The organism is Rhodococcus sp. NCIMB 12038, assembly GCF_002165735.1.
GTDB lineage: Bacteria > Actinomycetota > Actinomycetes > Mycobacteriales > Mycobacteriaceae > Rhodococcus_F.
Genome location: NZ_NHML01000024.1, coordinates 1 through 57671, shown reverse-complemented (window position 1 = coordinate 57671; position 57671 = coordinate 1). Strand labels below are relative to the sequence as shown.

Annotated in this window: 54 protein-coding genes and 1 pseudogene (1 of these 55 running past the window's edge); 40 read left to right on the top strand and 15 right to left on the bottom strand. The window is 67.7% G+C overall.

Going from position 1 to position 57671, the window contains the following annotated elements:
- The 10 genes from CA951_RS30670 to CA951_RS30625 all read left to right on the top strand — a co-directional run.
- Positions 1-212: the end of an acyl-CoA carboxylase subunit beta gene (locus tag CA951_RS30670; RefSeq protein ID WP_087560442.1), read on the top strand. Its footprint begins 1327 nt before the window's first position; the window shows 212 of its 1539 coding nt (coding positions 1328-1539); its start codon lies off the left edge, out of view; its stop codon occupies positions 210-212.
- Between the two features lie 10 nt (positions 213-222).
- Complete coding sequence (locus CA951_RS30665; protein WP_087560441.1) at positions 223-1599, top strand: acetyl/propionyl/methylcrotonyl-CoA carboxylase subunit alpha; 1377 nt, start codon at positions 223-225, stop codon at positions 1597-1599.
- Between the two features lies 1 nt (position 1600).
- Positions 1601-1822 carry a biotin/lipoyl-binding carrier protein gene (locus tag CA951_RS30660; protein WP_087560440.1) on the top strand — a complete coding sequence of 74 codons (222 nt, stop codon included), beginning with the start codon at positions 1601-1603 and terminating at the stop codon, positions 1820-1822.
- Between the two features lie 20 nt (positions 1823-1842).
- Positions 1843-2841 (top strand): NADPH:quinone oxidoreductase family protein, encoded by a 999-nt coding sequence (locus tag CA951_RS30655; protein WP_087560521.1) that lies wholly within the window; start codon positions 1843-1845, stop codon positions 2839-2841.
- 144 nt (positions 2842-2985) lie between these two features.
- Complete coding sequence (locus tag CA951_RS30650) at positions 2986-4032, top strand: ABC transporter substrate-binding protein (RefSeq protein ID WP_179220371.1); 1047 nt, start codon at positions 2986-2988, stop codon at positions 4030-4032.
- Between the two features lie 8 nt (positions 4033-4040).
- Positions 4041-5102, top strand: a complete 1062-nt coding sequence (locus tag CA951_RS30645) for a phosphotransferase family protein (RefSeq protein ID WP_087560520.1) — start codon at positions 4041-4043, stop codon at positions 5100-5102.
- Complete coding sequence (locus tag CA951_RS30640) at positions 5103-6332, top strand: acyl-CoA dehydrogenase family protein (protein WP_087560438.1); 1230 nt, start codon at positions 5103-5105, stop codon at positions 6330-6332.
- A 206-nt stretch (positions 6333-6538) separates the two neighbouring features.
- Positions 6539-7555 carry a PDR/VanB family oxidoreductase gene (locus CA951_RS30635; protein WP_087560437.1) on the top strand — a complete coding sequence of 339 codons (1017 nt, stop codon included), beginning with the start codon at positions 6539-6541 and terminating at the stop codon, positions 7553-7555.
- 10 nt (positions 7556-7565) lie between these two features.
- On the top strand, positions 7566-8783 hold the full coding sequence (locus tag CA951_RS30630; protein ID WP_256974154.1) for a cytochrome P450: 1218 nt from the start codon (positions 7566-7568) through the stop codon (positions 8781-8783).
- Positions 8784-8788: 5 nt separating this feature from the next.
- Positions 8789-11506 (top strand): LuxR family transcriptional regulator, encoded by a 2718-nt coding sequence (locus CA951_RS30625; protein WP_179220370.1) that lies wholly within the window; start codon positions 8789-8791, stop codon positions 11504-11506.
- Here the strand turns inward: CA951_RS30625 and CA951_RS30620 are convergent.
- The gene (locus CA951_RS30620) at positions 11493-12149 is read right to left on the bottom strand and encodes a histidine phosphatase family protein (protein WP_087560434.1); all 657 of its coding nucleotides are present in this window, start codon (positions 12147-12149) and stop codon (positions 11493-11495) included. The two genes, CA951_RS30625 and CA951_RS30620, sit on opposite strands and share 14 nt — an antisense overlap.
- A gap of 119 nt (positions 12150-12268) precedes the next feature.
- On the opposite strand from CA951_RS30620, the gene CA951_RS30615 reads away from it, so the two are divergent.
- From CA951_RS30615 to CA951_RS30580, 8 genes are all read left to right on the top strand, one after another.
- Positions 12269-13270, top strand: coding sequence for a LysR family transcriptional regulator (locus CA951_RS30615; RefSeq protein WP_179220369.1), 1002 nt, complete (start codon positions 12269-12271; stop codon positions 13268-13270).
- Positions 13271-13460: 190 nt separating this feature from the next.
- Positions 13461-14774: an MFS transporter gene (locus tag CA951_RS30610; RefSeq protein WP_087560432.1), complete on the top strand. Its 1314-nt coding sequence runs from the start codon at positions 13461-13463 to the stop codon at positions 14772-14774.
- Entirely contained in the window at positions 14771-15961 is a 1191-nt protein-coding gene (locus CA951_RS30605; RefSeq protein WP_179220368.1) for a CaiB/BaiF CoA-transferase family protein, read from the top strand. Before CA951_RS30610 ends, CA951_RS30605 begins: the two co-directional genes overlap by 4 nt.
- A gap of 47 nt (positions 15962-16008) precedes the next feature.
- A complete protein-coding gene (locus CA951_RS30600) occupies positions 16009-17157 on the top strand; it encodes an acyl-CoA dehydrogenase family protein (protein WP_087560431.1) in 1149 nt (382 codons plus the stop codon).
- Positions 17158-17219: 62 nt separating this feature from the next.
- Entirely contained in the window at positions 17220-17984 is a 765-nt protein-coding gene (locus CA951_RS30595; protein WP_087560430.1) for an SDR family NAD(P)-dependent oxidoreductase, read from the top strand.
- The gene (locus CA951_RS30590) at positions 17981-18760 is read left to right on the top strand and encodes a crotonase/enoyl-CoA hydratase family protein (protein WP_087560429.1); all 780 of its coding nucleotides are present in this window, start codon (positions 17981-17983) and stop codon (positions 18758-18760) included. The genes CA951_RS30595 and CA951_RS30590 overlap by 4 nt, the downstream gene beginning before the upstream one ends.
- A gap of 30 nt (positions 18761-18790) precedes the next feature.
- A complete protein-coding gene (locus CA951_RS30585) occupies positions 18791-19954 on the top strand; it encodes a thiolase family protein (RefSeq protein WP_087560428.1) in 1164 nt (387 codons plus the stop codon).
- Between the two features lie 3 nt (positions 19955-19957).
- On the top strand, positions 19958-20218 hold the full coding sequence (locus tag CA951_RS30580) for a hypothetical protein (protein ID WP_143543114.1): 261 nt from the start codon (positions 19958-19960) through the stop codon (positions 20216-20218).
- A 21-nt stretch (positions 20219-20239) separates the two neighbouring features.
- Here the strand turns inward: CA951_RS30580 and CA951_RS30575 are convergent, their stop codons facing one another.
- Positions 20240-20851, bottom strand: coding sequence for a TetR/AcrR family transcriptional regulator (locus CA951_RS30575; RefSeq protein ID WP_012689589.1), 612 nt, complete (start codon positions 20849-20851; stop codon positions 20240-20242).
- A gap of 161 nt (positions 20852-21012) precedes the next feature.
- On the bottom strand, positions 21013-21963 hold the full coding sequence (locus CA951_RS30570; protein WP_087560426.1) for a hypothetical protein: 951 nt from the start codon (positions 21961-21963) through the stop codon (positions 21013-21015).
- Between the two features lie 153 nt (positions 21964-22116).
- Here CA951_RS30570 and CA951_RS30565 point away from each other — a divergent pair, with 153 nt between their 5' ends.
- The 7 genes from CA951_RS30565 to CA951_RS30535 all read left to right on the top strand — a co-directional run bounded on the left by CA951_RS30565 (position 22117) and on the right by CA951_RS30535 (position 29140).
- Positions 22117-23268 carry an acyl-CoA dehydrogenase family protein gene (locus tag CA951_RS30565; protein WP_087560425.1) on the top strand — a complete coding sequence of 384 codons (1152 nt, stop codon included), beginning with the start codon at positions 22117-22119 and terminating at the stop codon, positions 23266-23268.
- A gap of 124 nt (positions 23269-23392) precedes the next feature.
- Positions 23393-24187, top strand: coding sequence for an enoyl-CoA hydratase-related protein (locus CA951_RS30560; protein WP_087560424.1), 795 nt, complete (start codon positions 23393-23395; stop codon positions 24185-24187).
- Between the two features lie 29 nt (positions 24188-24216).
- Complete coding sequence (locus CA951_RS30555; protein ID WP_087560423.1) at positions 24217-24951, top strand: SDR family NAD(P)-dependent oxidoreductase; 735 nt, start codon at positions 24217-24219, stop codon at positions 24949-24951.
- A gap of 25 nt (positions 24952-24976) precedes the next feature.
- Positions 24977-26638: a class I adenylate-forming enzyme family protein gene (locus tag CA951_RS30550; protein ID WP_087560422.1), complete on the top strand. Its 1662-nt coding sequence runs from the start codon at positions 24977-24979 to the stop codon at positions 26636-26638.
- Positions 26639-26649: 11 nt separating this feature from the next.
- Complete coding sequence (locus CA951_RS30545) at positions 26650-27792, top strand: acyl-CoA dehydrogenase family protein (protein WP_087560421.1); 1143 nt, start codon at positions 26650-26652, stop codon at positions 27790-27792.
- 89 nt (positions 27793-27881) lie between these two features.
- Complete coding sequence (locus CA951_RS30540; protein WP_087560420.1) at positions 27882-28544, top strand: TetR/AcrR family transcriptional regulator; 663 nt, start codon at positions 27882-27884, stop codon at positions 28542-28544.
- A complete protein-coding gene (locus tag CA951_RS30535; RefSeq protein WP_087560419.1) occupies positions 28541-29140 on the top strand; it encodes a hypothetical protein in 600 nt (199 codons plus the stop codon). The genes CA951_RS30540 and CA951_RS30535 overlap by 4 nt, the downstream gene beginning before the upstream one ends.
- Here CA951_RS30535 and CA951_RS30530 read toward each other — a convergent pair.
- Positions 29137-29370 (bottom strand): hypothetical protein, encoded by a 234-nt coding sequence (locus tag CA951_RS30530; protein WP_087560418.1) that lies wholly within the window; start codon positions 29368-29370, stop codon positions 29137-29139. The two genes, CA951_RS30535 and CA951_RS30530, sit on opposite strands and share 4 nt — an antisense overlap.
- A gap of 255 nt (positions 29371-29625) precedes the next feature.
- Between CA951_RS30530 and CA951_RS30525 the strand changes: the two genes are divergently transcribed.
- Together CA951_RS30525 and CA951_RS30520 are read left to right on the top strand one after the other, a co-directional pair.
- Complete coding sequence (locus CA951_RS30525) at positions 29626-31167, top strand: DUF4118 domain-containing protein (RefSeq protein WP_087560417.1); 1542 nt, start codon at positions 29626-29628, stop codon at positions 31165-31167.
- A gap of 63 nt (positions 31168-31230) precedes the next feature.
- Positions 31231-31650 (top strand): LytTR family DNA-binding domain-containing protein, encoded by a 420-nt coding sequence (locus CA951_RS30520; protein WP_087560416.1) that lies wholly within the window; start codon positions 31231-31233, stop codon positions 31648-31650.
- Here the strand turns inward: CA951_RS30520 and CA951_RS30515 are convergent.
- On the bottom strand, positions 31628-32305 hold the full coding sequence (locus tag CA951_RS30515; protein ID WP_087560415.1) for a response regulator transcription factor: 678 nt from the start codon (positions 32303-32305) through the stop codon (positions 31628-31630). The two genes, CA951_RS30520 and CA951_RS30515, sit on opposite strands and share 23 nt — an antisense overlap.
- A gap of 288 nt (positions 32306-32593) precedes the next feature.
- Between CA951_RS30515 and CA951_RS30510 the strand changes: the two genes are divergently transcribed.
- Positions 32594-32887: a hypothetical protein gene (locus tag CA951_RS30510; protein ID WP_087560414.1), complete on the top strand. Its 294-nt coding sequence runs from the start codon at positions 32594-32596 to the stop codon at positions 32885-32887.
- Positions 32888-32945: 58 nt separating this feature from the next.
- On the opposite strand, the gene CA951_RS30505 is transcribed toward CA951_RS30510, so the two are convergent.
- Together CA951_RS30505 and CA951_RS30500 are read right to left on the bottom strand one after the other, a co-directional pair.
- Positions 32946-33251 (bottom strand): WhiB family transcriptional regulator, encoded by a 306-nt coding sequence (locus tag CA951_RS30505; RefSeq protein WP_087560413.1) that lies wholly within the window; start codon positions 33249-33251, stop codon positions 32946-32948.
- A 200-nt stretch (positions 33252-33451) separates the two neighbouring features.
- Positions 33452-34309, bottom strand: coding sequence for an SGNH/GDSL hydrolase family protein (locus CA951_RS30500; protein WP_087560412.1), 858 nt, complete (start codon positions 34307-34309; stop codon positions 33452-33454).
- 222 nt (positions 34310-34531) lie between these two features.
- Between CA951_RS30500 and CA951_RS30495 the strand changes: the two genes are divergently transcribed.
- The 3 genes from CA951_RS30495 to CA951_RS30485 are packed head-to-tail and all read left to right on the top strand — an operon-like array spanning position 34532 to position 38054.
- Positions 34532-35773 carry an acyl-CoA dehydrogenase gene (locus tag CA951_RS30495; protein ID WP_087560411.1) on the top strand — a complete coding sequence of 414 codons (1242 nt, stop codon included), beginning with the start codon at positions 34532-34534 and terminating at the stop codon, positions 35771-35773.
- A gap of 17 nt (positions 35774-35790) precedes the next feature.
- Positions 35791-37149 carry an LLM class flavin-dependent oxidoreductase gene (locus CA951_RS30490; protein WP_087560410.1) on the top strand — a complete coding sequence of 453 codons (1359 nt, stop codon included), beginning with the start codon at positions 35791-35793 and terminating at the stop codon, positions 37147-37149.
- Between the two features lie 44 nt (positions 37150-37193).
- Positions 37194-38054 carry an SDR family oxidoreductase gene (locus CA951_RS30485; RefSeq protein ID WP_087560409.1) on the top strand — a complete coding sequence of 287 codons (861 nt, stop codon included), beginning with the start codon at positions 37194-37196 and terminating at the stop codon, positions 38052-38054.
- A gap of 71 nt (positions 38055-38125) precedes the next feature.
- Here the strand turns inward: CA951_RS30485 and CA951_RS30480 are convergent, their stop codons facing one another.
- Both CA951_RS30480 and CA951_RS30475 read right to left on the bottom strand, forming a co-directional pair.
- Positions 38126-38881: an IclR family transcriptional regulator gene (locus CA951_RS30480; RefSeq protein WP_087560518.1), complete on the bottom strand. Its 756-nt coding sequence runs from the start codon at positions 38879-38881 to the stop codon at positions 38126-38128.
- Positions 38878-40332, bottom strand: coding sequence for an APC family permease (locus CA951_RS30475; protein ID WP_179220367.1), 1455 nt, complete (start codon positions 40330-40332; stop codon positions 38878-38880). The genes CA951_RS30480 and CA951_RS30475 overlap by 4 nt, the downstream gene beginning before the upstream one ends.
- A 418-nt stretch (positions 40333-40750) precedes the next feature.
- Here CA951_RS30475 and CA951_RS30470 point away from each other — a divergent pair, with 418 nt between their 5' ends.
- The 4 genes from CA951_RS30470 (at position 40751) to CA951_RS30455 (ending at position 46335) form a co-directional block, all read left to right on the top strand.
- Positions 40751-42256 carry an aldehyde dehydrogenase family protein gene (locus tag CA951_RS30470; RefSeq protein ID WP_087560517.1) on the top strand — a complete coding sequence of 502 codons (1506 nt, stop codon included), beginning with the start codon at positions 40751-40753 and terminating at the stop codon, positions 42254-42256.
- 169 nt (positions 42257-42425) lie between these two features.
- Complete coding sequence (locus tag CA951_RS30465; RefSeq protein WP_087560407.1) at positions 42426-43916, top strand: APC family permease; 1491 nt, start codon at positions 42426-42428, stop codon at positions 43914-43916.
- Entirely contained in the window at positions 43913-45859 is a 1947-nt protein-coding gene (locus CA951_RS30460) for a primary-amine oxidase (protein ID WP_087560406.1), read from the top strand. Before CA951_RS30465 ends, CA951_RS30460 begins: the two co-directional genes overlap by 4 nt.
- 5 nt (positions 45860-45864) lie before the next feature.
- Complete coding sequence (locus tag CA951_RS30455; RefSeq protein WP_087560405.1) at positions 45865-46335, top strand: hypothetical protein; 471 nt, start codon at positions 45865-45867, stop codon at positions 46333-46335.
- A gap of 77 nt (positions 46336-46412) precedes the next feature.
- Here the strand turns inward: CA951_RS30455 and CA951_RS30450 are convergent, their stop codons facing one another.
- Positions 46413-47087, bottom strand: coding sequence for a GntR family transcriptional regulator (locus CA951_RS30450; protein WP_087560516.1), 675 nt, complete (start codon positions 47085-47087; stop codon positions 46413-46415).
- A gap of 161 nt (positions 47088-47248) precedes the next feature.
- Between CA951_RS30450 and CA951_RS30445 the strand changes: the two genes are divergently transcribed.
- Both CA951_RS30445 and CA951_RS30440 read left to right on the top strand, forming a co-directional pair.
- A complete protein-coding gene (locus CA951_RS30445; protein ID WP_087560515.1) occupies positions 47249-49027 on the top strand; it encodes a CocE/NonD family hydrolase in 1779 nt (592 codons plus the stop codon).
- 117 nt (positions 49028-49144) lie between these two features.
- The gene (locus CA951_RS30440; protein ID WP_087560514.1) at positions 49145-50284 is read left to right on the top strand and encodes a serine hydrolase domain-containing protein; all 1140 of its coding nucleotides are present in this window, start codon (positions 49145-49147) and stop codon (positions 50282-50284) included.
- A 12-nt stretch (positions 50285-50296) separates the two neighbouring features.
- Here the strand turns inward: CA951_RS30440 and CA951_RS30435 are convergent, their stop codons facing one another.
- The 5 genes from CA951_RS30435 to CA951_RS30415 form a co-directional block, all read right to left on the bottom strand.
- Complete coding sequence (locus tag CA951_RS30435; RefSeq protein ID WP_087560404.1) at positions 50297-51205, bottom strand: ABC transporter substrate-binding protein; 909 nt, start codon at positions 51203-51205, stop codon at positions 50297-50299.
- 11 nt (positions 51206-51216) lie between these two features.
- A complete protein-coding gene (locus tag CA951_RS30430; RefSeq protein ID WP_087560403.1) occupies positions 51217-51966 on the bottom strand; it encodes an ABC transporter permease in 750 nt (249 codons plus the stop codon).
- Entirely contained in the window at positions 51963-52613 is a 651-nt protein-coding gene (locus tag CA951_RS30425) for an ABC transporter permease (RefSeq protein ID WP_087560402.1), read from the bottom strand. Before CA951_RS30425 ends, CA951_RS30430 begins: the two co-directional genes overlap by 4 nt.
- On the bottom strand, positions 52610-53719 hold the full coding sequence (locus CA951_RS30420) for an ABC transporter ATP-binding protein (RefSeq protein WP_087560401.1): 1110 nt from the start codon (positions 53717-53719) through the stop codon (positions 52610-52612). The genes CA951_RS30425 and CA951_RS30420 overlap by 4 nt, the downstream gene beginning before the upstream one ends.
- 66 nt (positions 53720-53785) lie before the next feature.
- Positions 53786-55282, bottom strand: a complete 1497-nt coding sequence (locus CA951_RS30415) for an aromatic amino acid ammonia-lyase (protein ID WP_087560400.1) — start codon at positions 55280-55282, stop codon at positions 53786-53788.
- A 313-nt stretch (positions 55283-55595) separates the two neighbouring features.
- Between CA951_RS30415 and CA951_RS30410 the strand changes: the two genes are divergently transcribed.
- The 3 genes and pseudogenes from CA951_RS30410 to CA951_RS30400 form a co-directional block, all read left to right on the top strand.
- Positions 55596-56681, top strand: coding sequence for an S-(hydroxymethyl)mycothiol dehydrogenase (locus CA951_RS30410; RefSeq protein WP_087560399.1), 1086 nt, complete (start codon positions 55596-55598; stop codon positions 56679-56681).
- Positions 56678-57310 carry an MBL fold metallo-hydrolase gene (locus tag CA951_RS30405; protein WP_087560398.1) on the top strand — a complete coding sequence of 211 codons (633 nt, stop codon included), beginning with the start codon at positions 56678-56680 and terminating at the stop codon, positions 57308-57310. Before CA951_RS30410 ends, CA951_RS30405 begins: the two co-directional genes overlap by 4 nt.
- A gap of 4 nt (positions 57311-57314) precedes the next feature.
- A pseudogene (locus CA951_RS30400) lies at positions 57315-57671 on the top strand (hypothetical protein); the annotation flags it as partial.

Sequence of the window (57671 nt, the reverse complement as noted above, 5' to 3'; positions counted from 1 at the left end):
CGGAATCCGACCCCGAGCTCTACGCGCAGCGGCTCGCCGAGATGGCCAAGGGGACTACCGCGTACGACGTGGCACGCGTCTTCGGCGTCGAACAGGTCATCGATCCCGCCGAGACCCGCGACTTCATCCTCGGCGCACTGAAAGACCACTACCGAGCCCGGACCAACGGCATCGGCGAGCACCTGCTGCGCGCCTGGCCGACGAGTTACTGAGGACGATGTGATGAACTCATTTCCAGATTGCCTGCTGGTCGCGAATCGCGGCGAGATCGCCCGGCGGATCATCTCGACCGCCAACAAGCTCGGTGTCCGCACCGTCGCGGTCTACCACAAGGTCGATGCGGACCTGCCCTACATCGGTGAGGCCGACCACGCCGTTCAGCTCGAGGGCGACACACCGGTGCAGGCGTACCTCGACGGTGCCCAGATCGTCCGAATCGCACAGCAAGCCGGTGCGACGGCCGTGCATCCGGGCTACGGATTCCTGGCCGAGAACGCCGACTTCGCCCGACTGGTGGCCCAGTCCGGACTGACGTGGGTCGGCCCGAGCGCCGAGGTCATCGAGGTGATGGGTGACAAGGTCGAGTCGCGCCGGGTCGTGGCTGCTGCCGGTGTGCCGATCAGCGGCGACGTCGGCGCAGCGCTCGAGACGGGCGACGAAGCCGTCGCCGAGGCCGGGCGTCTCGGATACCCGGTGATGGTCAAGGCATCCGCAGGCGGCGGCGGAATCGGCATGGCCGTCGCGCACGACGAAGACGGCCTGCGCAAGGCGTTCGAGAACACCAAGTCGATGGCGGCCCGGAGCTTCGGTTCCGATCGGGTTTTCGTCGAACGGTATGTGTCGTCCGCGCGGCACGTCGAGATCCAGATCCTGGGTCTGGAGGACGGTTCGATCGTCACTCTGGGAGAACGGGATTGCTCGACGCAACGACGTCACCAGAAGCTGATCGAGGAGAGCCCGGCCCCGCACCTGGATCCGGCCCTGCGAGAGCGCCTCGTCGAGAGTTCGATCGCGGCCGCCCGGGCCGTGGGCTATCGGAACGCGGGCACGGTGGAATTCCTGCTCGACGCCGTCAGCGGTGACTTCGTGTTCCTCGAGATGAACACCCGTATCCAGGTCGAGCACCCGATCACCGAACTGACCCATGGTGTCGATCTGGTCGAGCAGCAGCTGAGCATCGCGCAGTCGGGCACCACCACCCCGGGCTTCGCCCCCGTCCCGCGCGGTCATGCGATCGAATTGAGGATCTGCGCGGAAGACCCCAAACGGTTCTTCCCGCGCCCGGGGCCGATCGACGTGTGGCAGGAGCCGACGGGGCCCGGTATCCGGGTCGACGCGGGCTATACGGCCGGGACCGAGGTGACGCCGCACTTCGACTCGTTGCTGGCCAAGGTCTGCGCGTTCGGCGCGACCCGTGAGGAGGCGCACGCCCGCGCCCTCGCGGCCTGCAAGGAGTTCGTGATCGAGGGGCTCGTCACCAACAAGCCCTTCCTCGAAGACGTGCTCGGCTCGGAAGAGTTCACGAGCGGGCGTTACGACACCGGTGTGGTCGAGAAGATCCAGCAGAGACAAAAGAACTTGGCCAGAAGGAGTGCGTGAGATGTCAGAGACGATTCAGTCGGATATGGGTGCCAACGTGTGGAAGATCCTCGTCGCACCGGGTGACCGGGTGGAGGAGGAGTCGACGTTGATGATCCTCGAGGCCATGAAGATGGAGATCCCGATCCTCGCCGAAGATGCAGGCACGATCGTGGCAGTCCACGTCGCCGAGGGCGACAGTGTCGCTTCCGGTCAGCCCCTCGTCGAATTCGAGACGGCATGAGCACATCGATTCCCCGCCGCATGAAGTCCTGGTCGGTCACCCAGCTCGGCGAGCCGATCGACGTCGTGCAACTCGTCGAGGGTGATGTTCCCGAACCCGGTGCAGGGCAGGTCCTCGTGCGGGTCCTGGCGGGCGCAGCCAATTTCCCGGACGTACTGATGTGCCGTGGCAAGTACCAGGTGCGCCCCGACCTGCCCTTCACCCCCGGACGTGAAGTCTGCGGCGAGGTCGTCGCGGTCGGGCCGGACGTCGTACGGGCCGCGGTCGGCGACCGGGTGCTGGGCCTGACCACCCTTCCCTACGGCGGATTCGCCGAGTACGCCCTGATGGACCAGAGCACGACCCACCAGGCGCCCGCCTCACTCGACGACGCGCAGGCCTCCTGCCTGTTCATCGGGTATCAGACCGGCTGGTTCGGGCTTCATCGGCTGGCCAGGATTCAAGAGGGGGAGACCCTCCTGGTTCACGCGGCCGCCGGCGGTGTCGGCAGCGCGGCCATCCAGCTCGGCAAGGCCGCCGGTGCCCGGGTCGTCGGTGTCGTGGGCGGCGAGGAGAAGGCCGCCTACGCCAGGCAACTCGGTGCCGATGTCGTCGTCGACCGCAGGCAGGAGGACTTCGTCGGGGTCGTCAAGGAATTCACCGACGGCCGAGGCGCCGACGTCATCTACGACCCGGTGGGCGGCGACGTTTACCAGCGTTCGACGAAATGCATTGCGTTCGAGGGTCGGATTCTCGTCGTCGGCTTCGCGGGCGGCGAGATCCAGACCGCGGCGCTCAACCACGCTCTGGTCAAGAACTACGCGATTCTGGGCATTCACTGGGGGCTCTACAACACGAAGAATCCCGGCGCGGTCGATCGATGCCACCAGGAACTGTGCGCGTTGGCGGACTCCGGAGCCATCGATCCCTTCGTCAGTCAACGGGTCTCGATGGACGGGGTGCCTGCGGCCCTGCAGGGCCTGGGGGACGGAAAGACCGTCGGCCGAGTGGTGATGGAGCACACCGGGATCGGCCGCTAGCCAGTTTGCGGAAACCGGGGGCAGCACATCGTCAGGCCACCAGGCATGCACTAATTACTAGGAGTACGAATGTTTGGGTCGAAGCAAGGTGACTCGCCCTTCGGAGAACTGCGGGCATTGGACAGCAACATCTCGAGAAGGTCGATGTTGAAGTATCTCGGTATCGGCACGGCGGCGGTCGGCGCCACCTCGTTGCTGGCGGCCTGCGGGGGTGGACTGGGCGCCGGTGCCTCCGGCCGGGGCGCCCAGTTCAGCATCGCGTCATTTCCGGGTGACAGCTTCCTCCTCGATGCCGTGAATCTTGCCAACAACGACTTCGCCAGGAACAACCTCAACGTTCCGAAGTTCATCACCCCGCAGAGCGGTGTGCAGGCGCTGCAGCTCGTCTCCGCGGGCGCTGTCAACGGCTACACCTCCGACACCCTGTTGCTGATGGGTGCTCACGCCAACAGCACCCAGGGCAAGCGGCCGGTCATCATCGGTCTGAAGAACGTGGCCACCACCTACGGGATCGTCGTCGGCCCGAACGGCAATTGGCCCGGCGAGGGCGCCACGTTCGAAGAGAAGATGCAGTCGCTGAAAGGCAAGTCGATCGGGGTGAGCGCCATCGGCGCGGGCGGTGATCTGCAACTGGGCCTCGCTCTGGAACTGGCCGGTATGCAGTCCTCGGACGTCACCCATCTCGCGACCGGCCCGTCTGCCTCGGCGATCCCGAACATGAAAGCCGGGCGACTCGACGGCTACGTCGCGGTCCAATGGAGCTCGGGGCAGTTCATCGCCCGGGAGACAGGCGGATCGGTGCTGCTCGACTTCGCCGGGCCGTCGATGCCCGAGACATTGCGCAACCAGGCAGTGCTGTGCATTTCGACCAGCGAAAGTTTTGCCCAGGAGAACGAGGACGTTCTGAAGAACTGGCTTCGAGCACAGTCGGAGGGCAGCGAATGGATGGTCTCCCACAAGGACGAAGCAGCGGAAATCCTGAACTCCGGCACCTTCGACGGCAACGCTCCCGAAATCGCCAAGGCCTACATGGAGCACTACGCGCAGGAGGTGGCGCCGAAATTGCAACCGATGTTCAAGGCACCCAAGGATCAGGTCGACCACATGATCGACCTCGCCGTCCGCTTCGGAAACGCGAAGGAGGGCGCTATCAGCTACGAGCAGATAGTCCCCGTCTTCGCACGGGCGTGAGGTCCCACATGGAGCACACACAGACGACGCGTCCCCAGTCCCCGCCCGGGCTGGACCTCGATCGAATCACCGATTGGCTGGCCGGGGAGCGACCGGGCCTGGTGGCAGGGGAGCTGTCGGCACGCCTGATCGAGGGTGGGAAATCGAATCTGACCTACGACCTCACCGACGGTGACAAACAGTGGATCGTGCGGCGTGCGCCACTGGGCGAGGTCATGGCGACGGCTCACGACATGCGCCGGGAGTACCGAATGGCAGGCGCACTTCGCACCACCGACGTCCCGGTGCCGGCGATGATCGCCTACTGCGACGACAAGGACGTTCTCGGCACCGACTTCTACCTCATGGAGCGGATCGAGGGCGTGCCCTATCGGTACGCCGATGAGCTCAGGCCACTCGGTGCCGCTCGAACCCGAGCCATCTCCGTCGAGCTGGTACGCACACTCGCAAAGCTGCACCGGGTGGAACCGCGAGAGGTGGGCCTGAACGACTTCGGTCGCCCCGAGGGCTTCCTGGGCCGGCAGGTGAAACGCTGGAAGACTCAGCTGGACGCGTCCTACACCCGCGATCTCCCCGGCGCCGACGAGCTCTACACTGCACTCGTCGCGGCCGTCCCCTCGAAGTCGGCCGCCGGCATCGTCCACGGTGATTTCCGCTTGGACAACGTGCTCGTCGGCGCCGACGACATGCCTGCCGCGGTAATCGACTGGGAACTGGCGACGCTGGGCGACCCGCTCCTGGACCTGGCCTTGATGCTCACCTATCAGCGGCGAGCGAAGATCGTGTCCGAACGGGATACGACGGAACCGGCCAAGTACGACGCGACGCTGGCACCCGGCTACCTCACCGAGAAGCAGATCATCGAACAGTACGAAGCCGAGAGCGGCCGCGAACTGGAGGGATTCGGCTTCCACCTCGGTCTGGCCTGTTTCAAGCTCGCCTCGATCTCCGAGGGCGTCCGGTATCGGCACATCAATCGTCAAACCGTGGGTGCGGGTTTCGAGGACAGCGGCAGCACTGTGCCGTTGCTGCTCGAACTCGGGCTCGACTCACTGAAGGAGTACAAGTAGATGGAATTCTCGACAGACGCCCGGACCGACGAGTTGCGCAAGGAACTCGTCGACTTCATGTACGGGCACGTCTACCCGTCCGAGGCGGCGTACCTGGAGGAGCTGGACAGCCTCGAGGACCGCTTCGCGTGGTCGGAGTCTCCCATCCTGCAGAAGCTGAGAGCGGAGGCACGCAGCCGTGGGCTGTGGAACCTCTTCCTTCCCGGGGCCGAGGGTGCCGGGCTGACGAACGTGCAGTACGCGCCGCTCGCCGAGATCACCGGCCGCAGCAAGCTTCTCGCTCCCGCGGCGCTGAACTGTTCGGCCCCGGACACCGGCAACATGGAACTGCTGTCGATGTTCGGCACCGAGCAGCAGAAGAAGGAATGGCTCACTCCGTTGCTCGAGGCCGAGATCCGTTCGGCCTTCGCCATGACCGAACCCGACGTCGCGTCCTCGGACGCCACCAACATCTCCACGAGCATCGTTCGCGACGGCGGCGACTACGTGATCAACGGCCGCAAGTGGTACATCAGCGGTGCGATGAATCCCAACGCCAAGATCCTGATCGTGATGGGCAAGACGGATCCGACGGCAGACAGGCATCGCCAGCAGAGCATGATCCTGGTACCGCGGGACACCCCCGGCGTCCACATCACGCGCGCGATGAAGGTCCTGGGTTACGACGACCACCACAGCGGTGGACATGCCGAGATCGAGTTCACCGACGTGCGGGTTCCGGTTGCCAATCTCATCGGCAACGAGGGCGACGGCTTCGGGATCGCCCAGGCCCGGCTGGGACCCGGCCGGATCCATCACTGCATGCGCGCCATCGGTATCGCGGAGCGGGCGATCAAACTCATGTGCGAGCGGGCCGACGAACGCGTGGCGTTCGGCAAGCCGCTCAGCCAACAGGGCGTGATTCGCGACTGGATCGCCGAATCGCGGGTCCGTCTCGAGCAGTTGCGCCTGCTGGTCCTCAAGACGGCCTGGCTCATGGACACGGTGGGCAACAAGGGCGCCCACACCGAGATCCAGGCGATCAAGATCGCCACGCCGTCGACCGTCGAATGGATCATCGACAAGGCCATCCAGGTCCACGGCGCCGGCGGACTTTCCCAGGACTTCTTCCTCGCCCCGGCAGCCGCGTACGTCCGCACGCTGCGGTTCGCGGACGGACCCGACGAGGTGCACAAGAACGCGCTGGCGCGCAATGAACTTCGCCGCCAGGCCGCACGACGCAGTGCCTGACCGCTCGGTCGGTTTCTGCTGAGTGCGTTCGGCTCCGCTCGCCCACGAAGCGAGTCGGTTTCGCCGTGACGGCCCACCCGTGTCCCCCTCACCTGTAACCCAGGTGAGGGGGACACTGTCGTCTGTACGGCCCGTTCGGTGTGGCTATCGCCTTGATAGTGAGTGAGACATTGATCGCACCAGTAGGCGCCGCGCATGATCATGACGTGCCAAATCATCTTGCTCAGCATGGTGCCGACTCGTCCTCGCCCGCATCGCCGGTCACCCGGCGACCCGGAAACCAGACGCTCGAGGTCGCGCGGAAGGACGTCGTGGCAGACGGCGTCGTGAAACTGCGGCTCGAGGAGCCGACCGGTGGGCGGCTCCCGCATTGGACGCCCGGCGCGCACATCGACCTGGTCATGCCGACCGCGGACGGTGGTTCCCAGGTGCGGCAATACTCGTTGTGCGGCGACCGGTGGGATGCCTCCGCCTACGAGGTCGCCGTGTTGCGGGAGCCGAACTCCAAGGGCGGATCGCAGTTCATTCACGAGAATCTGGCCGTCGGGGACATGCTCAGCGTCGGCACCCCGCGGAACAATTTCGGTCTCGCTCCGGCTAGTCGATACCAATTCATCGCCGGCGGCATCGGGATCACCCCGATCATGACGATGATCGCCGCAGCCGAGAAGCTGGGAATCGACTGGCACCTGCTCTACGGCGGACGGTCGCGTCGATCCATGGCCTTCCTCTCAGAACTGGCTCGTTACGGAAACCGCGTCACGGTGTGGCCGCAGGACGAATCGGGTCATCTGCAGCTCGATTTCCTCGACAAGCCGGCAGACGGGGCCAAGGTCTACTGCTGCGGACCCGAGCCACTGCTGGCGGCGGTCGAAGCCGCGTCCACGAACTGGCCCGGGTGGGCCGTCCGGTTCGAGCGGTTCGTTGCGCCGTCCCAGCCGCCACCGGTCCGCACCGAACCCTTCACGATCGAACTGTCCCACTCCGACAGGACCGTCACCGTCGGTACCGAACAGACCGTTCTCGAGGCCCTGGACGCCGCCGGCGTCCCCGTGTTGTCCTCGTGCAACGAGGGAGTCTGCGGCACATGCGAAGTCGGCGTCGTGGCCGGTGTTCCGGATCATCGGGATTCACTCCTGAGCGATGCGGAGCGCGCCAAGGGGGACCGGATGTTCGTCTGTGTGTCACGTTCGATCACCGAACGACTCGTGCTGGATCTATAGGAGGTTGACAGTGTCGATTACGGATATCACCGGACGGCAGGGTTCGACAGCCCCGTCCCTCGACGACGACCCGTTCTCGTCGGAAACCCTCGAGAACCCGCTGCCGTTCCAGGAGCGACTGCGTGAATCCGGGCCCGTCGTCTTCCTGCCCCGGTACAACGTCCACGCCGTCGGGCGTTACGACGAGGTTCACAGCGCACTCTCGAACTGGCAGGGCATGACTTCCGGTTCCGGAGTCGGCCTGAACGAGCCCTGGCGGGCCCGGGGACTGCTTCAGACCGACCCACCCGAGCACGACGCGCCCCGCGAGGTGTTGCAGACGATCCTGTCCGCACGAGCATTGCGTGCGATGAAGGACGCCTGCACACGACAGGCCGAGACGCTGATCGACAACCTGCTGGTCGGCACGGCTGCCGGGGACGCGATCGAGATCGACGGGTACAACGACATCGCGGCCGTGTTTCCGGTGAACTTCTTTCCCGACGCGTCCGGTATCGACGAGGAGCAGCGGGAGAATCTCGTTCCCTACGCGGATCACATCTTCAATGCCCTGGGGCCGCGAAACGAGCGGGTCCTGCAAGGCGAATGCCGGAGCGAGGCACTGGCGGAATGGGCCACAGCGAAGTGTGCCCGGGAGTCACTGAAGCCCGAAGGGTTCGGCAGCGAGATCTGGGCGGCCGCCGACCGCGGCGACATCATGCACGAACTGGCGCCGCTCCTCACGCGTTCGCTGTTGTCGGCAGGTGTCGACACGACCGTCTACGGTCTCTCCGCGATGCTCTACGGGTTCGCCACACATCCCGATCAATGGGCGGCACTTCGAGAGAACCCCAACCTCGCCCGAGTCGCATTCGACGAGGCGCTGCGCTGGGAGTCGCCGGTTCAGATGTTGTTCCGCAAGACATCGGCCGACGTCGAGATCTCCGGGACCGTCATCCCGGCCGAGACGAGGGTGCTGCTGTGCTACGCCGCCGCGAACCGTGACCCGCGCCGGTGGGACAACCCTGACCGGTTCGACCTCTCGCGTGATCCCTCGGGGCACGTCGCCTTCGGGATGGGCATCCACCAGTGCGTGGGCCAGCACGCGGCGCGTCTGCAGGCCGAATGCCTGCTCGAGGTTCTCGTGACCCGCGTGAAGTGCATCGAACTTGCGGCACCCGTACGTCGCTATCACAACAACACGCTCCGAGGATGGAAGGCCATGCCGCTTCGGCTGAGCCTCGCCTAGATGATGTGAACGAGTCCGTGTTCGACTGCGCCATAGAACGATTGAGTGCCGGTGCCGGTTCGACGTGCCTGATTCTCGGTGAGGCCGGCACCGGCAAGACACACCTCCTGCGGAGCACGATCGACGCCGCCCGCAGGCGCGGATGGACGTGCTTGTACGCCGCGGCGCACGAGTACGACCGCGACATCCCGTACGCGACGGTGCGCACTCTCGTGGGAGTCCACGGCCACACTGCGGTACCGAGCGACCCGAATGGTGTGACGGCGCTGTTGCAGTCGATGACGGATTCGTCGCCGGTCGTCGTGGTCGTGGACGACGCGCACCTGGCGGACGAGGACAGCCTCGTCGCCGTGACCCTCGCCGCCCGGCATCTGGCGGGCCGCCCGCTCCTCGTGATCTTCGCCTCGCGGACCCGGCCGTGGACGACCGGCGAACGTCTGGTCGCGACGATCGGCCACCTCGTGAGCGAACAGGCACAGACGGTCCTCGAGCTTCGGCCGGTGGAGGGGCAGGCCCTCGGCGAACTGGTCGAGTCGGTGCTCGGCGCCGCGCCCGACGAGCGACTGACCGGGTATCTGACCGAGCGGACGCGGGGAAACGCGCTGCTGGTCCGGGAAACGGTGAACGCGTTGCACGCTGCGGGTGCGGTCCGGATCGAGCAGGGGATCGGCTACCTGGTCGACGATTCCCCGCCCCGGTTCGCGCACCCTGCGGCGTTGCTCCACCGGCTGTTTCCCCGGGATCGCGCCGTCCGTGCACTGGGTCGTCTGATCGCGGTATTCGGACGGGTCGATCTGGACTACCTTCCTCTCCTCGCCGAGCTGGCGAAGAGGTCGCTGGGCGAGGTCCGAGCCGTCTTCGACTCACTGGTCGCGAGCGGTGCGCTGGTGGCAACGGGGTCCGGATGGTACGACTTCGGCCACCCCCTGATCGGTGAGTTGCTCTATGACGAGATCGGTCCGGCCGAGCGCCGCCGCGTCCATTCTGCGATCGCCGCGCGGATCGCGGGCACCGACCACGAGCTGGGCATGCCGGCCCTCGAGCGCGCCCGGCACGTCACCGAGGGTGCGGCGCGCGGCGACAGGGTCGCGGTCACGGTGGCGTTGCGTGCCGCCGATCGTGCGCTGCGCACGTCGCCGCGCGCTGCCGCCCGCTGGTACGGCCGGGCGCTGGACCTGTCGCCACGCGCGGACGCCGCTGCCGGCGAGATACTCGGCAGGCAGTCCGCGGCGTACTGGAAGGGTGCACGGCCGGCCCCGGCCATCGAAGCCGGCAGACAATCGCTCGGCGTCCTCGAGGCGGGCCGTTCCCGCGACCGCACCGTGGCGACGATCGTGCACTGCCACAACGCGATGAGCGATCCGCAGAGTGCTCTGGACCTGCTGGTCGCCGAGGCGGGGCAGGCGAGAGACCCGACGCCGTACCTCGCGCAGCGCGCGGCGATGTCGGCGCGCCTCGGCGACACGGATCAGGGGCGCGTCCTGGCCGCGACGGCGTGGTCACAGGTGCGCGAGTCGACCCCGGCGGACCAGGTGGTCGCCTACACGTACCTCGCTCAGGTCGAAGCCTCCGTCGGTACGTTCCCGAATCTGCTCGAGGCCGTCGACCGGCTCGAGATCCTGGGAACCGACGAGCGGGCACTCCCGGTGGGAACGCGCGTGGCTGCGTTGGAGTCGGCAGCGCACCACGCCGCAACGGCGGGCGCGACCGGTCGTGCGAACGCGCTGCTGACGAAGGCGGGTGACGCCGCCGGACTCGCCGGATACGGAAACCTGGGCGGGCAAGCCGTACTGGCTCGCGCGCTCACCGAGTTCGCGGCCGGCGATTGGACCGCGGCGTCCGAGACCAGTGCCCGGGAGGCAGTCCATCTCGAATTCTCGGGTATGCGCAGTACTCTGGTTCGGCTGCGATGTGTGGAGGTGCAGATCCTCACGGGCCGAGGTGATTTCCGGCGTGCGGCGTCCGTGCTGGCAGCGACGAAGCCGCCTGCCTCCTGCCGGATCGACTTCGCGACCTGGCAGGCAGTGCAGGCGACGGTCGAGGTGTCGAGGTCCCGGTGCGAGGACGCCATCCCGGTCCTGGACCGACTGCGGTCGGAAGCGGGCGCCCGCGGCTGGAACGAGGTCGGGACCATCACCCACGCGAGTCTGGTCGAGGGCTACCTCGCTCGGGGAGAGGTCGAGGCCGCAGGGCGCGTCGCGGACGAGTTCTGCCGCCTTGCGGACGACATCGGTTCGCCCACGGCCCGGATGGCGTCCGGCATCGGTCATACCCTCAGCTTCGGTGACGTGGACCGCGCTCGCGACGTGCTTCTCGAGGCCGAGGAGCAGGGCCTGCACTACATCGCGGCGCAGGCCCACCATGCGCTGGGCGTCGTCGGCCGGGACGTCGCCGATCACCTCGAGGCCGCCTGGGCACTGTTCAAGAAGATGGGCGCGACGCTGTGGCTGAAGCGGGTCGAGGCCGCCGGCAGGTCGCGCGGTCTCGTCCTCGGCCGACGTGTCGACAAGTCGGGGGCACCCGGACCTCTCACCGATGTGGAGAGTCAACTCGTCACGCTGGTCCGAGACGGCCTCAGCAACCGGGAGATCGCCGAGGTTCTCCACTACAGCAGCAAGACCGTCGAGGCCTACCTCACCCGCCTCTACAGGAAGACCGGCTACAACTCGCGGGTCGAGCTGATCGTGGCCCATGAGCGGGCGGACAGTTTCACCGGTAGGTGACCCAGGGGTCCGGGAGATGACCGTGCTCGTTGAACGCCACGAGGGACGTCCCCGACGAGCCGATCACGATCTTGGTAACGCCGGAATTGACCGCGACCCTGTTCAGGGCGAGCCATTGCGGGAAGCCGCCACCCAGCAGTCGGGCGGTCACCCAGGCGATCGCGCCGGCGCTGGAGAAGACGACACCGGTCTGCCCGCGTTCGAGCCCTCCGGCAACGCGGTCGAGGGACGCGTCGACCCGGGCCGTGAACGCACCGAACGTCTCGGCGTAGTCGGCGTCGTGGTCGCCGGACGACCACCGTGTGGACGCCCGCTCGAGCAGTCGCTGGAAGGCGCGCGAATCCGTCTTCGCCCGCGGATCGTGCTCACCGTTCGCAGCCAGCAGGGCGCTCGCGTCGAACTCGTCCCAACCCGGATCGACGTCGGGGTGCGTCGTGTGCCAGGCGGCTGCCGCGCTTGCCTCCTGAGCCGTCTCTCGTTGGCGTTTCATGCTTCCGGTGACTGTCCGGGCGGGCGCGATGCCGCGACGATTCAGTTCGGTGCCGAGGGCGCGACTCTGTTCTCGGCCGCGCGGCGACAGGCGGTCGTAGTCGTCGGTGCCGAAGGATGCTTGTCCGTGACGGACCAGAAGAACAACACTCATGCGGCGGAGGCTAATTCACCCGACCACCGGCGGGATACCCTTCTCGGCCGGTCGCCGCACACTCTCGGGAGAACCCTATCGGCCGCCCACCGCGGTGCCGGTACCTCTAGATTCAGAGCATGGACATGCGGCAGATGGAGTACTTCCTCGCTGTAGTCGACTGTGGCGGCGTCACCCGCGCCGCGGCGCAGTTGCGTGTGGCGCAGCCTTCGCTGTCGCAGGCGGTGCGCAAGCTCGAGAAAGACCTGGGCGTCGAGTTGTTCCACCGCGTCGGCCGTGGCCTCGTGCTGTCCCCGGCCGGTGAGGCGCTCGTCGGCCCGGCACGCACCATCCTGCGGGAGGTGGAATCGGCCGAGAACACCGTGCGCGACGTCGGGGCGATGCGCGGCGGCCGAATCGACATCGCTTCGCTCTCGGACCTGTCCTCGGATCCGCTGTCGGTGTGGGTCGCCAAGTTCCGCCGGCAGTACCCCGACGTGCGGTTCCACATCGAAGATCGGGACGAGACCGCCGATATCGTGTCCCTGGTCCGGTCGGGGGCGTGTGAGCTGGGCGTTCTCGCGCTGCCCCTGCCGACCGAGGACCTCGTCGGGGAGGAGCTCATCGATCAGCAGCTCGTGCTGGTGTGTCCGCCCGGCACCGACGCCCGGTGGCCCGACCCGGTGCCGATCCAGTCGTTGACCCGCATTCCGTTCGTCATGGGCGAAAAGGGCACGGCGACGCGGGATTTCATCGACCGCTCGCTCCGGTTGCACGGCGTCGAACCCGACGTCGCGGTGGAGGTGCGTCAGCGTGGCGCCGTGCTGCCGATCGTTCTCGCGGGCGGCGGGGTCTCGATCGTGGCCCTGCGCAGCGGACTCGACGCGATGCTGCGCGGCGGGGTGGTGCGTGAACTCTCGCCGCGGCTCACCCGCCGCATGGGTGTGGTCCGCCGTCCCGGCCGGATGACCCAGGCGTCCACGGAGTTCCTCGCCTGCGCCCGCGCGTCTTTCGAGGAGTTCGCCGCGTCCATCGCCGTGCACATGTCCTCCGGTGTGTCCCTCGTGGAGGCCGCGCAGTTGACGCGGGCCGAATCCGACCGCCGGATTCGCGACGACAACGCACGTTCCACCAACTCATAGGCAATTGCAGTATTTCTCCTACTTTTCTGGTCTTTGACCTGATCGATCCTCGGGACTTGAATGGTGTGTACCTGATCACACCGTTGCGACGGGATCCGGATCGATCACCTAGAAGGTCGCATTCGAGATCCGTCCGGACTGGTTCATGCCATGCAGACATGTCGCGACGGTTCGTTCCCGAAGAGGCCCTATGACTCAGATATCGACGCCGACCACCGCAGCGTCCCGGCGTACCAGATCGGCGCTGACCCGCCGCGCCTGGATGATTACCGGACTGCTCGTCGTGTTCATGCTCATCAATTTCGCCGACAAGTCCGTCATCGCGTTCGCCGGCGTCCAGATCCAGAAGGATCTGGGCCTGACGCCGCAACAGTTCGGCATGATCCAGAGCAGCTTCTTCTGGCTGTTCGCCGCCGGCGCCCTGTTCTTCGGCTGGCTGTCGTCCAAGGTGAGTATCCGATGGCTGCTGGCCGGACTGATGCTGCTCTGGGTAACCACCATGGTGCCCCTGACCGGCACCGTGACCTTCGGCGTCCTGGTGGCCTGCCGGCTCGTCCTCGGGTTCGCCGAGGGCCCGGCCTTCGCCCTCGCCAACCACGCCGTCCACTCCTGGTTCCCGCCGGAGAAGCGTGCCCTGCCGAGCAGCTTCGTCACCGCCGGATCCTCCCTCGGCGTCCTCATCGCTGCCCCCGTACTGACCTGGATCATCGTCCGCTGGGACTGGCACGCCGCGTTCTACCTCCTGATCACGGTCGGTCTGGTCTGGGTGGTCGCCTGGATCCTCCTCGGACGAGGCGCACCCACCGAGACCGCCGAGTCGGCCAAGGCAACCGTCGTCGACACCGTCGACGCCCCGTACCGGACGATCCTGCGCACCGGGACCGTGATCGGGATCGCGCTGTTGATGTTCTGCTCGTACTGGTCCACCACGCTCAAGGTGTCCTGGCTCCCCGTCTACCTCGAAGACGGCCTCGGCTACGACACCCTGACCACCGGACGGCTGGTCATGCTTCCCTACGGACTCGCGGCGGTCGGTGCGATCGCCGCCGGGTGGTTCTCGAATCGCCTCGTCTCCCGCGGCGTCTCCCGGAAGGTTGCGCGCGGCTACCTGTCGGCCGGCCTGATCGCCGGCGCCGGTATCACGATGGTCGGGTTCACCATCGTGTCGGCCGGACTGCTGCAGATCCTGCTCGTGTCCCTGGCCTTCTCGCTCAACACCGCGGCGTACGGCGTGGCGTTGACGGCAATCGCCGACGTCGTGCAGTCCCGCAAACGCGGCATGGTCCTCGGTGGCCTCGGCGCGGTGTCGAGTATCTCCGGCATGATCGCACCACTCGTACTCGGCTTTTCGGTCGGCCGGGCGGCCGACAAGATCTCCGGCTACGGCACCGGCTTCCTGATCAGCGGGATCCTGATGATCGTCGGTAGTGCGATCGCGGTGTTCCTGGTCAACCCGGAACGGGACATCACCCTCATCCGCAAGCGTGCCGAGGAGACCGCATGATCGACACGCCCCTCGACGGCGTCCGCGTCATCGACTTCGGTCAATTCATCGCTGCCCCCGCCGCCACCCAGGTCCTGGTGGACCTCGGCGCCGACGTGATCAAGGTCGAACCGGTGCACGGCGAGTCGGCACGCGGAATCGGCGCGCACGGTAAAGCCATGGTGGAGAACTACAACCGCGGCAAGCGGGCAATCGCGCTCGACCTCAAGGACCCGCGCGGTCAGGAGATCGCCCGCCGGCTGATCGCCGACGCCGACATCGTGGTGCAGAATCTGCGCCCCGGGGTGATGGACAAACTCGGTCTGGGCGCGGAGGAGATGCGCACCGCGCATCCGCACCTCGTGTACGCGACGGTGAGCGGGTTCGGCCTGCACGGACCGTCCAGGAACCGTGCCGGCCTCGACATCGCCGCGCAGGCGGAGAGCGGCCTGATGTGGGTGACCGGCGAACACGACGGCGAGCCGCAGAAGGTCGGTGCCCAGATCGTCGACGCCGCCACCGGCTACGTCTGCGCCCAGGCAATCCTCGGCGCCTACATCCGGCGCCTGCGCACCGGCGAGGGCGACACCGTCGAGGTGTCGCTGCTCGAGGTCGCCATTCATCTGCAGGCCCCGAACTGGGGCGCCTATCTCGACACCGGCAACGAACCACGGCGCATGGGTAACGGTCAGCCGACGGTCGCCCCGGCCGCCGACATCATGCCCACCAGCGACGGCAGCGTCGTCGTCTCCGCCTACTCCGAGGTCCACTTCCGTCGACTGTGCCGACTGCTGGGCCGGGCGGAACTCGCCGACGACGCCCGGTTCGCCGACAACGAGAGCCGGGTCCGCAACCGCCCCGCCCTGCTCACCGAGTTGCGCGCCGCGTTCGCGACCATGACGAGCGACGAGGCGATGGACGTGCTCGCCGCCAACGGTGTCGTCGCCGGGCGGATCAACACCTATCCCGAAGCGATGCGCAGCCCCGACGTCCAGGCCTCCGGGCTCTTCATCGAGGTCAGCCGCCCCGACGGCGTGCCTGCGACGGCTCTCGGCACGCCGTGGCACCTCGAGAGCGTCCCGAAGCTGCCCACGGCGGGTGCGCCCGACCTCGGGCAGCACACCGCCGAACTGATCGCCGAACTCGGCTACCCGACCGACGCGCTCGATGCGCTGGCCGCCGACGGCGTCGTCGCACTCGGCCGCTGACATCCGTCGACGGCGCTTGCCGTCGACCCATTTTCGAAGGAATCACCATGCAACGCAACATCTTCACCGACGACCACGATGCCTTCCGTGACGTGGTCCGCCAGTTCATCGCCAAGGAGATCGTCCCGAACCTGCCCGACTGGGAGGCGGCCGGCTGCATCCCCCGCGACTTCTACACCAAGACAGCGGCACTCGGGATCAACGGACTGCAGGTGCCCGAGCAGTACGGCGGCGGCGGCATCGACAGCTTCCTGTTCAACACCGTCGTCTACGAGGAGATCGGTTACGCGGCCGCCTCGCTCGGCGGCTTCCAGGTGCACTTGAACACCGTGCTCCCGTACTTTCTCGAATACGCCAATGAGGAACAACGCGACCGCTGGTTCCCCGGCTTCGCCGACGGTGCGCTCGTCAGCGCGATCGCGATGACCGAACCCGGCATCGGATCCGATCTCGCCGGTGTCACCACCACCGCCATTCGCGACGGCGACGACTACGTCCTCAACGGGAACAAGACGTTCATCACCGGCGGCATCAACGCCGACCTCGTGATCGTGGTCGCGAGGACCTCGAAGGATCCCGAGAATCGCCGCAACGGTCTGTCGCTGCTGGTGGTCGAATCCGACATGCCCGGGTTCACTCGCGGTCGCAACCTGCACAAGATCGGGATGAAGTCGAGCGACACCGCCGAACTCACCTTCGACAACGTCCGGGTGCCCGCGGCCAACCTCCTCGGTGAGGAAGGCGCCGCCTTCAAGATGCTGGCGCACAACCTGCCGCAGGAGCGGCTGTCGATCGCGATCACCGCGCAGGCCACGGCCACCGCCGCGGTCGACCTGGCGATCGCGTACGCCAAGGAGCGGATGGTGTTCGGTAAGCCGCTCGCCGGCTTCCAGAACACGAAGTTCGTACTCGCCGAGTGCGCGACCGAGTTGCAGGCCGGGCAGGCCCTGATCGACCAGGCACTGATCGCTTTGGACGCAGGCACTCTCACTCCCGCCGACGCGGCCAAGGTGAAGCTGTTCTGCACCGAGGTGCAGGCCCGGGTCATCGACAAGTGCCTGCAGGTGCACGGCGGCTACGGCTACATGACCGAGTATCCGATCGCGCGACTGTACGCCGATGCCCGCGTCACCCGGATCTTCGGCGGCACCAGCGAAGTCATGAAGAGCGTCATCTCGAAGTCGATGGGGCTCTAGGCATCTCGCACTCCACACCATTCCGGGCGCCACTGGGCCCCGGCCACATCGAAGGTTCAGCCATGCAGATCAAGGACATCAACGCCGTCGTCACGGGCGGAGCATCCGGACTCGGACTCGCCACCGCCACCCGGCTGGTCGAGTCCGGCGCCACCGTCACCCTGCTCGACCTCCCCGGTTCGCCGGGGGCGGAGCACGCCGAGGCGCTCGGGCCCGCGGCGCGGTTCGTGCCGACCGACGTGACCGACGGCGACGCGGTGGCCGCGGCTTTCGCCGCCGCTGCCGAGCGCGGCCCGGTGCGGGCCGTCGTGCACTGCGCAGGCCGCGGACGACCGATGCGCGTGCTCACCAAGGACCGCAAGGCTGCCGACCTGGAGCCCTTCGAGTCGGTGATCCGGCTCAACGTGATCGGGACGTTCAACGTGCTGCGGTTCGCGGCCGAGGCGATGGCCGCGAACGAGTTGCTGGGCGGCGACCGCGGCGTGTGTGTCCTGACCGCATCCGTCGCCGCCTACGAGGGTCAGATCGGGCAGATCAACTACGCGACGTCCAAGGCGGGCATCGTGGGGATGACACTGCCCGCCGCCCGCGACCTCGCGGGTGTCGGGATCCGGGTGTGCACCATCGCGCCCGGTGTGTTCGCGACGCCGCTTCTTCTCAATGCACGCGACGACATCCGGGACGCGCTGGCGGCGTCGGTTCCGCATCCGCAGCGGCTCGGCGAGCCCTCCGAGTTCGCCGCGCTGGCCGAGCACATCATCGAGAACGGCATGCTCAACGGTGAGACGATCCGCCTCGACGGTGCGATCCGGATGGCACCTCGGTGACCGCGGAGCCCCTCGGGCCGGTCGTGCTGACGGAACGGGTGGGGTCGGTGCTGGTCATCACGCTGAACCGGCCGCAGGCCCGCAACGCGGTGGACCGTGCGGTCGCGGAGGCCGTCGCCGGGGCGGTTCGACTGCTGAACTCCGATCCGCAGCTGAGAGTGGGTGTGCTCACCGGGGCCAGCGGATACTTCTGCGCAGGAATGGATCTCAAGGCTTTCCTGCGGGGTGAGAGCCCGCGCGTCGAGGGTCGTGGATTCGCCGGGCTGGTGGAGGCGCCGCCCGCCAAGCCCCTGATCGCCGCCGTCGACGGTCCCGCGCTCGCAGGCGGTTTCGAGATCGTCCTGGCGGCGGACCTCGTCGTCGCCGCGCCGACCGCAACGTTCGGCCTGCCCGAGGTCCGCCGCGGCCTGGTCGCCGCCGCGGGCGGGTTGACCCGGCTGCCCGCACGGCTGCCGCGAGCGGTGGCGCTGGAGATGGTGCTCACCGGCAGGACCATGACCGCCGCGCAACTGCACCCGCTGGGGCTGGTCAACCGGCTGGCCCCCGAGGGCGAGGTGTTGTCGGCGGCACTCGAACTGGCCGCGGAGATCGCCGGCAACGGGCCGCTCGCAGTCCGGGCCAGCAAGCGGGTCGTCGACGAGTCGCCCGGCTGGCCGCATGCGGAGATGTTCGAGCGGACCCGGCAGATCGTGATGCCGGTCTTCGACTCGAACGACGCCCGCGAGGGCGCCGCCGCCTTCACCGAACGCCGCGCCCCGGTCTGGACCGCGACGTGATCACCGAGAACGAGAGAACAGGAACACACCATGCGTGATGCAGTCATCGTCGAAGCCGTACGGAGCCCCATCGGCCGCCGCAAGGGCGGCCTCGCGGAGGTCCACCCCGTCGACCTGTCCGGGGCTGTGCTGACCGCGCTGCTCGACCGGGCCGGGGTCGACGCCGCGTCGGTCGACGACGTCGTGTGGGGATGCGTCGGACAGGTCGGTGAGCAGGCCGGCAACATTGCACGCAACGCGGTGCTGGCCGCCGGATGGCCCGAGTCCGTTCCCGGCACCACGATCGAGCGGCAGTGCGGATCGAGCCAGCAGGCACTGCATTTCGCCGCCGCGGGAGTGATCGCCGGCCAGTACGACGTCGTCGTCGCGGGCGGCGTCGAGTCGATGACCCGCATCCCGATGGGATCGGCGCGGCGCGTCGGCCTCGGTGACCCGAACAGCGAGGCGATTCGGCGACGCTACGACGGCATCGAGTTCAACCAGGGCCGCGGCGCCGAGATCCTGGCCGACAGGTACGAACTGAGCCGCGGCTGGCTCGACGAATACAGCCTGCGCTCACACCAGCGCGCCGCCGCGGCCGTCGACGAAGGCCGATTCGCCGGCGAGATCGTGCCTGTGACCCTGCCGGACGGAACGAAACTCGACGCCGACGAGGGAATCCGCCGAACCACGACGCTCGAGAAGCTCGCCGAGTTGAAGCCTGCCTTCGGCGACGACGGCCGCGTCACCGCGGGCAACGCCTCGCAGATCTCCGACGGCGCCGCGGCCCTGCTGGTGATGTCCGGCGACCGGGCCCGAGACCTCGGACTGACCCCGCTGGCCCGGGTACACACCGCAACCGTCGTCGGCGACGACCCGGTCGCGATGCTGGCCGGACCCATCCCCGCCACCGCACGGGTGCTCGAACGCGCAGGTCTGACACTCGACGACATCGGAGCCTTCGAGGTCAACGAGGCGTTCGCCAGCGTCGTCGGCGCCTGGCTGCGGGCCACCGGGGCACCGGAAGAGCGGGTCAACGCGCTCGGCGGAGCGATCGCTCTCGGGCATCCGCTCGGCGGATCCGGGGCCCGCCTCGCCACCACCCTCGTGCACCACCTGCGCGCCGAGGGCGTCCGCTACGGACTGCAGACGATGTGCGAAGGCGGCGGCATGGCCAATGCCACCATCTTCGAAAACCTCGCCGTCACGGTCTGACCCGTGGCTACCGGAGTGGAGAGGGTGGACGCAGCCATACTCGAGTTCGCGTGCCGGTGGCTGCCCTACGGTGGTCCACCGCCCGACGAGATCTGGATCGGGTTCGGTATGACGACACCCGGATTCGACCGGAGACTGTCGAGAATTCTGGAGGGTGTCGCGGCACGCGAAGTGCCTGCCGAAGTCCGAGCGCGGCTCCGCACCCAGCTGTCCGAGCGGGCACGACGGTGGACGATTCGATCGAGATCCACCCTGTCGTCGTAGGGCGCACCGGTGACGTCTCGCTCAGGCGCGGCGCAGCCCGTCGAACGTCAGCTCGACGACGGCGTCGGCGAGGTCGGCGACGGTCCCGCCGGTGCGCGGGCGGTACCACTCGATCAGCGAGTTGACCGTGCCGAACACGAGCCGGCTGGTGAGAGCGGGATCGATCCCGGGCCGCAGGTCGCCCTCCTCCGCCGCCGCGACCACGAGGTCGCTGACGAAGGCGTCGAACTCGCGGCGGCGGGCGAGCGCGCGACGCTCCACCGCGGTGTTGCCCCGGACGCGGAGCAGGAGCGTGACGTACGGGAGTTCGGCGGCGAGGACCTCGACACTGCGGCGGACTAGGTATTCGAGGCGGTCGATATACCGGCCGCTCGTCGCCTTCTCCTCGGTGGTGACCGCGAAGAGAGCGTTGAGTGCGCGCGACAGCGCCAGTTCGAGGAGCTCAGACTTCCCGGACACATGGTGATAGATCGACGACTTCGTGATTCCCAGGCGCTGGGCCAGCACCTCCATGCTGGTGCCGTCGTAGCCCTTGTCGTTGAAGACCTTGACCGCCACAGCGAGCAGCGAGTCGAGGTCGTAGCCGGGGCGTCCGGGCGATCCGGTCTTCCGTGCGGGGCGTGCCGTAGTCATGCGCGCAATCCTTCCAGGTGCAGAACTCCACCGCACCGGTGCGCCGTCGTCCACAGGAGCCGACCGAAGGTTCGGTTCAGCTGAGAATACCGTGGCCGACCCGGCAGTGGTGAACCGCGTGAACGGGCCGAGCCGCTACGCGAACGGCGGCATCACCCAGCTCATCGGCCCAGCGCCTGGGTGCGGCCTTCTTTCCGGGCCTTCGCGAGGCCGCGGCGGGCCATGAATCCGTTGGCCAGGAGCAGGACCGTCTTGTTCGGCGGCGCCGTGAACCCGCCCTGCGTGTGCGGTGCGTACACCGCCTCGGTGCCGGTGACCTCGATCCAGCCGGTGTTCTGACGGGACTCGAGGCCGACGAGCTGGGGCCGGTACGCGTGGGCGAGCAGGCCGGCGCGGCGGCCGCCCTGCGGCACCCCGGCGGGGACCCTCAACCGCAGACCCTCGTGGCTCGCCGAGTTCACGTCGACCGGCACGACGGTCGGATAGCCGTCGGCCTCGCGGTAGGCGAGCAGCACGTGCGGCAGCTTCCGGGCCCGCTGACCGGTCTTCACCGCATCCACCCGTGGTCCGGTGCCCTTCTTCGGCGGCTTCTGTGGCGCCGCTTCGGCGTCGGGGCGCGGTGCGCCGTACACCTCGGGCTCGCCCGTCGTGCGCAGGTCGGGCCAGGCGGTCACCCGTGTGACCGCGACCGTCACCAGTACCCGGTCGGTGTAGTAGGCGCTGAGCCAGCGGTCCCAGAATCGGCCACGCCGCGGCGCTCCCACATAGGGGGCTGAGCGCTCGCCGAGTGCGTCGAGGAGATCCCGGTCGGGGCTGGGATCGAACGTCGCGTCACCTTGCACGAGCACGTAGCGCCGGTTGGTGCCGTCGCCGATTCCGTGCTCGCGCGCATGGAAGGCGAGCGCCACCCGGGGTTCCGCCTTGATGCGCTCGAGCTTGCGGCCGAAACCCAGCGAGGTGGTGAATCCGACGGTGCCCTGCTCGCGATCGCGCAGCCCGAAGGGCGCCACCGCGGCCACCACCGCGCCTCCCGCGGGCGTGACGTACGCGAACCCGCTGGTGAGGTCGTCGCGGATGACCTCGTCGACGTCGTCCGACCAGGTGACCGGCATGTCCCGAGCCTACCCAGGCGACATGGCAGCGGACCAGCACTTCGAGGCCGCCGAGGGTTGACGCCTCCACCGAAATGAACAATGCTTCATTTGTTGTGAGCAATCGCTCAAATCTAATGATCATGCATTCACTTCGGCATCGAGGAGCATTCCATGGACCTGACACTGACCGAGGAGCAGAAGGAGTTCCGGCAGCTGGCCCGCGACTTCCTGAACAAGGAAGTCGTCCCGCACCGCGCCGAATGGGACCGCGCCGAGTCGGTAGACACCGCGATCGTCGGGAAACTCGCCGACATCGGCTTCTTCGGCATGACCATTCCCGAGGAATACGGCGGGCTGGGCGGCGACTACATCACGTACTGCCTCGGGATGGAGGAACTCGGCCGGGCTGACTCCGCGGTCCGGGGCATCGTGTCGGTGTCGATGGGGCTGGTGGGGAAGGTGATCCTCTCGCACGGCACCGAGGAGCAGAAGCACGAATGGCTGCCCCGCATCGCGTCCGGTGAGGCGCTCGCCTGTTTCGGGCTCACCGAGCCCGACAACGGGTCGGACCCCGGAAATCTGAAGCCCAAGGCGGTGCGCAGCGGCGACGAGTACGTCATCAACGGTTCCAAGATCTTCATCACCAACGGCACGTGGGCCAAGGTGTGCCTGGTGTTCGCGCGCACCGGAGGTCCGGGGCCCAAGGGTGTCTCGGCCTTCCTGGTCCCGACGGACACCCCTGGCTTCGAATCCCGCGAGATCCACGGGAAGCTCGGACTCCGCGGGCAGGCGACCGCCGAGTTGTCGTTCACCGACGTGCGGGTGCCGGCGAGTTGCCTCCTCGGATCGGAGGGGCAGGGCTTCTCCATCGCGATGCACTCGCTGGACAAGGGCCGCGTCTCGGTGGGCGCCGGATGCGTGGGGATCATCCAGGGCTGCCTCGAGGCGGCCGTCGACTACGCCCGCGAGCGCACGCAGTTCGACCGTCCGCTCGCGTCGTTCCAACTCGTGCAGGACCTGATCGCCGACATGTCCGTCGACGCCGACGCCGGGCGGCTGCTCACCTGGCGGGCGGCCGATCTGATCGAGCGCGGGGAGCCGTTCGGGACGGCCGCGTCGAAGGCGAAGTACTTCTGCAGTGAGGCCGCGGTTCGTGCCGCCAACAATGCGATCCAGCTGTTCGGCGGGTACGGCTACATCGACGAGTACCCCGTCGCCAAGTACATGCGCGATGCGCGGGTGATGACGCTGTACGAGGGCACGAGCCAGATCCAGAAGTTGCTGATCGGCCGGGCGGAGACCGGGATCAGCGCCTTCTTCTAGCGGTCGCAGGGCTGCGTGACCCTTGACACACTCCGGGTGTGAATGTACGTTCATTTTTATCGAATACTGGTTCACAAAGTTTGAACCGAAACTCATCACAGCCTTTTCCGAGGAAGGAATTACCGTGACCGTTTACGAAGACATCACCTACGAGGTCGACGGCCCGGCGGCGATCGTCACGATCAACCGCCCAGCCCGCTACAACGCATTTCGCGGTAAGACCGTCGAGGAACTGATCAAGGCCTTCCGCTCGGCGTGGGCCGACGACGCGGTGCAGGCGATCATCCTCACCGGTGCGGGGGAGAAGGCGTTCTGCACGGGCGGCGACGTCAAGCAGCGAGCGGAGACCGGCGACTACGGCCCCACCGAGAGCGGCATGTTCGAGATCGGCAACCTGCACAAACTGATCCGCGACGTCCCCAAGCCCGTCATCGCGGCGGTCAACGGCATCGCCGTCGGCGGCGGCCACGTGCTCCACGTGCTCTGCGACCTCACCATCGCGTCCGAGACCGCGAAGTTCGGCCAGGCGGGACCGCGGGTGGGCTCCTTCGACGCGGGCTTCGGCTCGGCGTTCCTGGCGCGCGTCGTCGGCGAGAAGCGGGCCCGCGAGATCTGGTACCTCTGCCGTCAGTACGACGCCGTCACCGCCGAACGCTGGGGACTGGTCAACTGGGTCGTCCCCGCAGACCGCCTGCTCGACGAGGCGAAGGCCGTCGCCGCGGAGATCGCGGAGAAGAGCCCCACCACGCTGCGCTTCCTGAAGCAGTCGTTCAACGCGGACACCGACCACCAGGCCGGACTGAGCAACCTCGCGATGTCGGCGCTCGACCTGTTCACGCATTCACCCGAGGGGCTCGAGGGGGCGACGGCGTTCGCGGAGAAGCGCAAGCCCGAGTTCAACAAGTACGTGAACGCCTGAGTCCGACACACACGGGAAGGGGAAACATCATGAGTAACAACATCGCAGTGGTCACCGGCGCAGGATCCGGCATCGGCCGCGCCATCGCGCTCGCGCTCGCCGAGCAGGGCGATCGGGTGGTCGTCGCCGACCTCGACCTGCAGGCCGCGGAGAAGACCGCGGCCGAGAGGCCCGACCGGCTCTTTCCGATGACCGTCGACGTCGCCGACCGGACGCAGGTCGACGCCCTGCGCGACCGGGTCACGGCCGAGGTGGGGGTCGCGAACATCCTCGTCAACGCGGCGGGATGGGACCGCACCGACCAGTTCCTCAACGCCACCACCGAATTCGCCGAGAAGGTCGTCGCCATCAACTACCTCGGCCCTGTACACATGTGCAGTGCCTTCCTCCCCGGCATGGTAGAGGCGGGTGGCGGTGGGCGGGTCATCAACCTCGCGAGCGATGCCGGCCGTGTCGGCAGCGCGGGGGAGAGCATCTACGCGGGTGCGAAGGGCGGCGTGATCGCCCTGTCGAAGTCGCTGGCCCGAGAGATGGCCCGGCACGGGATCAACGTCAACTGCGTGTGCCCCGGCCCGACCGACACACCGCTGTTCCAGGCGCAGGCGGAGAAGCTGAAAGAGGCTCTGGTCAAAGCTATTCCGTTCCGTAGGCTCGCGCGCCCGGAAGAGGTTGCGGCGCCGGTCGTGTTCCTCGCGTCCGAATCCGCATCGTTCATCACCGGCCAGGTGATCAGCGTCAGCGGTGGCCTGACCATGGCCGGCTGACCGGCGCCGGGACGGAGGACTCATCATGACGTACACGTACGATGCGCACGCCTATCGTCAGTACTTCGAGCACGACTTCACCTATCTGAACGGCTTCCGGCGCAACACCCACCGGTACGCCGATCGACTCGCGATGCAGTCCCCGTCGACCGGCGAGAGCTGGACGTACGCCGAACTCGGCGACCGGGTCGACCGGCTCGCCACCGGACTCGCCCGCGCTGGTGTCGCTCCCGGCGACGTCGTGGCCTACCAGTTGTTCAACGGCCCGGAGTTCGCCCAGCTGTACCTGGCCGGGCAGGCCTGCGGGGCGGTCGGATCGCCGATGAACTTCCGGCTCGCGTCCGGCGAGACGGCGTACATCCTCGACGCGAACCGTCCCACGGTGTTCGTCTACGACACCGAGATCGGCGAGATGGTGCGGGACGCGCTGGCGCGCTCCACGTACAAGCCTGCGCTCGTCGTCGCCGTCGGTCCGGGAGAGCCCCTGCCGGGGAACGGCTTCGAGGTGATCCGGTTCGACGACCTCGTCGCCGAATCGGCGTCGCCACCGGAGGTGACTCGCACGGTGTGGGACGAGACCACCCGGCTGTTCACGTCGGGAACGACCGGCATGCCGAAGGGCGTCCCGCTCAACAGCATGATCGAGATCTTCAGCGCCCACGACGTGATCATGCACTTCCCGTTAACGGCGGAAGACAAGACGCTGAACATGACGCCGTGGTTCCACCGGGGTGGGCTGTACTGTGCCGGACCGAATCCCACGTTCTATCTCGGTGCGTCGCTGGTGGCGGTGCGCAGCTTCGACGCCGACGTCACGCTCGACCACGTCGAGGAGTACGGGCTGACGTTCCTGATCGGCGCCCCGACCAACCTGGCGATGCTCGCGCGTGCCCAGGAGGAGAAGCCCCGTGACCTGTCCACCCTGAAGGGCATCGTCACGATGGGTGCGCCCCTCGAGCGGGAGGCGGCGCTGCACTACCAGAAGGTGCTGAATCCGCGCATCTTCAACGGCTACGGCAGCACCGAAGGATTCTGGAACACCTTCCTGCGGCCCACCGATCTGCCGGACATGGCCGGGACCGCGGGACGGGCCTGCATCGACGACGACGTCGCCGTGGTCAGGTTGTTCGACGACCGCCTCGCCGACGCCCACGAGACGGTCGCGAGGGACGGAACGGAGATCGGTGAGGTCATCGTCCGTTCCCCGAAGGGCGCCAACGCCTATTTCGATGCCCCGGAGCAGGAGAAGCAGAAGTTCCGGAACGGCTGGCTGCACATCGGCGACCTCGCCACCTGGGACGAGAAGGAGTTCGTGACGATCGTCGGACGCAAGGACGACATGCTCCTGTCCGGCGGCGAGAACGTCCACCCCGTGCAGATCGAGGAAGCGCTGAACGAGCATGCGTCGGTGACGGATTCGCTCGTCGTCGGTGTTCCGGACGACAAGTGGGGACAGGTCGTCGTCGCGTACGTCGTCGCCACCGCACCGGTCCCGTCCGCCGACGAACTGGACGACTTCTGTCGCAGGCACCCGATGCTGTCGCAGTTCAAGCGGCCCCGTGCGTACCGCTTCGTGGAGTCGCTCCCCGTATCGGCAACGGGAAAGAAGCTGCACTACAAGGCAACCGACACCGCACGCAGGGAGTTCGAGAGCGGGGCCTTCGTCACCCCGGGCGCCCGCGGATAGGAGAGAGAACCATGACCATCGAATACGAATTCGAGCACCACCAGTTCCGGGACAGCGTCCGCAGCTTCGTTCGCGAGCGGATCGTCCCGCGCCACGAGCAGTGGGAGAGCGAAAGCTGTCTCGACCCGGCACTGTTCACCGAAGCGGGCAAGCAGGGTCTGCTCGGTTTCCCGGTCCCCGAGGCGTACGGGGGTCCGGGCGTCGAGGACTTCCGCTACAACGCGATCGTCATCGACGAGGTCAACCGGGTGGGTGCCGCCGCCGCGGGCATCGCGTTCTCCCTCCAGAACGACGTCGTGCTGCCGTACCTGACGGACATGACGACCGAGGAACAGAAGGCCCGGTGGCTTCCGGGAACCGTCACCGGGGAGACCGTGCTCGGGATCGCGATGACCGAGCCCGGCACCGGCAGCGACCTCACCGGCATCCGCACCACGGCGGTGCGGGACGGCGACCACTATGTGGTGAACGGCAGCAAGACGTTCATCTCCAACGGCCAGAACGGAACGCTCTTCGTCGTCGCCGTGCGCACGTCGCCGGACAAGCACAAGGGATTGTCGCTGCTCGTCGTCGAGTCGGACACTCCGGGGTTCTCCCGTGGCCGCAACCTGGAGAAGATCGGGCTGCACGCCCAGGACACCAGCGAGTTGACGTTTACCGACATGCGCGTTCCGGTGGCCAACCTGTTGGGGGAGGAGGGGCAGGGTTTCTATCAGCTCGTCCACAATCTGCCGCAGGAGCGGCTGTCCCTGTCCGTCGGCGCCGTCGCCGCCGCGGAGGGTGTCCTCGAGCAGACGCTGGCGTACGTGAAGGAGCGCAGCGCCTTCGGACAGCCGATCGCCGGATTCCAGAACACCCAGTTCGTTCTCGCGGAACTGGCCACGGAACTCGACCTGGCGCGCACCTACCTCGACGACTGCATCCGGCAGCACGTCCGCGGGGAGCTGACCGCGGCCCGTGCGGCACGGCTCAAGTGGTGGACCACCGAACTGCAGGTCCGCGTCGCCGACCGGTGCCTGCAACTCCACGGCGGATACGGCTACATGCGCGAATACGCGGTGGCGCGCGCGTTCGTGGACGCGCGGATCCAGACCATCTACGGCGGCACCACCGAGATCATGAAGACGATCGTCGCGAAGGATCTCGGTATCTGACACGGACCGGACTGCGGTTCCGGTCCCGCGCGGGATACTGTGAATACCCATTCACCGCAGGTTCCGCCACCAAGGAGAGGTCATCTGTCATGGCGAAGGACACGTCCGCCCTTCCACTCGACGAGGCGGTCCGCGCCGTCCGCGTCAGCTCGCGTCGACGTCAGGTGCTCGATGCCGCCGTCACGGTGATGCAGCGGACCGGGTTCCATCAGATGTCCATGCAGGCGCTCGCCGACGAGGCGCAGGTGAGCGTGGGGCTGATCTACAAGTACTTCGGCGGCAAGGAGGAGATCCTCCTCGCCACGATCGTCGACATCCTCGACGCCTTCCGTGATCAGCTCGAGCCCGCGATGGACGCCGCGGGAACCGACCCCATCGAGCGGCTGGCCGCCGGGTTCCGGCGGTTCGGCGAGATCGTCGACGAGAATCTGGACGCCGTCGTGCTGACGTACCGGGAGAGCCGGACCCTCGACCAGGACGGGCGTGAGCGGATCAAGGAACTCGAGGTGGCGACGTCCAAGCCGCTCCACGACGCCCTCGAGGCCGCGATCGCCTCCGGGATCGCGAGCGACCTCGACGTCGACCTGACGACGTTCGACATGATGATGCTGGCGCACGGGTGGGCGCTCAAGCACTGGCATTTCGCGTCCCGCTACACCGTCGACCAATACATCACGGCGCAAACACGATTCATTCTCCGCACCGTCTTGTCGGATCGGAGCGCCGCGGCGTACCGGCACCTGACCGAATGACGCGATGGCGTTTCGACGGTGAGATCACCGGCCTGGGCACCGGGTCGGGTGTCCGCATCGTCGTCGGCCACTGGCCGCGATCGCCGCTGGGGGAGTTCACCGACGTGATGGTCGAACACGCTGACGGCATGCGCATGCTCCTCGCACCGTCGGACGCCGTCCGCGATTTCGTCACCGCGACGTACACCTTCGACCGGACGGTGATCACGCCCGTCCACTACACGCGGTCCGGCGACAGTAGGACGGTCCGGGCAGGCGACCTGCATGTGCGGTTCGAGGTCGGGGCCCGCACCCCGCTCGGACACCTGCTGAACCTGGTGCCGCGGACCGTCGCGAGCGCGCCGTGGTTCTGCGCGGTCAGCGACCCGATCGCCCGCGTCGTTCTCCGCGGTGTGCGCACCCGTGGCACCGCAGGCAACGGGCGTCGCGAATTCTACGGCGCCGTCGACCAGCGGCGGCTCGCCGGAATGTCGGCCACCTGGTGCGGCGAGAACCTCGGCGCCCTGAGGCCGGTCGATCCGCCCGTCCGGTTCGGGTTCGGCTCGACCCCGCGGACCCCGGCGGTCACGTCGATCGTCACGACGATCGACGACTAGTCGAAGAGCGTGGGGGATTCTCCCGGCTGATCGCGGGCGGGCGGTTGGACTTCGCCCGCCGGGCTCGTCGCCTTGTGCACCACGGACAGCGTCGTCGTCCGGACCGACAGTCGATGTCCGTCGGGATGCTGCAGCGAAGCCATGCCCTTGCTGACCTCGATGACCAGCCATGGGCCGGCGTGACCGGACGCCTGCACCAGATCACCAACCTGTATCTGTACGGCTACCACCGCGTCCTCCCAAGGTCTACTGCATCGGCCTGTGCCCAGCGTAGCGACATCGGCCGGTGTCAGCCGACTGACGGGAGCACCCGTCGAGACGGGGAGGGTCACCTCGATATGATGCACATCGAGGTCTGTCCGATAACTCCACGACTGATCCGAGCAAGCACGATGACGCGACAGTGGTCACGGCGGTCAATCGGAGCGCTGTCGCGGCGCGACGCCGCGCCCCCGATGGGGGCTGTCGATGCGGACACGCGAGAAATGCCTGCGCGTCTGATAGCGCTCCTGGTGCGCCCGACCACCCCTCCGCTGTGGCTGGGCATCGTGGTCGCCGCCACCGTGATCACCGTGGAAACCGTTGTGGTGCATCAACTCGACACGGTCGCGCCCCAGAACGCCTTCGGTGCGGTGTTCCTGCTCGGAGTCCTGGTGGTCTCGGCGCGCTGGGGATTCGTCCTGTCGGTGATGACGACGTTGGTGAGCGCAGTCGTCTACGTCTACTTCCACCTCCAGGTGGCGGGGTCCCTGCTTCCGACCAAACCCGGCGACTGGGTGGCTATCCTGGTCTTCCTGCCCGTCGCGCTGGTGGCCAACCTGATGGCCGGTCAGGCCAGGTTGCGCACTGCCGAGGCGGTCCTGCGCCGGCGCGAGGCCGAGGCCAGCCGCGACGAACTCGGTATTCTCGCCGCGCACCAGGCCGCACTGCGCCGGGTGGCGACACTGGCGGCGCGTGGAGTGAGCCCACCGGAAGTGTTCACCGCGGTCGCCGAGGAACTCGCGCTCTGGCTGCACGTGGTCAACGCCGTGCTCCTTCGCGACGACGGGGACGGCACGGGGACGTTGGTCGCCGTGCGATACGAGCCGGGGATCACCGCGATGTCCGACACCGGAGACAAAATCCCGATGGAGGGCGACGACGTCGGGGCGATCGTTCTCCGCACCGGCCGTGCCGCCCGGATCGACAACCACGAGCACGTCGGCGGGGAAGTCGCGACCCGCATTCGCGAAGGCGGCTTCGGATCGATCGTGGGAGTCCCGATCGTCGTGGACTCCCGGGTGTGGGGTGCGGCGATCGTCGGATCGCGACGCGCCGAGCCGCTGCCATCGGACACCGAGGCGCGACTCGGTGACTTCTCCGATCTCGTCGCGACCGCGATCGCGAATGCGGTGACCCGTGCCGAACTGCTCGCCTCACGCGCGAGGATCGTCGCAGCCTCCGACGAGGCCCGGCGTCGCCTGGAACGCGATCTTCACGACGGGGCTCAGCAGCGACTGGTGTCGCTGGGACTCGAGGTGCGGATGACGGAGGCATCGGTGCCTGCCGAATGGGTGGACGTGAAGGAGCAACTGTCGGCCGTCGCGTCGGGTTTGAAGGGGGTGTCGGAGGATCTGCGCGAACTCTCGCACGGAATCCACCCGGCGATCCTGTCGAAGGGAGGGCTGGGATCGGCGGTGCGGACGCTGGCACGTCGCTCGGCCGTCCCCGTCACCCTCGACGTCGCAATCGACGACCGCTTCGCGGAATCGGTGGAGGTAGCCGCCTACTACGTGGTCGCCGAGGCGCTCACCAACGCCGCCAAGCACGCGCGAGCCTCCGAGGTGCACGTGTCCCTGGGGACGGAGGACGGCATCCTCCACCTCGTGATCCGGGACGACGGCGTCGGCGGCGCCTCGTCCGCCGCGGGCTCCGGGCTCCTCGGATTGCAGGACCGGGTCGAGGCACTCGGCGGCCACCTGCGGATCACGAGCCCGCCGGGGCACGGCACCACGCTGGACGTCACCATCCCGGTCGCCTGCGAGTGAACGACGGGCACCCGCAGCATTTACTGCTAGCGGGAATGCGTAGCCGGCAGGATCGGGTCGACCATGGAGGGCATGGTGTTGCAGCCCGGTCGTCCACGATGCCTGATCGTCGATGACAGCCCCTGTTTTCTGGACACTGCCCGGCGACTGCTCGAGCAGCAGGGCATCCCCGTGGTCGGCACGGTGTCGAACAGCGCCGACGCGATGCGGACGGCCGCGGAACTGCAGCCCGACGTCATTCTGGTCGACGTCGAGCTCGGCGCGGAGAGCGGATTCGACCTCGCGCGGCGACTCGACGAGTCGTTTGCAGCGGCGGTGATCTTGATTTCCACGCACACCGAGCAAGACCTGGCCGACCTGATCGCCGGCAGTCCCGCGGTGGGATTCGTGTCGAAGACCGAGCTGTCGTCGGACGCCGTCCGGGATCTGCTGCGCGCTGACCGGGATCGCGTGGCGCCGGTCAGCGAGCCTCGAGAAAGGTGACGACCGCGAGAACCCGTCGGTGATCGTCGCCGGTCTCCGGGAGATTTAGTTTGGTCAGGATGCTGCGCACATGCTTCTCGACGGTTCCCTCGGTGACCCACAGTCGGCGGGCGATGCCGGCGTTGGACCGTCCTTCCGCCATGAGGGCCAGAACCTCCCGCTCTCGCGCGCTGAGTGCCGCGAGTGGGTCATTGCGCCGACGGGCGGAGACCAACTCCTGCACCAGCGCCGGGTCGACGACGGACGCTCCCGCGGCGATGCGCTGCAGGGTGTCGATGAAGTCGTCCACGTCGGTGATGCGGCTCTTGAGCAGGTAGCCGATTCCCCGGCCGCTGGCCAGTAGTTCCATCGCGTGCTCGACATCGGCGTGCGCCGACAGCACCAGGATGCCGACGTCGGGGAACTCTTCGCGTATCTCCCGGGCAGCGTCGAGGCCCTCGGTGGTGTGGGTCGGCGGCATCCGGATGTCGACCACCACCAGGTCGGGCGTTCGCGTCCGGACCAGTTCGAGGAGGGTGGTTGCGTCGCCGGTCTGTTCCAGGACATCGAAGCCGGAGCGGGTGAGCAGACTCGCCACACCCTCGCGGAGCAGGACGTCGTCCTCGGCCAGCATCACCCGTATCCGGGTCTTCGCCGGAGGGTGGGATTCGGCCATCGTCGACCTCGAGTTTCCCCGTCGTCCGTGAGAAAGCGCCCGATCACCGTCGAAGTGATCGATTTCGAGGTTACGTCATCGGCACCGGCCGACACGCCACAATGCCGCCTTGCACACGCCGGCCGGTAATGGAATTGCAGCTAGCAGGAAGACCGAGGTTACGGCTGGTAGCACCCGCAACCACCTGCTGGCTGTGGCGACTCCGGAACGTGTTCGGACGAAAATTTACATCAATGGTCGATCGATCATCAACCCGATCACAGCTCCAGAAAACGAAAGGTGAGAACAATGTACAAGCTCGCAATCCGCGCGGCCATCGCCGCAGCCGCAATCGCACCCCTGATCGCCCTCGGCGCCGGAACTGCCTCCGCGGCAACAGCAACCGACAGCGTCGGTACGCCCGTCGCGCGGGTCGTGCCGGATGCGGGGCCCGTCACCGACGTGCCGCAGTCGGGCTTCCCCTGGGGGTGGCCGGGAACCTACGGTCCCGAACGAGTGGAGTCCGGCCCGTTCGGTGGCGGTTTCGGTCGCTTCGGCGGTTTCGGACACTTCGGTGGCTTCGGTGGCCACGGCATGTTCTAGCTCGCGGTCGAATGCGTCTCGGCCACATGCACGTTCGACACCACTCGGCGGGGGCCGGTCAGCGCCGCGCGCCGGAGCGGGTTCGGCGAGCGTGGCGTCGGCGATCGGCCTCGGTCATCCCTCCCCAGATTCCGTAAGGTTCGTCCGCGGTGAGGGCGTGGTCGCGGCACCGGGCGAGCACCGGGCAGGTCTCGCAGATCTGGCGGGCGTTCGCCTCGCGGCGGGCCCGGGCTTGACCGCGTTCGCCGTCGGGGGAGAAGAACACCGACGATGCGACTCCGCGGCATGCGGCCACCTCGCGCCACTCCTCGTGGTGGGGTGCGGCCACGGGGGCCCGTATTCCTGACGTTTCTGCCAACAGCACTGCGGTCCTTCCGTTCCCGGCCCGTGGACGATCCACGTGTCGGGAAACAGATATCGTTTTTCTTCATGTGAGTGCCGGTATCGGTTACGTCCGTTGCCGGATAACAAACCGTACGACCCGTTTGAAGGATATACCGGATGGGCCCCGGGTGTGTCACCAGGTCGGGCGTCCGGCAGTCCGCGCCCGCCGACGCCCGCTGGTCAGGGGAGGGCCGCGACGACGAGCGAGGCCATCGCTCTGTGCCCTTCGTGGGTGGGGTGCAGGGGCATCGTGAACGACCGGGGGACGAGGCCCTCGAACCAGCGTCGATCGGACCCGGCGCACGCATCGTGCCCCACCGCGGCGGCGGCAACGTCGACGAACCGGGCGCCGTTCGCGCGTGCCGCATCGGCGAGAACGGAGTTCATTCTCGCGAAGAACTGCACGACGAAGGCGGCGTCGGCATCGCTCGTGGGGACGTAGGGCCAGCAGCCGCGGTCGCCGAAGATGCCGCCATGTCCCACCAGGAGCACAGTTGCTGCGGGGGACTTCGCGGCGATGGCGGCCAGGGTCGCGGACACCTTCGGGCCGAGCACGGTGAGGGCGTCGTTCATGCGCCGGGCCGTGGTGGCGTCGGAGCGGCATTTCGCGTCGAATCCCGGGGCGGGCGTGTAGCAGGGCTCGACCAGCGACGACCACGCGATGTCGTTTCCGCCGATGCTGACGGTGACGAGCGTCGTGTCCGGCGCGAGCGCCCCGATCTGCGGTGGCTGCGGTCCGGTGACGGTGAATTGCGGTGTTGTCGTGATGTTCTCGGTCTTCGCGCCTGCGCACGCCCGGCTGACGTACGACGCAGCACTCAGGGTGTCGGCGACGATCTGCGGGTACGCGTCGGACGTGCGGAAGCACCCGTCCCGAATCGACAGCAGATCCTGAGGCGACCCGGTGGCTCGCGAATCCCCCAACGCGACGTACCGGACGGCGGAATCCGGCGCCGCGTCGGCCACGGCCGGATGCGACCACGGGAGCGCGAGCGCCACCGCGCACGCGCCGAGGACCAAGGACAGGCCCGGCTTCACGGGAACGCTTCGAGGACGACCGGATGGTGCGGGCCCGGCGGGTTTTTCGTCATCACTCATCTTATTTCCGTCCGCCGGATATCGCCTGACTTCGACGGACCCGGTTTTGTCCGCGTCCGGTGAGATCGCGCACTTCGCGTCACGCTGAGTCCAATCGGTGACATCCACCCCGGCGTCGTTGAAGGCTGAACCAAGAACCTGAGGCGAATTCAAAGGGGACACATGACTGCGATTTCGGAACGTATTCACCAGGCTGCCGGCGTGGTCGTGCCCGGCTCGGCCGAGTACCGCGAACTACTGGCGTCGATCGCGGAAGGTGCGAGTGCGCGCGACCTGGACGACACCAATCCGTTCGACCAGATCGACGCTCTACGGAGCGCGGGCTTCGGCGCGCTACGGCTGCCCACCAGCGTCGGGGGCGGCGGACTCACCATCCGTGAACTGTTCGCGGTCATCATCGACGTCGCCGAGGCAGACCCGATCGTCGCGCACATCCTCCGCACTCACTATTGGTTCGTCGAAGAACGACTCCGCCAGGCCACCGCCGCCGGATATCAGGGTCTCGAGAACGACCGGTGGATCTCCCTGATCCTGCAGGGGAAGATCTTCGGAAACGCGAGCAGCGAGCGCGGATCCGAGGCCGTCGGGAACTTCAAGTACGGCACCCGGATCACCGCGAGCGGGGACCGATTCCTCCTCGACGGTGAAAAGTTCTACAGCACCGGGACGCTGTTCTCCGACTACGTCAGCGTCTGGGCGGATGTGGACGGGACCGCGGTCGCGTCGGTCATCGTGCCGACCGACCGGGACGGCGTCGAGATCGTCGACGACTGGGACGGATTCGGCCAGCGGCGCACCGGCACAGGGACGACGCGATTCCACGACGTGGAGGTGACCGAGGCGGACATCGTGTCCCACATTCCCCTCGACGCGCCGCCGGAACCGTCGTATCAGTTCGCGTTCCTGCAGTTGTACCTGCACGGGTTGATCAGCGGCATCCTGCGCAGTGTCGTGTCGGACGCTGTGGAACTTGTCGCGGGTCGCAGCCGCGGGTTCAGTCATGGGCCGTCGGCGGAGCTGAATCGGGATCCGTTGTTGCAGAATTCCATAGGAACGCTCGCCAGCACGGCGTTCGCCGCCGAGGCCGTGACGCTGGCCGCGGCCGACGCCATCGACGCAGCGTACGCGTCGTTGGACGACGCGGTGCCGGATGCCGAGCTGGCCGCGCAGGCGTCGTTGCGCACGTCGCAGGCCAAAGTGCATGTGGACGAGATCGCGACCCGGGCCGCGACAGCACTGTTCGAGCTCGGCGGAGCGTCCGCAGCCTCGCGCGCGAAGAATCTCGACCGGCACTGGCGCAACATCCGCACGATCTCCCTGCACAACCCGGCGTCGTACAAGGCATCGGCCGTGGGCAACCACCTCCTCAATTCCGAACCCCTGCCGTTCAACGGCTATTTCTGATCGATCAAGGACACATCATGTCTCGTGAACTGCACCTCGCCGGCTTCCTCATCGCCTCGCACGTCACCCACTCCCACGCCGCATGGAGGCACCCGGCGTCGGAGACCGACTACCTCGGACCGGACTACTACCGGCGCGTGGCACAGACCCTCGAACGTGGAAAGTTCGACTTCCTGTTCTTCGCCGATCTCCTTGCCACACCCGTTCGGTACGGCAACGACATCCGCGTCCCGCTGAGCAGTGGAACGCAGGCGTCGGCGACCATCGACCCCTCGCTGGTGGCCGCGGGCCTGGCCAACGTGACCGAGAAGATCGGACTTGCGATCACCAAGTCCACCACCTACTTCCACCCGTACGAGGTGGCGCGGATCTTCGGCACGCTCGACCACCTGTCGCGGGGCCGGGCGGGCTGGAACGTCGTGACCTCGCTCAATCAAGCGGAAGCCCAGAACTTCGGCATCGACAATCACCTCGGTCACGACGAGCGGTACGACCGCGCGCAGGAATTCCTCGAGGTCGCGTTCAAGCTGTGGGGGAGCTGGGATCGCGACGCCCTGGTTCAGGACAAGGCGTCCGGTGTGTTTGCCGATCCCGACAAGGTTCGGACGGTCGATCACGACGGCGAATGGTTCAAGACCCGCGGCCCGCTCACGGTTCCGCACTCGCCTCAGAGCAGGCCCGTGATCATTCAGGCCGGGTCCTCCTCGATCGGTAAGGACTTCGCGGCCCGGTGGGCGGAGGCGATCTTCGAGATCGATCCGACGAGCGAAGGCCGCAGGGCCTACTACGACGACGTGAAGTCGCGTGCCTCGAACTTCGGCAGAAATCCCGACGAGATCAAGATCTTCCCGTCGTTCGTCCCGTTCGTCGGGGAAACGGAGTCGATCGCGCGGGAGAAGCAGGCGTTCCACAACGAACTGGCCGATCCCATCTCCGGCCTGATCACGCTGTCGGTGCACACCGATCACGACTTCTCGCAGTACGACCTCGACGCTCCGATCGAGGATGTCGTCGTGCCGGGCACCCAGGGCCTGTTCGACGTGGCCCGCCGGCTCAGCGTCAAGGACGACCTCACATTGCGCGACATCGGCAAGCTGTACGCCCAGGGTGTACTCCTGCCGCAGTTCGTCGGTACGGCGTCGCAGATCGCCGATCAGATCGAGGAAGGATTCCTCGGTGGGGAGGCGGACGGGTACATCCTGTCCGCCGCTCAAGCGCCGGGAACGTTCGACGACTTCGTCGACCTCGTCGTCCCCGAACTGCAGCGGCGTGGACTGTTCCGCACCGACTACACCGGCAGCACACTCCGCGACCACCTCGGGCTCGGTGGCGCGAGCCTGACCCCAGCGCCGCGCGGGGTGGCAGCGGTGACCTAATTCGGGCTACCGACGTAACTCAGATACTGCTAGTCTCCGAAACCATGGGAATCTTCAGCGGACGGAATTACCCCGAGATCGATCTGGACGGCGCGGTCGTCGTCGTGACCGGAGGAGGGCGGGGCATCGGACGCGCCACTTCGGAACTGTTCGCGGTCAGGGGCGCGACCGTGTGCATCGGTGACCTCGATCGTGCGGTCGCCGACGAGGCCGCTGCGGCGATCGGCGGCCGCGCGTACACGGTGGACGTCGCTTCCGTGGAGTCGTGGCGGCGGTTCGTCGACGACGTGCTGGCGGACTGCGGCCGCATCGACGTGCTGATCAACAACGCCGGCGTCATGCCGCTCGGCGGGTTCCTCGACGAATCCGGCGAGACCAGCCGGATGACGATGAACGTCAACGTGTGGGGACCGCTGCACGGCATGCGCACGGTGCTGCCCGGCATGGTCGAGCGCGGGCGCGGCCACATCGTGAACGTCGCATCCATGGCCGGCAAACTGCCCGTGCCGGGGATGGCCGTCTACAACGCCAGCAAGTTCGGGGCGGTCGGGCTCTCCGCCGCCGTCCGCGCCGAGTTCGCTCCGGCTGGTGTAAGCGTGAGCACCATCCTTCCCAGCGCGGTCCGCACCGGGCTGTCGTCGGGGGTGCCGCTGGGCGGTGGGATGCCGACCGTCGACCCCGAGGACGTGGCGGACGCCATCGTCCGGACGCTCGACCATCGTCGCGCCGAAACCGCGGTGCCCCGCTACCTCGCCGGGTGGGACCTGATCTACGCCGTGGTCCCGGAGCGCCTCCTCGACCTCGGCCGCCGACTCGTCGACGACCGGCGGGCGCTCACCGCCGTCGACCCCGTCGGACGGGCCGACTACGACCGTCGCCTCGCCCGGCAGTCGCAGGCGACGTGAGTGCCAAAGAGCGCCGCGGCACTCTTTGCCACTCACCTGCGGCGTGATCGAAGCGCCGGTATCAGGTGACGTCAGGCCATCAGCGGGGCGAGCCGTTCCGCGTGCTCCCGCAGTGACGGGACGTGCCGCAGCATGAGGTGTTCGTGATCGACGTGCCCCGACAGCGCCAGACTGCCGACGAGCACCCCCGCTCCGGACCGGACGGGGACGGCGACGCACGCCGACGCGTCCCGCAACTCCGCGAGTTGGGTGGCGAACCCCTGGCTCCGGATCAGGTCCAGATTCGCGAGCAGCTCACTCCGCACGACGATCGTGCGGGCCGTCAGCGCCCGCGGCTCCCAACGGGGAATCACGGATTCGAGTTCCGACTTCTCCGCGAGGAGAAGCTTCCCGACCGCACACGCGTACAGGTGCTGGTTGAGGAACGACTCGTCCTCCGGCGGCGGGTATTCGGGGTCGGCATCGGCGGTGCGAACGGCGACGTTGGTGTAGTAGAAGAGGTGGACCCCGAAGCGCACCGACAGTCGCAGCTCGGCGAGGACCGCCCGCGCCGCCGCACACACGGTGGGCACCACGGCTGCGTCGACGAGGACCCCGATCTTCTGGCCCAGGGCGAACCCCGACAGGTCGGGGAGCCGCACCACATAGCCCTCGCCGACGAGGATGTTGAGCAGCCGGTACGTGGTCGCCGACGGCATCGACAGGCGGGCCGCGATGTCTTTCGCCGTCACACCCGAACCGGCGCGGGCCACTTCCTCGAGCACCCGCAGCGCGCTGGTGACGGCCTTCGGTTGCCGCCCCGACAGGGCCCGGTCGTCGGCGTTCACCGGCGGACCTCCCACGGGCGGTAGCGGCCCAGCAGGTCGTCGGCGACGGCCTCGTCGTACACACCCATCCGTTCTCCGATTCCGGGGGATCGCCTGGCGCGGATTGCGAACACCGCGGCGCCGAGAAGCATCAGAAGCACGTAGACGGCGGTCGCCGCGCCCGCGACGTACGTCCGCGAGAACGCCGCCCACCCGACGAGCGCCACCATTGCCGTCGCCGCCAGCGCGCCGATGACCAGGGGCAGCCGGGTCAGTTCGCCGATCCGCCGGAGGAACGCCGGCGTCGCGACGCACAGCAGCACGTACGCGAGGACGTAGCCGTGGGCGGACACGGCGAGCAGCCCGATCAGGACGTCGCGGCTCGAACCGCTGACGATCAGGTAGAGGACGGGGACGGCGACGATCACCGGCATCGCGACCGCCAGCGCCACGTGTGGGGTGTGGAACCGGTGGTGTGTCCGGCCGAACACGGTCGGGACCACCCCTTCGCGACCCATCGCGAACAGTGTTCGCGACAGTGCGGTCGTCGAACCGAGGACGCAGGCGAACCAGGAGGCGGTGATGCCGAGTTCCATGACGATCGACAGCGCGGACGAACCGGCGCCGGACGGGTCGGGCAACGTGAGGACGATCGGCAGCGAGTCGACACCCTGCCGGACCGGCTCCGGCAATTGCAGGGCGGCCGCGAACACATACAGGACGCCCAGCGCGATCGGGGTCCACCGGATGGCGCGCGGAACGGTGACGAACGGGTTGCGGGCCTCCCGCGCCACCGTGCCCGCACTCTCGAATCCGACGAACGACGTGATCGCGAGCAGTACGGCGAACCCGACCGCCGACCCCGATTTCGCGCCGCCCGCCGACGGGGTCGCGCCCTCCCGGACCGATTGGACGAACGCGACCACGAGCGCGGCCGAGGCGGCGACGATGGCGAAGACCTCGATGGCGAGCATGATCCGCGCCGACAACTGCACCCCCCGGATCATCAGCATCAGGGCGAGCAGTCCGACGATCGCCGCGAGGACCGCGATGAGCGTCGACCCCGCCGGAAGCCCGACTCGGCCGAGCAGCGCCGCGAGGTAACTCGCCGCGCCGAGCGTGCTCGCCATGGCGGCGGCCGCGTAGCCGACGAGCAGCGACCAGCCGCCGGCGAAACCGGGCACCGCCCCGAGTCCCTTCACGATGTAGCTGTAGAGACCGCTGACCGCCACCATCCGGGTGGCGAACTGGCCGACGCAGTAGCCGACCGCCGTCATCAGAATCGCCGCGGCGACGAACACCGCGATGGTCGCCCGGCCCGCGTCGGGGATGACGAGCGCGGGCAGCGTGACCATCACGGCCGACGGTGCGACCGCGGACACGGACTGCCCGAGCACCTGGACGAAACTCAGGCGCGCGCGCTCGAGACCGGCGACCGGTGATCTACTTCTGATTCTCGGTGTACCGGACACCACGCACCTGCTCTCCACACTTTCTCGCCTGCCCGCGCGTGATCGACGCCGGGCTGCATGAGTTGCACGCTAGCGCAGGAGTCGAGCGGGATGCGCGGATCGGAATTAATTTTCGGTCACCTCGAATGAGAATGGCCGGGGAATTCGTTCCCGATTCCGGAGCCTGCGCCTGCGCGCGGGGCGGGTCAGCTGCACCGACCCGGAAAGCTGGAATGAGAATCGCTGCCGCCACGGCCGGAAAAGTCGAATGAGAATGCCGCAGGAGCGGATTCCCATCCGGATTTAGTAGTGACCGGCGACACATCCGGGGTTTATCGTGGATTCAGGCCGCAGCACACGAGGCGAAATCTTCCGCCAAAAGTGTTCTGCCGAAGCCGGATTCATTCACAGTTCCGTTCACTCCATCGAAGAGGACATGATGACTGCAGTCGTTCACACTCCCGCCGCCCTCGACCCCCGGGTCGTCGACTTCGTTTCGTCCCCGAAGCGCATGTTCGTCGACGGCCGCTGGGTGGACTCGGCGTCGGGGCGGACGTTCGAGACGGTCGATCCCGGCACCGGACAGGTGATCACGACCGTGCCGCACGCCGGCATCGAAGACGTGGACCGGGCGGTGGCCGCAGCCCGGCGGGCGTTCGAGTCCGGGCCGTGGCGCACGCTCACCCCGGCGGAGCGCCAGCGGATCCTCTGGAAGATCGGCGAGGGAATCCTCGCCCGCGCGGATCAGTTCGCGCAGCTCGAGTCGATCGACAACGGCAAGTCCGTGGCGGTGGCCACGGCCGTCGACGTGACGTGGGCGGCGGAAATCTTCTTCTACTATGCCGGCTGGGCCACCAAGATCGAGGGCCGTACCATCCCGGTGTCGGTGCCGTGGGCACCCGGAGCCCGCTTCCATGCCTTCACCACCCGCGAACCGGTCGGCGTGTGCGCACAGATCATCCCGTGGAACTTCCCGCTGGTGATGGCCGCGTTCAAGGTGGCGCCGGCGCTGACCTGCGCCAACACCATGATTCTCAAGCCCGCGGAGCAGACCCCGCTCACCGCGCTGCTCCTCGCCGAGGTGATCGCCGAGGCCGGCGTCCCCGACGGCGTGTTCAACGTGCTCACCGGTTTCGGCGACATCGGCGCGGCGCTGTCCAGCCACGACGACGTCGACAAGGTCGCGTTCACCGGCTCCACCGAGGTCGGAAAGAAGATCGTCAACGCCGCGTCGGGGAACCTCAAGAAGGTGTCCCTCGAACTCGGTGGCAAGAGCCCGCAGGTCGTGTTCTCCGATGCCGACCTCGAGACCGCGATCCCCGGTGTGGCGAGCGGGTTCCTGTTCAACCACGGTCAGGCCTGCACGGCCGGAACGCGGCTGCTCGTCGAGGATCGCATCTTCGACGAATTCACCTCCGGGGTAGCAGATTTCGCGAAGTCGCAGAAGATCGGTCCCGGACTCGACCCCACCAACGACATCGGCCCGCTGATCTCCCAGGAACAACTGGGCAAGGTCACCGGCTACATCGACGCCGGACTCGCCGACGGCGCCCGCGCCCTCTCCGGCGGGCGGCGGCACGGCGACACCGGTTTCTACGTCGAGCCCACCCTGCTGGTCGACGTGAACCGCGACTTCAGCGTGTACCAGGAGGAGATCTTCGGACCGGTCGCCGTCGCGGTGCCGTTCAACCGTGAGGAAGGCGTCCGCGCGGCCGCCAACGACACCCCCTACGGACTCGCCGCCAGCGTGTGGACCCGGGACGTGTCCCGCGCCCACGAGGTGGCCGCCGAGATCAAGGCGGGCACCGTGTGGGTGAACTGCCACAATGCGTTCGACACGGCGCTGCCGTTCGGCGGCTACAAGCAGTCCGGGTGGGGACGCGAACTCGGTGAGGGCGCCATCGCCGAATACACCCAGAGCAAGTCCGTCAACATCGCGCTCTAGAGGCCGTGACCGGAGGCGAATGAGAACAGCCCTGCGTGCGTTCTCATTTGCCGTCGACGAACCGTGACACTTCGGCAACCGCGCCGACAACCCGCAGCCGCATGCTCGTTCCGGAGCTCACCGCGGAGCATCCACGCAGACCCTCTCCTCGTGAAAGTCGAAGGAAGCCATGACAACCAACGCCTCACCGCAGTCGAGTGCAGTCAGCGACGGCGCGTCTCGCAGACTGGCAGGCACCCTCGGTCCGGGTGCCATCGTGTTCATGGTCGTCGCAGCGGCGGCCCCGTTGACCGTGATCGCCGGCACCGTCCCGCTGGGGATCTCGGCGGGCAACGGCGCCGCCTACCCCGCGTCGTACCTCGTCTGCACGGTGGTGCTGCTGTTCTTCGCCGTCGGATTCACCGCGATGGCCAAGCACCTCCCCGGCGCCGGCGCGTTCTACACCTACATCACGCAGGGCCTGGGCAGGCACGCCGGTCTCGGCTCCGCGTTCCTCGCGCTGCTGTCGTACACCGCCGTCCAGGGCGCGGTCTACGGATACATCGGGGCCGCCGTCAACGATTTCGTCACCGCGCACGGCGGTCCCGCACTTCCCTGGTACGTGTGGGCCCTGGCCGTAACCGCCGTCGTCGCGATCCTCGGGTACCGGCACATCGACCTGTCCGGCAAGGTGCTCGGCGTGTTGCTCGTCTGCGAGGTCGGCATCGTCCTCGTCATCGACGCCTCGGTCATCCTCCGCGGCGGCGGTGACGAGGGATTCTCAACGGCGGCATTCCACCCGGGCGAGTTCTTCTCCGGAGCACCCGGCATCGCCCTGATCTTCGCCATCGCCGGGTACATCGGATTCGAGGCCACCGCCGTCTTCCGCGACGAGGCCCGCGACCCGGGACGCACCATTCCCCGCGCCACCTACCTGGCGTTGCTGGTCATCGGCGGCTTCTACGCACTGTCGAGCTGGGCGATGGTCAGCGCGTGGGGCGACGAGGGCGCGGTGGCCATCGCCACCGAGAACCCCGAAGGCATGATCACCGAGACCGCCACCCGCTACGTCGGCGCGATCGCCGGCGACCTCGTCCAGATCTTCCTGATCACGAGCCTGTTCGCCGCACTGCTGTCCTTCCACAACGTGCTCTCCCGGTACATCTTCTCGCTCGGCAACAGCGCGGCCCTGCCCACAGGCTGCGGCCGCTCGCACGACAAGCACGCGTCGCCGTACGTCGCGTCGGTCGTGCAGACGGTGTCCGCCCTGGTCCTGATCGTCGCGTCCGCCGTCGCCGGACTCGACCCGGTGACCGAGGTGTTCGCCTGGTTCGCCGGGGTGTCCTCGGTCGGCATCGTCGCTCTGATGACCCTGACGTCCGTGGCCGTCCTCGTCTACTTCGGCCGGACCCGGGTGGACCGGCGGCTGTGGAACACGGTGATCGCACCACTGCTCGGACTCGTCGGCCTGGCCGGGCTCCTGATCATGACCGTCGCCAACCTTCCCCTCCTCGTCGGCGGGTCCAGCACACTCGCCGCCGCCATCGGGGTCCTGCTCGTCGGGACCTTCGCCGGCGGAGCAGCAGTCGCAGTACTCCGGCCCCACGCCGCACGACAGAACACCGCACTACCGCAGCACCACACGAACGACACCATCATCGACAAGGAGATCGCACGATGAGTACCGCCACCACCGAGACCCGCGCCACCGTGAGGTCCGCCGCCCCGGATCATCCGCTCACCCCGCTGTCCGCGGACGAGATCCGCTCGGCGAAAGCACTCCTCACCGACGAGGGACTGATCGGCGAGAACGTGCGCTTCGTGTTCGTCGCGCTCGCCGAGCCGCACAAGTCCACGGTCCTCGCGTTCACCCCCGGCGACCCGATCGAGCGGCGCGCCCGGATCCTGCTGCTCGACCGGTCCACCGGCATCGGCACCGACCTCGTCGTGTCGGTGACGGAGAACCGCGTGATCAGCTCGACCACCGTCGATTCCGCCACCGACGGTCACGTCCCGATCCTCGACGAGGAGTTCGAGGACATCGAAGCGTTCCTGCTCGGCAGCGCCGACTGGCTCGCCGCGATGGCGAAGCGCGACATCGAACCGTCGAAGGTCCGGGCGGTTCCCCTGTCCGCCGGTGTGTTCGGTCACGAGGACGAGGTCGGGCACCGCATCGTCCGCGTCCTCGCCTTCCATCAGGAGGACAAGGCGGACCTGCCGTGGGCGCACCCCATCGACGGGGTGGTGGCCTACGTCGACCTCACCGAGCGTCGCGTCGTGAAGGTGGTCGACGAGATCGAGCTGCCGGTGCCCGCCGAGCGCGGTGAATGGGACGCCGAACCGCACGCGACACCCACCCGCACCGATCTCAAGCCGATCGAGATCACGCAGCCCGAGGGTGCCAGCTTTTCCGTCGACGGCAACGAGATCACCTGGGCCGACTGGAAGTTCCGCTTCGGCTTCGACGTGCGCGAGGGACTGACGCTGCACCAGCTCTCGTTCGACGACGGGGGAGTCGAACGCCCCGTGATCTACCGTGCGTCGATCGCCGAGATGGTGGTCCCGTACGCCGACCCGTCCCCGGTTCGGTACTGGCAGAACTACTTCGACCAGGGGGAGTACCTGTTCGGCCGGTACACGAACTCGCTCGAACTCGGTTGCGACTGCCTCGGTGAGATCCAGTACTTCGACGTCACCATCGCCGACGAGTCCGGCGACCCGCGGGTGATGAAGAACGCGATCTGCCTCCACGAAGAGGACTACGGCGTCCTGTGGAAGCACACCGACATGTTCAACGGCATGACCGAGACCCGCCGCTCGCGCCGCCTCGTCATCTCGTTCTTCCTCACCATCGGCAACTACGACTACGGGTTCTACTGGTACCTCTACCTGGACGGCACCATCGAGCTCGAGGCGAAGGCCACCGGCATCGTCTTCACCTCCGCGTACCGCGGCGCGGACGGATTCTCCACCCAGATGGCCCCCGGACTCGGCGCCCCGTTCCATCAGCACCTCTTCTCCGCCCGCCTCGACATGGCCGTCGACGGCCACGTGAACACCGTCGAGGAAGTGGACGCGGTGCCCGTCCCGATGGGTCCGGAGAACCCGTGGGGCAACGCCTTCCGCTGCCAGAAGACGAAGCTGACCACCGAATCCGAGGGGCAGCGCACCGCCGACAACCTCAAGGCCCGCGTCTGGCACATCACCAATCCCACCAAGCAGAACAGGCTCGGACAGGACGTCGGGTACGCCCTGCACCCCGAGGGACAACCGGTGCTCCTGGCCGACCCGTCGAGTTCGATCGCCGCCCGCGCCGCGTTCGCGACCAAGCACCTGTGGGTGACCCAGTACGACGAGTCCGAGCGCTATCCCGCAGGCGACTTCGTCAACCAGCACCCGGGCCAGGCCGGTCTGCCGGCCTTCGTGGCGGGCAACCGGGACATCGACGGCGAAGACCTGGTGCTGTGGCACACGTTCGGGCTGACGCACTTTCCCCGGCCCGAGGACTGGCCGGTCATGCCCGTCGACTACGCCGGGTTCAAGCTCAAGCCCGTCGGGTTCTTCGACCGCAATCCCGCGCTCGACCTGCCGGCGAGCACCGCGAAGCACTGCTGCGAAGGCTAGACGTCGTGACCACCGTTTTCTCCACGGCCTTCTCTACGGCCTTCTCTACGGCCGCCCGTCGCACCAGTCACTGGTGGCGGCGGGCGGCCGCGGCCCTCGCGGTCGCCACGGCCGGACTCCACGCCGCGACGCTCGGTGAGCATGCGGCGTCGTCGCCGATGGTCGGGCTGGTGACTGTCGCGATGATCCTCGGTTGCCTGTACTGCGCGGGGCACCTGTGGATGCGGGGTTCGCAGCGGGACTGGGGGCTGGTCGCGCTGATGAACGTCGGGATGATCGCGCTGCACCTCGCCGTGATGAGTCCCGGTTCGGGCGGCGGCCACCACGGGCACGCGATGCATGCGGCGGCCTCGGCGCCGATGGGGCAGTCGCTGTCGACTCCGATGGCGGCGGCCCTCGCGACCGCCGCGCTCGAAGCGGTGGTCGCCGTGACGGTGCTCTTCTACCGCAGCCGGCTCGACCAACCCCCCACGTGAGTGGGAAAGTGTGCCCGGGGACGCTTTGCCACTCACCTGGGGGTGGGCACGTCAGGCCACGGTGGTTGCGTCAGGCCCTAGCCCGCGTCCTGCTGCGCGAGTTGCGCCTTGATCCGCGCGGTCGCGTCCAGGAGCGATTCGTTGTTGACGGCGGCGGCCGCGGCGTCGTCGTGCTTGCGGGCGGCCTCGACGAGACGTTGCTGGTATTGCCACAGCGAGTCGTCCTCGGTCGTGTCGACGGTGCCCTCGGCGCCGACGATCTTGTAGGCCCGGCAGCGCTGCCACAGCGCGCGGATCATCTCGACCAGCACGGGATTTTCGGCGGCCTCGTACAGGATCGTCAGCAGCGCCTCGTCGTGGTCGAGATAGGCCACCACCCGCCGCTCGTCGAGGGCGGTGCGCATCAGCGTGAACTCGTCCTGCATCCGGGCGCTGTCCTCGGCGCTGATCCGCTGCGCGCCCAACCGGGCGGCCTCTACTTCGAGCAACCGGCGCACGTCGTAGACGTGCACCAACTCGGCGAGGGTGAGGCCCTTGACCACCGCCCCCTTGTGCGGTGACCGCTCGGCCAGCCCCGCTTCCTCGAGTCGGCGGATCGCCTCGCGCACCGGCATCACGCTGGTTCCCACCTGTTCGGCGAGATCCCGCACGCGCAGGCGGGCACCGGCAGGCAGATCACCGTTCATGATCGACTCGTGGATCATGTCGTAGACCTGGTCGGTCAGCAGTGATGTTTCGGCGCGCTTGGATATTGGCACGACTCAAATATAAACGGCACGGCGGACCGGTACTGTCGTCCGGGAATTGCCGTCTCGCCCGGTCCAGAGCGTTTACGCTCTTCGGAGGTTCTCCGGACGGCGTGACGGATGGCGGGTGGGCTGTGAATCGCAGGGTGGGCAGATCGGCGCTGACGATGGCGGTGGCCGCGGCCGCTGTCCTGACACCGTTCGCGGCGGCCGCTCCGGCGACCGCCGACGCGGGCGGGTTCACGAAGACAACGCTCCGTTTCCAGGTCTTCGTCGGACCGAACCGCGACGTGCCGTGCGACGTAATCGGCGACGTGTACACACCGGATGGGGCGTCGGCGTCGAATCGAGTCCCCGCTGTCCTCACCACCAACGGCTTCGGCGGTTCCAAGAACGATCAGGCGGGTATCGCCTCGTTCCTCGCCTCGCGGGGCTACGCGGTGCTCGCCTATTCCGGGCTGGGCTTCGGCGGTTCGGGCTGCAAGATCCACATGGACAACCCCGAGTACGACGGCCGCGCGGCGAGTGAACTGGTGAGCTTCCTCGGCGGACGCGACGGGATGGCGTTCGTCGATCCCGCGCACACCATTCCCGTTCCGGGCCTCGACTACGTGGTGCAGGACGCGACGGCCCACCACGGCACGGCCGAGGCGAACGATCCGCGGGTCGGGATGATCGGCGGCTCCTACGGCGGGGCGGTTCAGTTCGCCGCGGCGTCGGTGGACCCACGGATCGACACGATCATCCCGATGATCACGTGGAACGATCTCAGCTATTCGCTCGCGCCCAACAGCATCGACCAGACGTCCGGGGTCAGCACGTCGGTTCCCGGTGCGTCGAAGGTGGTGTGGTCGTTGACGTTCGGGGCCGTCGGCGTCACCAATCCCCGGGCGGAGGGCTACGCGCAGGACCCGGTGCGGGCCTTGGGATGCCCCAACTTCGCGGACCCGGCGTGCCCTGCACTGGCACAGTCCGCGGTGCAGGGTTTCCCGGACCCGGCGTCCGTCGACTTCCTGCGGCAGTCCTCCGTGGTGTCGTACGCCGACCGCGTGAAGATCCCGGTCTTATTGATGCAGGGCCAGCAGGACACCCTGTTCGACCTCAACGAATCGAAGGCCACCTTCGAGGCGCTGCAGGCGCAGGGCAACGACGTGAAGATGATCTGGCACAGCTGGGGCCATTCCAACCTCACCCCCGCCGAGGGCGAGATCAACCTGAAGGACCCCAACCCCGAGACCCAGTACGAGACGGGCCGAATCATCGACTGGTTCGACCACTACCTGCGGGACAGCGGGGCGAGCACCGGGCCGGTATTCAGCTACTTCCGCAACTGGGTCGACTACACCGGCAACGCCGCACCGGCGTACGCCGAATCCTCGGACGTCTCGGTGGGTCAGGACTTTTCGCTCTACCTCTCCGGTGACGGCGCGCTGACCGACCGCCGGGACAGTGTCGTCGCCGGCGCTCAGACGCTGCACACACTGCCCGGGGGACTTCCCACCGACCGCGAGGCGCCGGACACGAGGCCGAACGCCCCGGTCCCGCAGAGCGTCGAGCCCGGAACGGGGGCCGAGTGGTCGTCGGGGATCCTCGATGCCCCACTGGACGTGGTCGGAGCGCCCGTGCTCGACGTCCGCGTCACGGCCGCACCCGCGGTCACCGGTGTCGAGGACTCGGTGGTGGTTTTCACCAAGCTGTACGACGTGGCTCCCGACGGCACCGAAACGCTGATCAACGGGCAGGTCGCGCCGGTGCGGATGGTGGCACCCGGTGAGCCCGTGCAGGTCGTGATGCCGGCGATCGTCCATCGTTTCGGTGAGGGGCACCGCGTTCGGCTCGTGGTGGCCGGCGGCGATCCGAGCTTCCGCGGCGGGCTGGTGCCGCATCAGGTCACCATCGCCGCGGGCGACCCGGGGCAGGCGCTGGTGCTGCCGGTGACGGGCTGAGGACGCACCCCGAGCAGCAAGTGATTGACATCACACCGTCCCGGGATCAGACTGGGAACCTCATTTGAATCCGATGTCAATATCAATATGGTGTCGGCCGGTGGAGAGGAACCGCAGGTGACCAAGCTCGGAGGAGTGTGCGACCAGCGCTTCGCGGCGTTGCAGGACGCACTGAAGGACAATCTCGACTCCGGTGAGGAGCTCGGCGCGTCGATCGTCGTGACCCTCGACGGACAGCCGGTGGTCGACATCTGGGGCGGATGGTCCGATGCCGATCACACCACCGAATGGGGGCGCGACACCCTCACCAACGTGTGGTCGTGCACCAAGACGGTGACCGCTCTCGCCGCGCTGATGCTCGTCGACCGCGGTCTGCTGGACGTGTACGCGCCCGTCGCGAAGTACTGGCCCGAGTTCGCGGCCGCAGGCAAGGAGCGCGTCGAGGTCCGGCATCTCCTCTCGCACACCTCGGGTGTGTCGGGGTGGGATCAGCCGATCACGGTCGAGGACACGTTCGACCTCGCCGAGTCGACGAAACGACTTGCCGCCCAGGCTCCGTGGTGGGAGCCGGGCACGGCGTCCGGATATCACGCACTCAACTACGGCCACCTGATCGGCGAGGTCATTCGACGGGTCGACGGCCGCACCCTGGGGCGTTTCGTGGCCGAGGAGATCGCCGGACCGCTGGGTGCAGACTTCCACATCGGACTGGACCCGTCGGAATTCAGCCGGGTGTCGAACGTGGTCCCGCCGCCGCCGTTGCCGATCGACCTGGCGTCCCTCGACCCCGCCAGCGTCATCGTCAAGACGTTCACCGGACCCGGACCGGACGCCTCCGCGTCCTGGTCCGACGCGTGGCGCAGGGCGGAAAACGGCGCGGCCGGCGGTCAGGGCAACGCCCGGTCACTCGCCCGGATCCAGTCGGTGGTGGCCTGCGGCGGGGAACTCGACGGGGTCCGCCTGCTGTCGCCGGACACCATTTCCCTGGTTTTCGAGGAGCAGTCGAACGGCGTGGATCTGGCGCTGGGGCAGCCGATCCGGTTCGGCATCGGCTACGGATTGCCGACGCCCGTGTCGGTGCCGTTCGTCCCCGAAGGGCGGATCTGCTTCTGGGGTGGCTGGGGCGGTTCGCAGGTCGTCGTCGACACCGAACGCCGGATGACCATGACGTACGTGATGAACAAGATGGGTCCGGGACTGCTCGGCTCCGACCGCACCGCCCAGTACGCGACGGCGACGTTCGACGCACTGGGCTGACGCGGGGGAGGGTCAGGACGCCAGGCCCTTGTCCTGCAACCATTCCCGGGCGATGTCGCCCATGTCCTCGAGGTCGGCCACCCGCTCGTTCATCGCGATGAGATCCTCGGTGGTCAACGCCGCCGACACGTCCGCCAGCACGGCGCGGACGTTGTCGCCGGCCTTGTTCTCGTTGATGATCGGGGTGATGTTCTCGGCCAGGAACAGGTGTTTGGTGTCCTCGAGGGCCACGAGGTTCTCCGAACGCATCGCCGGGTCGGTGCTGAACACGTCCGCGACCTCGATCTGACCGCTGAGCAGGGCGTTGAGCGTGAGGGGGCCGCCCGCGTCCAGCGCCAGGAACTCCTTGAACGTCAACCCGTACCTGTCCTTCAGGCCGGCGACGCCGTTCTCGCGGGTCTTCCATTCGGGCGGGCCGCCGAGGGTCAGTTCGCCGGCGTGGGGCACGAGGTCCTCGATCGTCTCGAGCGAGTACTCGTCCGCGGTCTCCTGCCGCACCGCGAGAACGTCCTTGTCCTCGGCGGGGGACGGTTCCAGCGCGATGAGCCCGGCGGGAAGCTTCGCCTTGATCTGCTCGGTCACCTCGTCCGACGCGGTCGCGGTGGTGGCGCTGTCCAGATACTGGAGCAACGCACCCGAGTATTCGGGCAGCAGGTCGATGGAACCGTCCCGGATGGCCGGGACGTACACTTCCCGGCTCCCGATGTTGAGCTTCTCCGTCACGTCGATGCCGTTCGCACGCAACGCCTCCGCGTAGATGGTGGCGATCAGTTGGCTCTCGGGGAAGTCCGCGGAACCGACGACGATGGCGCCCTCGCTGCTCCCGCCGCCGTCGGCCGCGAGCGGGTCCTTGCCGATCCCGCAGGCCGTCAACGACACCAGGGTGGCGCCTGCCAGAGCGACGATCAATGCCTTCTTCATGGTGATGTCCTTCAGATCAGCGAGGGCTCGGGGACGGACGTGGGACGGGCCGCGACCGCGGGGTCTTCGGACGTGGCCCGCTTGCTGCTGCGCACCCTCCGGGTGAGTCCGGGCGAGACGACCCGAACCGTGAGGAACCCGATCGCGAGATCGAAGGCGAGCGCGAGGAGCGACACGAGGACCGCCCCCGCCGCCATCTGCGCGTAGTCACTCTGTGCCTTGCCGTCGATGAGGAGTCGTCCCAGGCCGCCGAGCGAGATGTACGCGGCGACGGTCGCCGTCGACACGATCTGCAGCACCGCGCTCCGGATGCCCGACAGCATCAACGGCAGCGCGCAGGGCATCTCCACCTCGGTGAGGATGCGCATCGACCGGAACCCCATTCCCCGTGCCGCGTCCACGGCGGCCGGGTCGACGGAGCGGATGCCCGCGTACGTGTTGGTGAGGATCGGCGGAATGGCCAGCAGCACCAGCACGATCAGGCTCGGAATTAGATAGGCCAGCTTGCTCGAGAACGACGGCGCGATGACGAGCACCAGCAGGATCAGCAACCCGATGGTGGGGAGGGCGCGCAGTGAGTTGGCCAGACCGGCGACGACGACGGACCCGCGCCCGGTGTGCCCGATGTACAGGCCGAGTGGCACGGCGATCAGCGCGGCGGCGAACAGGGCGAGGAACGTGTACATCAGGTGCTGAAGGAGCAGGGCCGGAATACCTTCGGGCCCTGTCCAATGGGCACCGTCGAGCAGAAAGTCGATCATGAGGTGACCACCTTCGGGGTCCACGGGGTGAGTAGCCGGTTCGCGAGCACGATGAGGAGGTCGAGAACCAGTGCCAGCAACAGGCTGAGCGCGATGCCGGCGATGATGGGTGTGTAGAAACGCAGCTGGAAGCCCTGGGTGAACAGCGAACCGATCTGCGGGATTCCGAGCAGAGCGGCGAGCGAGACCAGGCTGACGTTCGACACCACGGCCACCCGCAGTCCCGCGCAAATTACGGGAACACCTACCGGGAGCTGAACTTTGAGCAGCGTCTGATACGGACGGTAGCCCATCGCCGTCGCGGCGAGCACGGTTTCCTGGGGCACCGAGTCGAGTGCGTCGGCGACGACCCGAACCAGCATGGCGACGGTGTAGATCGTCAGGGCGACGATGATGTTCATCGGATCGAGGATCTTCGTCCCGAGGATCGGTGGCAGCAGCACGAACAGGGCGAGCGACGGGATCGTGTAGAGCAGGCCTGCGGTCCCGACCACGTACGGGTTGATCCGGCGATTGCGGTGCGCGAGCCAGCCGATGGGCAACGCGACGATCACGCCGATGACGATCGGCACGAGGGAGAGCAGGATGTGCCAGCCGACGAGTTCGACGATGCGGTCGGACTGGCGGCCCAGCCATTCGAAGTTCATCGGGCCACCGCCCCCGCGAGATCCGCCGACTCGATCGCTGCCACGGCCGCGTGGGCCGTCACGGTGCCCACGAGTACCCCGTCGCCGTCGACGACCACACCCCGCTTGCTGGGTGCGGACAGGGCGGCGTCGAGCAGCGCCCGCATCGTCCCGTGTGCGTCGGCGACCGTGCCGCTGAGATTCACGTCGTCCGGGCGAATGCTGCCGACGACGTTCGCCGGCTGAACCCACCCGATCGGCTTGTTCGCCGGGTCGACGACGAGAAGCCAGTCGTCGGACGCCCGCGCGAGGGCCTCGCCCGCCGAATCACCCAGACGAGCAACGGGTTCGGCGACCGTCTCCACGCGACCGTCGAGGTTCGCGAAACCCAGCGACCGGTAGCCGCGGTCGCGTCCGACGAAGTCGGCGACGAACTCGTCGGCGGGCTCGGTCAGCAACTCCAGGGGAGTGGCCGCCTGCGCCAGGACTCCGCCGGTCCGTAACACGACCACCTGGTCGCCGAGTTTGAGCGCTTCGTCGATGTCGTGGGTGACGATGATGATCGTCTTTCCGATTTCTTTCTGAAGCCGGAGGAATTCGTCCTGGAGCTGGCTCCGGACCACCGGGTCGACGGCACTGAACGGCTCGTCCATCAGCATGAACGCTGGATCCGCGGCCAGAGCGCGCGCGACCCCGACTCGCTGCTGCTGCCCACCCGAGAGCTGCCACGGGTACCGGTCGGCGAAGTGCGCGGCGAGACCGACCGTCTCGAGCAGCTCCATGGCCCGGGTCCGGGCCTCCTTCTTCGTCTTCCCCAGCAGCTTCGGCATCGTCGCGACGTTGTCCACGATGGTGCGATGCGGGAACAGTCCGGCGTGCTGGATGACGTACCCGATCCGCCGGCGCAGCAGCGCCGGGTCCATGTCCGCGGTGGATTCGCCGTCGAGGGAGATGGTTCCGGAGGTCGGTTCGATCAACCTGTTGATCATGCGCAACGAGGTCGTCTTGCCGCAGCCCGACGGACCGACGAGGGCCGTGATCTTGCCGCTGGGGCACTCGAGGTCCAGTTCGTTCACCGCGGTCGTGCCGTCCGGGTACGCCTTGGTGACTTTGTCGAATGTGATCATCCGCGTGCTACTTTCGTGTAGTCCGGGAGGTGAGGCGCCCGGAAGTTCGGTGTCGGTGGGACTGCTCTACCGAGCTGTGTCTTTCTCCGGATTCGGCAACTGTTCCAGGAACTTCATCGCAGCTTTCAGGTCGTCGCTCAGGGGGCGGTCGGTCGTCCGGGGGTCCAGGCACGTGCGCGCACGGTGCAAGTAGGCGCCGAGTTCGGTGTCCGTGTCGAGGTCGCGGTGCTGCTGGCCGAGTGCCCGCACCGCCGAGATCAGTTCGCACGCAAGGACGATGCGGGACTGCGCGAGGATGTCGGTGAGCTGGGTGGCGGCCTGGGACGCGAAACTCGCGTGGTCCTCGGTGCCGCGGGAGATGACCGTGTGCCCGAGAGAACCCGGTGCGGCGGCCATCCGGATCTCCGCGATGGCCGCGGACGTCGTGTACTCCAGCAGCATGGTGCCGCTGCTGCCTGCCGGTCCGTCGGCCAGGAACGGCCGCAGACCGGTGACCGCCGGATCCGACAGGTTGGCCAACCTGCACTGCGACAGCAACGCCGCGCTCGACAGCGCGAGTTTCGCCTCGTCCACGGCGAGGGCGATCGGCATTCCGTGGAAGTTGCCGTTGTGGAACACGGCGTCGTCCTCGACGGAGATGAGGGGGTTCTCGGAGGACGAGTTCATCTCGATCGCGAGGGTTCCCCGCAGTCGTTGCAGCGCCTGCCAGGTGGCGCCGAGGATCTGGGGGAGGGCGCGGAACCCGTACGAGTCCTGTACCCGGGCGGCCCGGACGTCGTGGTCGGCGAGAAGTTCCCGGACCCGGCCTGCCACTTCCTCCTGGCCGAGATGCCTGCGGGCCGCCTGCACCCGTGCCGCGAACGGCTCGACGGAACTGCGCGTCGCCAGCAGCGACAGCACGCCGACGATCAGCGAATGCTCCAGCCAGTTCGCCACGCTGTCGGTGGCCGTGGCGGCGAGCGCGACGGTCATCGCGTTCGTCGAGATGAAGGGGAGCGCATCACCCTGGTGCGCCGTCCACCGGGGCACGACCCGGCTGTCCCGCAGCGGTGTCTCGCCCATCAGCCCGAGCGCGATCTCGGAGAACGCGCTGAGGTCGCCGGTGCCGATCGCCCCGCGAGCGTGCACGGCCGGCAGTTCGTCCGCGAAGACGGCATCGATCAGCGCGGTCACGATGTCGGGGTGCAGACCGGATCCGCCGTTGAGGATCTGGTTGACGCGAATGATCATCGCGGCGCGGACGACGTGGTCCGGCAGCGAGGGACCCGAACCCGTCGCGTGGCTACGGAGCAGGCGGAGGTCCTGTTCGACACCGTCGGAGACGGATGTGTCCCGGTTTCCGCCGACACCCGTGTTGCGTCCGTAGATCGGCTGACGCGCGGCGATGCGCACGGCGGTCTCCCAGGAACGGTGTGCGTGGTCGAGCGCGGCGGGGTCGGGCGCGACGACGACGGGCTCCCGGGCCAGAGTCGTCAGCTGATCGACGGTGAGCTGGGAGCCGTCGAGCAGCACCGGAACGGGCGGGTGCGGTTCCTCGGTCGGGCGGGGATCTTTCCGGGTCATCGGAACTCCGTGATCGATGCGGTGTACGGGTACTCACGAGGCGGTTGCGGACGTCGTCCGGCGTCTGCGTTCAGTGTGGTCTGCCTCACTCGTTCGAGATGTATAGTCCTGTATATACCGCAGCCTGTCAACCGTCGGTTTCCGGCGATCGACGGTTTTCGACCCCGCCCCGAGGGGCTCGCAATCCGGCTAGGTCGACCTCTCACTTCGATCAGTCCCTCTGTGAACCTCCGGAACGTAGGGTCTCGGGAGAGGTGCATATATAGCCATGCATCGATCCCGCACTGACTGATCGACCGAAGGAATGAGTCCAATGCCGCAGCAGGTACGAGGCGTCATCGCCCGCTCCAAGGGTGCCCCCGTCGAGATCGCGACCGTGAATATTCCGGATCCGGGTCCGGGTGAGGTGGTGGTGGATATCGCGGCGTGCGGTGTGTGCCACACGGACCTGACGTATCGCGATGGTGGGATCAACGACGAGTTCCCGTTCCTGCTCGGGCACGAGGCGTCCGGCATCGTGGAGAGTGTCGGCGAGGGCGTGACGTCGGTGGCGGTCGGCGATTTCGTGGTGCTGAACTGGCGGGCGGTGTGCGGGCAGTGCCGGGCGTGTAAGCGTGGTCGCCCGCAGTACTGTTTCGACACCCACAACGCGGCGCAGAAGATGACCCTCGAGGACGGCACCGCATTGACCCCGGCGCTGGGGATCGGGGCGTTCGCCGACAAGACCCTGGTTCATGCGGGGCAGTGCACGAAGGTGGATCCGTCCGCCGACCCGGCGGTCGTCGGTTTGCTGGGGTGCGGTGTGATGGCCGGCCTCGGTGCCGCGGTGAACACCGGCAACGTGGGCCGCGGCGACTCGGTGGCCGTCATCGGCTGCGGCGGTGTCGGTGATGCCGCGATCATGGGTGCCCGCCTGGCCGGCGCCAACAAGATCATCGCGATCGACCGGGACGACAAGAAGCTCGAATGGGCCAAGGACCTGGGTGCGACGCACACCATCAACGGCGGCAACGTCGATGCGGTCGAGGCGGTGCAGGAGTTGACCGGCGGGTTCGGTGCGGACGTGGTGATCGACGCGGTCGGTCGCCCGGAGACGTGGAAGCAGGCGTTCTACGCCCGCGATCTGGCCGGCACCGTCGTTTTGGTGGGGGTCCCGACCCCGGATATGACGTTGGAAATGCCGTTGATCGACTTCTTCTCCCGCGGCGGGTCGTTGAAGTCGTCCTGGTACGGCGACTGCCTGCCGGAGCGCGACTTCCCGATGCTGGTGGATCTGTTCCAGCAGGGCCGGTTGCCGCTGGAGAAGTTCGTCACCGAGCGCATCAAGATCGACGAGGTGGAGCAGGCGTTCCACCGGATGCATGCCGGTGAGGTGCTGCGTTCGGTGGTCGTGCTGTGAGCGGAAAACTGCGGATCGAGCGGGTCGTCACCGAGGGCACCTTCGCCCTCGACGGCGGCGAATGGAACGTCGACAACAACATCTGGCTGGTCGGGGACGACACCGAGGTGGTGATCGTCGACGCCGCCCATGCCGCGCAGCCGATCATCGACGCGGTCGGTGGCCGGCACGTGAACGCGGTGATCTGCACGCACGGGCACAACGACCACGTGACCGTGGCCCCGGAACTGGCGGAGCGGTTGCACGCCCCGGTGCTGCTGCACCCGGGTGATGACGTGCTGTGGAAGATGAGCCACCCCGGCGAGAAGTACTGGAACCTCGAGGACGGGCAGCGGATCGCGATCGCCGGCACCGACATTCAGGTGATCCACGCACCCGGGCATTCGCCGGGGTCGGTGTGCCTGTATCTGCCCGAGGTGGGGGCGTTGTTCTCCGGGGACACCCTGTTCTCCGGCGGCCCGGGTGCCACGGGTCGGTCGTTCTCGGATTTCCCGACGATCATCGGATCGATCCGGGACCGGTTGTTCGCGTTGCCCGAGCAGACCGTGGTCCACACCGGGCACGGGGACGGCACCACGATCGGTACCGAGGCCCCGCATCTCGCCGAGTGGATTGCCCGAGGACACTGATTCCATGACCGACACCACCGACAGGTACACCTTCGACGAGGAAGACGTCGTCGTCACGCACGAGAAGTCCTATGCGGCAGGTGTTCCTGCGGTGTTGGTCTCGCTCAAGCGCGGACTGGAGCAGATGGGTCCGGTGCGTATGGCCCGGACCCTGATGAAGCTGAATCAGCGGCAGGGATTCGACTGCCCGGGCTGCGCGTGGCCGGAAACCCCCGGGCACCGCAAGCACGCGGAGTTCTGTGAGAACGGCGCGAAGGCGGTCGCCGAGGAGGCCACCACCCGTACCGTGACACCGGAGTTCTTCGCCGAGCATTCGGTGGCGGATCTGCTGGGTCGCACCGAGTTCTGGCTGGGCCAGCAG

Bases quoted from the DNA above. Each gene is read 5' to 3' on its own strand.
- CA951_RS30665 (WP_087560441.1), top strand. From the start codon at position 223: ATGAACTCATTTCCAGATTGCCTGCTGGTCGCGAATCGCGGCGAGATC.
- CA951_RS30660 (WP_087560440.1), top strand. From the start codon at position 1,601: ATGTCAGAGACGATTCAGTCGGATATGGGTGCCAACGTGTGGAAGATC.
- CA951_RS30655 (WP_087560521.1), top strand. From the start codon at position 1,843: ATGAAGTCCTGGTCGGTCACCCAGCTCGGCGAGCCGATCGACGTCGTG.
- CA951_RS30650 (WP_179220371.1), top strand. From the start codon at position 2,986: ATGTTGAAGTATCTCGGTATCGGCACGGCGGCGGTCGGCGCCACCTCG.
- CA951_RS30645 (WP_087560520.1), top strand. From the start codon at position 4,041: ATGGAGCACACACAGACGACGCGTCCCCAGTCCCCGCCCGGGCTGGAC.
- CA951_RS30640 (WP_087560438.1), top strand. From the start codon at position 5,103: ATGGAATTCTCGACAGACGCCCGGACCGACGAGTTGCGCAAGGAACTC.
- CA951_RS30620 (WP_087560434.1), bottom strand. From the start codon at position 12,149: ATGAGTGTTGTTCTTCTGGTCCGTCACGGACAAGCATCCTTCGGCACC.
- CA951_RS30615 (WP_179220369.1), top strand. From the start codon at position 12,269: ATGGACATGCGGCAGATGGAGTACTTCCTCGCTGTAGTCGACTGTGGC.
- CA951_RS30610 (WP_087560432.1), top strand. From the start codon at position 13,461: ATGACTCAGATATCGACGCCGACCACCGCAGCGTCCCGGCGTACCAGA.
- CA951_RS30605 (WP_179220368.1), top strand. From the start codon at position 14,771: ATGATCGACACGCCCCTCGACGGCGTCCGCGTCATCGACTTCGGTCAA.
- CA951_RS30600 (WP_087560431.1), top strand. From the start codon at position 16,009: ATGCAACGCAACATCTTCACCGACGACCACGATGCCTTCCGTGACGTG.
- CA951_RS30595 (WP_087560430.1), top strand. From the start codon at position 17,220: ATGCAGATCAAGGACATCAACGCCGTCGTCACGGGCGGAGCATCCGGA.
- CA951_RS30585 (WP_087560428.1), top strand. From the start codon at position 18,791: ATGCGTGATGCAGTCATCGTCGAAGCCGTACGGAGCCCCATCGGCCGC.
- CA951_RS30575 (WP_012689589.1), bottom strand. From the start codon at position 20,851: ATGACTACGGCACGCCCCGCACGGAAGACCGGATCGCCCGGACGCCCC.
- CA951_RS30570 (WP_087560426.1), bottom strand. From the start codon at position 21,963: ATGCCGGTCACCTGGTCGGACGACGTCGACGAGGTCATCCGCGACGAC.
- CA951_RS30565 (WP_087560425.1), top strand. From the start codon at position 22,117: ATGGACCTGACACTGACCGAGGAGCAGAAGGAGTTCCGGCAGCTGGCC.
- CA951_RS30555 (WP_087560423.1), top strand. From the start codon at position 24,217: ATGAGTAACAACATCGCAGTGGTCACCGGCGCAGGATCCGGCATCGGC.
- CA951_RS30550 (WP_087560422.1), top strand. From the start codon at position 24,977: ATGACGTACACGTACGATGCGCACGCCTATCGTCAGTACTTCGAGCAC.
- CA951_RS30545 (WP_087560421.1), top strand. From the start codon at position 26,650: ATGACCATCGAATACGAATTCGAGCACCACCAGTTCCGGGACAGCGTC.
- CA951_RS30540 (WP_087560420.1), top strand. From the start codon at position 27,882: ATGGCGAAGGACACGTCCGCCCTTCCACTCGACGAGGCGGTCCGCGCC.
- CA951_RS30535 (WP_087560419.1), top strand. From the start codon at position 28,541: ATGACGCGATGGCGTTTCGACGGTGAGATCACCGGCCTGGGCACCGGG.
- CA951_RS30525 (WP_087560417.1), top strand. From the start codon at position 29,626: ATGCCTGCGCGTCTGATAGCGCTCCTGGTGCGCCCGACCACCCCTCCG.
- CA951_RS30520 (WP_087560416.1), top strand. From the start codon at position 31,231: ATGGAGGGCATGGTGTTGCAGCCCGGTCGTCCACGATGCCTGATCGTC.
- CA951_RS30515 (WP_087560415.1), bottom strand. From the start codon at position 32,305: ATGGCCGAATCCCACCCTCCGGCGAAGACCCGGATACGGGTGATGCTG.
- CA951_RS30510 (WP_087560414.1), top strand. From the start codon at position 32,594: ATGTACAAGCTCGCAATCCGCGCGGCCATCGCCGCAGCCGCAATCGCA.
- CA951_RS30495 (WP_087560411.1), top strand. From the start codon at position 34,532: ATGACTGCGATTTCGGAACGTATTCACCAGGCTGCCGGCGTGGTCGTG.
- CA951_RS30490 (WP_087560410.1), top strand. From the start codon at position 35,791: ATGTCTCGTGAACTGCACCTCGCCGGCTTCCTCATCGCCTCGCACGTC.
- CA951_RS30485 (WP_087560409.1), top strand. From the start codon at position 37,194: ATGGGAATCTTCAGCGGACGGAATTACCCCGAGATCGATCTGGACGGC.
- CA951_RS30470 (WP_087560517.1), top strand. From the start codon at position 40,751: ATGACTGCAGTCGTTCACACTCCCGCCGCCCTCGACCCCCGGGTCGTC.
- CA951_RS30465 (WP_087560407.1), top strand. From the start codon at position 42,426: ATGACAACCAACGCCTCACCGCAGTCGAGTGCAGTCAGCGACGGCGCG.
- CA951_RS30460 (WP_087560406.1), top strand. From the start codon at position 43,913: ATGAGTACCGCCACCACCGAGACCCGCGCCACCGTGAGGTCCGCCGCC.
- CA951_RS30445 (WP_087560515.1), top strand. From the start codon at position 47,249: ATGGCGGTGGCCGCGGCCGCTGTCCTGACACCGTTCGCGGCGGCCGCT.
- CA951_RS30435 (WP_087560404.1), bottom strand. From the start codon at position 51,205: ATGAAGAAGGCATTGATCGTCGCTCTGGCAGGCGCCACCCTGGTGTCG.
- CA951_RS30430 (WP_087560403.1), bottom strand. From the start codon at position 51,966: ATGATCGACTTTCTGCTCGACGGTGCCCATTGGACAGGGCCCGAAGGT.
- CA951_RS30425 (WP_087560402.1), bottom strand. From the start codon at position 52,613: ATGAACTTCGAATGGCTGGGCCGCCAGTCCGACCGCATCGTCGAACTC.
- CA951_RS30420 (WP_087560401.1), bottom strand. From the start codon at position 53,719: ATGATCACATTCGACAAAGTCACCAAGGCGTACCCGGACGGCACGACC.
- CA951_RS30415 (WP_087560400.1), bottom strand. From the start codon at position 55,282: ATGACCCGGAAAGATCCCCGCCCGACCGAGGAACCGCACCCGCCCGTT.
- CA951_RS30410 (WP_087560399.1), top strand. From the start codon at position 55,596: ATGCCGCAGCAGGTACGAGGCGTCATCGCCCGCTCCAAGGGTGCCCCC.